This is a genomic window from Bacteroidota bacterium (assembly GCA_016194975.1).
GTDB lineage: Bacteria > Bacteroidota > Bacteroidia > Palsa-965 > Palsa-965.
In genome coordinates this window covers 115344-159998 of the sequence record JACQAM010000005.1, presented here as the reverse complement: position 1 = coordinate 159998, position 44655 = coordinate 115344, and the positions used below count along the sequence as shown (strand labels likewise).

Genomic DNA, 44655 nt, shown 5'->3' with positions numbered 1-44655 from the left:
TCGGTCAGGCGGGATTGGATAAAAAATACAACGACCTGATCGCCCAAGCCGACACAAAATTTAAAACGAGCGATTGGGCTGGGGCGAAAACAATTTACCAGCAGGCGAGTGCGGTGAAGGGTGATGTACAGTATCCGAAAGACCAGATTGCGATCTGCGATAATAATCTTGCGAAAGAAGGGGTCGATAAAAAATATGCTGACCTGATCAAACAAGCCGACGCGAAATTCGGAACAAGCGATTGGGCCGGAGCGAAAATAATTTACCAGCAGGCGCAAGCGGTGAAGGGAAGCGAAAAATATCCTGCCGACCAGATCGCAATTTGTGATAAGAATATTTCGCAACTTGGAGTGGATAAACAATATTCTGCTGCGATCGCTGCTGCTGATGTTTTATTCACAGCGAAAAACTGGAGCGGTGCAAAAGAGAAATACCAGGAAGCATCAGGAATAAAACCCGGAGAGCAATATCCGAAAGACCGGATGAAGGCATGTGATGATGAACTGGCGAAACTTTCTTCGCTCGATCAGCAATACACGGCTGCTGTTAAGCGCGGCGATTCTGCAATGGCGATCAACGATCTTGAAACTGCCCAGACCGCTTTCACAAATGCAAAAAATCTGAAGCCCGCAGAAAAATATCCTCCACAAAAACTCGCGGAGATCGCAGGGTTGCTCTCTGAGAATTCCAAAGACAAAGCGTACCGCGCGCTCATTGCGAAAGCCGATTCACTTCTGAAACTGGATTCGTTGATCGATGCGAAAAAAGTTTACCAGTCGGCGCTCGTGCAAAAACCAAGCGATGAGTATCCTAAGAAAAAGATCGCCGAGATCGATGCGCGATTGTCGGATATTAAATTCCAGCAGGCGAAAGATGCGAAGTACAATAAGCTGATCACGCAGGCGGACACTAAATTCAAATCGAAAGATTACAAGGGAGCGAAATCACTTTACCAGCAGGCGCTGCAGGAAAAACCGCTCGAGATCTATCCGAAAACACAGATCAACGCCTGCGATGATGCGCTCAATCCGAAAGTGGTCAAAGTTCCGGATTCCACAAAAGTTGTGATAGGCAGTGATGAATATGTGAGTGATCTTGTAAAAAATTATCCGCCGGGAGTAACCGAAACGCAAATGAAAGAAGAAGGCGCAGAGATAACCAAGCGTGTTGTTATTGTCGGAAACAAAGGATGGGTGTACACGAAAAAAGTTTATTCATGGGGAACATTTTATTTCAAAGATGAGCAGCAGATCACGCAGGCCGCGTATGATTATGATACCAATGCAACGTGGGTGAACAAACAGAACACCGATTACCAGAAAAATCATAAATAGTTTTTTCCTGACTAATCAATTAAAAAGGTCATTGGTTACTGGTTAATAGGAAATATTCAGACAAGCCCCTAATGACCAATGACCAATTACATTCAGGTGTATTGTGCTTTTTTCTTCTGCCAGAGTTTTATTTTTTTGCTTCCCTGTGCTTTTCCGTTCTTCTGTCCTTTCTTGAAATCCTTTTCAGCTTTCCTGCTTGCTTTCTTTTGTCCTTCCGCAATTTTTTCACTTGGATTTCTTTTGTCATTCAGGTAGCGGTGCGATCTTCCTTCGGAGTTACAAGCGTAAAGCCAGATGGAAAAAAAAAGCATGTAAAAAAATGCGCGCGTCTTCATGATCGTAATAACGTTCTGCGATGGAAATTATTTTTCGGGCTCGATCAATGGCTCCCGGATCCGCCCGCTTTCTTTTTGTCGTCTTCAATCCTGTGATCGAGAAATCCTTTAAGCGCTTCCACATCTATTCTTTTCGCCAGAATATTTTTCTTCTCATCGAGCAGGAGGATTGTCGGGGTGCTGAACACATCATAATAATATTTTGAAGTGGCCAGTTCCTGCGCATCTTTCCCGCATACATTGATCCATTTCAGTTTGTGTTCACGAATGTATTGCTTCCAGGTTTTGTAATCGAGTTCTGAATAAACAGCGTAAACTTCAATGGACACGCCTGCTTTTTTCAGTGAATCATAATAGGCCTGCAACAGCGGAACTTCTTTTTTGCAATGAGAGCAGGTAGGATCCCAGAATATCACCACGGTATATTTTGCTTCTACTGCCTGCAGCGGTTTCACCACGTTGTTCGAATCGTGCAACAGGAGATTGACAGCAGGTTTCCCGATAAGTGTATAGCCGAGTTGCGTAGAGCGGTTGAGAATTTTTTTCATCTGCTCATCGCTCACCCACCACACCTGGTTAGTGCGATAATATCTTTCCACGATGTGAACGAACACCGCATCGAAGCCCATACGTTTATCCGTTTCATAGGTGTACGTGGTGTAATAAACCGTGTACTTGAAAAGTTCTTTCGAAGGACGCGCTTTCTCAATGAGAAAATCGCATGCGGCTGCAATGGAATCAGGATGTTGCGGAATTATTTTATCGAGATAGAATTTAAGTTTGTTCGCGTACACGGGCGTACGTATGAGGCGATCGTCGTTGAAATTCATCCCATCCCAATAATGATTTCTGAAATTCCAATACACGTATGAGGAATCAATATCTCCATTTTCTTTTTTCGGACACTGTGAGTAAGGAAGCTGGTCAGGTTCATCCATCGCTCGCAAAACTTCTGCCATGAAAGTTTCCGGATGTTTGTGCATATAATAATCGCGCTTGTACCATTTCACGGTGCTGTCGATGGCCGACATTTTTTTCTGAAGCATGGCAATGGAATCTTTATTGTTGTGTTCTCTCGCACTCTTCATTTCATTCTGCAACGGTTCCATCTGCGACTGCAGCCCCGAGAGATAATTCAGGTACTCGTAGAAATACTGATTTTCTTTATTCCCCGTCACCTTCATGTTTTTTATCATGTCTGCGGTATCGGTTTCTACCATGAAATGTTGTTCATCAGCAAGGATCACTTCGAAATATTTTTTGTTCGGAAGCACCACGAGATAAATTCCACCTGGCTTCGCGATCGTGTCTTTGAATTCCACGAAACCATTTGCATCCACCTTCAGCGTATCGTCAATGAATTGTTTGTCGCCATAATGATTCGCCAGCATCACTTGGTCGCCGGGCTTCAATCCATTGATGCGGACTTTAAGATCGAATGGAGGCGGATTTTTAGAAGTTGTTTTATGTGAAGGATGAGCAGAGGTGATCATAGGTAAAGCTATGATTGCCAGAAAGGTATATAATACTTGTTTCATAAGTGTTTTTTTGCCTGATTCAAAAATACGAAATGATGTTTTGCCAATGGAAATTACCTCAAAAATCACGCCGATTATTTTGTTCTGAGTTCTTGGTGGGAGTTCTGAAATTTCCGTTTCATAATTTATTTTTTTGCCCACAACGAAGAACTATTTAGCGAGCCGTTTCAGTGCGCGGAAAACCGACCATGAATTTATTCCGATGAAAAGCAATGTAAAAAGTGAACCGTAAAGAATGATCTCCGGAGAAATTCCGCTGTCGATCACAAATCCCTGTTGCGCCATGTAGTGAACGAACCATCTTTTGGTGAACCAGATGAGCGCGATGGATAAAATGAAAACGGAAAGAAAAATTACATTGTAATAATTCACATATCGCATCGCCAGTTTTTTGTAGTCGTAACCAATGCGCGTTAGCGTTTCCAGTTCATAGGAGGATTTGCTCATCAGCAATTGTGAATAGAGAAAGAAAACGAGCAGCGAAAGAAGAAGAATGAGTGAACCGATCGCCACGAGGCAATTCATGAGAATGCGGAGGAACGAATGAAGTTTTCCGTTGCGCATACTGTCCTCGCTCGTTTCGAATCCGTGTTCGGAAAAATAAGTGGCGAGTTCATTGAGCGCTTGCCCTTCGCACTCGATGATCACGCGGCTTGGTACCTGGTCGCCGCGCATTACACCTGCGAATTTTTCATTGGCATAATCAATGAATTTCTGCGGAACAAGAATGGTGTTGATGCGTTCACTGAACCCCGCGAGTTTGCCGCGATATTGTGCAGAACCCAAAGAGCCATGTATGTTGACATCGAATTTTGCAAGGCCCACAACGCTTTCCGTGATCTGTGGTAATTTCTGCGAAGGTGCAAATCCGAAATTGTAAAGTTTTATATAATCGCGCGGGATGATGATCGGAACAGTGGAATCACCTTCCTTCCAGTCCCACTCCGTTGTATTCACATCGAGAAAATTATCCGGCACCGCTTCAAAAAAAAGTTCTGTGTACATGCCCGGCATTCCCTGTATGCCGTTCGTATTCAGGGACGCGCTCACTTTGAAATGACTCGCAGTAAGCGGTGCAACATCTTTCACACCTTTGATCTTTCTCAACGCATCCATTTCATCCTGCGAAAATCCTTTCTGCCCGCCGAAAAGCGTATTCAGGAGATTCACTTCTTTATTGATAACAAGGTATTGCGGTTTGTTCAGGTCGTTCCCGGTGAGCGCGCGGGTTGTGTCAAAATACAACTGCAAGGAAGTGAGCACGAGTATCATTCCCACGAGCGCGCCGAGCACTGCAACAAAAAGTTGCGTACGGCGCTGGTGTGTGAATAAAAGCCGGTTCAGCATTTCTATTTGGAATTTACAATTTACAATTTACAATTTGAGATGCGCACTGCCGGCAATCTGTTTTGCACGAAAGCCAACTCAGAAATTGTAAATCGCAAATTGTAAATCGTACATTCTTCATATGATAATCGTTCCGGTGTAATTGAAAAAATCATTCGGGCCCAGACTTGTCAATAAAAGCCCTGCTTTATTCTGGATGCATTTTTCCATAATGAGGCGTGCTGCTGTGCGTGCATTCGTTTCATCGAGATGGGAGAAGGGTTCATCGAGCAAAAGAAAATCGAAGGGTTGCGCGAGTGCGCGTATGATGGCCACGCGCTGTTGCTGACCGAGCGAAAGTTTTCCGCATACCTGGCCGAGGCGATGTTGCACACCGAGTATTGCGGCATAATGGATGATCTCTTCTTCTTTCAGCGTTGACTCAAGATCATTTTTGAGAATGATATTTTCTTTCGCCGTAAGTTGCGGGAACAAGCGAAGATCCTGGAAGACGATGGAAAATTTTTTCCTGCGCAATTGCGACCATTGGCGAAGCGGAAAATTCCTGATGTCTTCCCCGTCTAATTTTATTTTTCCATCGTAATCGTGCCGAATTCCATATAGCATGGAGACCAGCGTGGTTTTTCCGGTGCCGGAAGCGGCTTCTGCAAGAAGAATAGAATTGGTGTCAAATGAAAAATCTTTTTTCCAGCAGGAATCTTCCGACAAAGGAGTATCAGAAAGCGGAACAGGAAGTACGTGTTCGAAGTCGATCTTCATTTTGCCGCTGATAACCATTGGGTGAGAATCCTGTTCAGTCCTTTTCCATCACCGCCAGCAAGAGTGATGTTTACATGGGAACCGCTTCCGTTCGAAAAAATATGTGCAGAAGAAAATGGTTTGATCAGGTCGAGAAACATTTTTGTTTCATTCTCTCCGAAATACTGTTGTAGTGCAGTGATGAAAGGAGCGGGAAATTTTTCCTGCGCGAGTGAAGCATATCCGCAAAAAGAATTCGTGCTGCATTCTTTCACCACATCATCCGGCAATTTTCCACGGAGCATTCCGGTCTGTGAAAAAGTATCGGCAGCAAAGTAATCGTTCGTTACAATGAGATTTTTATTCTTCGCAACGGCATAGAGTACAAAATCTACTCCGGGAATCTCGTAGAAGTTTTTTTCCATTTTCATCCCGGAATATTCCAGGATGGAATTTACAATGGCGTCATTTGTTATGCCAATGCTTATGGTAGTAATGGGCTGCGCGAGTTCCCGTTCATCAATGACCGTAAAATCATCATTTCCATCAGCGATAATTTTCTTCAATCTCGGATCGTAATCGCTGATATTCTTAAAATCCGAAAATGCAATGGAAATATCACCGGTAAAAAGTTGTCCCAGTCCGACGTCAGAAATAATAAGAGCGGATTCCATCTGGCTCAGCACATCATCATAAGACGCATCTTTTTTCAATGAAGAGATCAATCCATCGGAATTTGCAGAAAGTTGCATGTAGAGAACCGGATCGGCGGGAGCAACAGAAAAGAAATGCGAAGAAGAAGCGCCGGAATTCCTGAGGACATTATTTGCAACGGACGAAGTAGAACTGTAATCTGCAGAAATATTCTCATCGTTGAAATTGATAAGCAATTGGCCGAATCCTTCATTGATCCCGAATGGAGAGATCATTCCGCTCATGCTTCCCATATCGGAGAGCGTTCGATTGTCGAGCAATAAACTGAGGTCTGCTTTTTTCGAATTGAAATTCTCAAACTCTTTATTCGAAAGAATACTATTTTCTTTTTTCTGTGCAAAATATTTTTTTGCAACATCTTCAGCATTTCCTCCTGAACAGGAAAGATACATTCCGCCGAAATTATTCCACGCAATGGTATGACGCTGATCGAAACTGCAGAACCAGGTCTCTTCCACCTGATAAGGTTTGTTCTTCACATTCGTCGAAGTAAGAAACGAAGAGAATTTTTCCGCGTCAGTCACCGCAAACACCAATGCGGAAACTGCATTCTTGTCCTCCTGCGCAAGAAAACCGTAAATATTTTCAGTGAGATCGAGTCCGCTTCCAAGCGGATCGCCGGCGAAAGATGAAATTTGGCCGTCAGAAATTTCTTTCAATACCGGATTACCGATCAATTTCGAAAGATCTGCTTTGGAAGCAAGTGAAGCCACATCGATCTTCATCACTGCAGCAGCTTTGGCGGGAATAAGAATAAGATGAGCATCTTTTTCGCGCGACTTTCTTCCGAAGATCAACCAGGCCCCTAAGGAAAGAATGATCAGCGCGATCAAACCGATGACGATCTTTTTTTTCATGGTTCAGCTGCGATGGCCTTTTCGCTGGTGATCTTTTTTTCTGAAATGGGGTTTGCCTTTTTTTCCGTGAAAATTATTTTTTCTTTTTCCTGAACTTTTAATATCGTAAGCAGGAACTTCACCCAACTCATCCGGAACTTTTCCTTTCTCCACTTCATAGCCGATCAGCCGCTCAATGGCCGCAAATTTTCTCATGTCATCGGGAGAAATAAAAGTAACTGCTTCCCCGGTCGATTCGGCGCGGGCAGTTCTTCCTACGCGATGCACGTAATCTTCTCCGTCGGCAGGAACATCATAATTCAGCACGAGAGAAATATTTTCAACATCAATGCCGCGCGAAAGAACATCTGTTGCAACGATGATGCGGATATTCCTGTGACGGAACCGGCGCATCACTTCTTCGCGTTCACTTTGTTCGAGATCGGAATGCACAGCTGCAACATCAAGTTTCAATCGTTTCATTTCCTTCTCCATGTTTTTCACATTCTGTTTGGTAGAAGAAAAAATAAGCACGCTCACGAGTTCTTTCGACTGCAACAAGTGAAGCAGCAATGGTAATTTCTGTGTGTCATAAACACAGTACGCGATCTGTTTTATTTTTTCTGCCGGTTTTGAAATTGCAATATTCACATGTTCCGGCTCATGCAGAATTTGTGCAGCGAGTTGCCGAATCCGCGAAGGCATGGTGGCGGAGAACATGAGCGTTTGCCTTTTTTTCGGAAGCATCCGCACAATGCGCATGATGTCTTCGTTGAATCCCATATCGAGCATGCGATCTGCCTCATCGAGAATGAGCGTTTGCAACTGATCGAGTTTTACATAGCCGAGATTGAGATGAGAAAGTAATCTTCCCGGAGTTGCGACAATAATATCTGTTCCTGTTGTTAAAGCTTTTTTCTCGCGGTCAAAACTTTCTCCTGTTCCTCCTCCGTAAACGGCAATACTGCTGATGCCGGAAAAATAGGCGAAACCGGTAAGCGCATTATCAATCTGCAAGGCAAGTTCGCGCGTTGGAGAAATAATCATGGTGTGAATACTCCCGCGATTTTCACTATGCAGAATGCGATGCATAGTGGGTAAAAGAAATGCTGCAGTTTTTCCTGTACCTGTTTGCGCACACGCAATGATGTCGCGCCCCTGCATGATAATGGGAATGGCAAGTTCCTGTATTGGTGTTGCAGAAGAATATCCCATTGCATCCACACCATCCATCACCGCATGATCCAGTCCGAAATCCTCAAAATTTGCCATAGGGTGTTAAAGGTAGATATTAGTTCTCAGTTGCCGGTTTTCAGTTTTCAATTGCAGAATTATTGCACAGTAATTATGTTCCGGAAAAATAAAAAAAACGGTATTCATTTCTGAAAACCGTTTTCAATTTTTTGTTTTAAAAAATTGTCAGATCAAGCGGAGCCGGGATCAGAACGCCGCGATCTTATCACTCTGGTATTGGCCCGAAGTCAATTTATCTTTGATCTTAGAAAACGCTTCGATCGTGAAATTCACATCTTCGATCGTGTGAACTGCAGTTGGAATAAGCCGAAGAATAATTTGTCCTTTCGGAATAACCGGATAAACCACCATCGAACAGAAAATATTATAATTTTCACGGAGGTCAAGAATCAGATTCGTCGCTTCGGGAATGGAGCCGTTGAGATAAACAGGAGTGACCGGTGAAGAAGTGGTGCCGATGTTGAATCCGGCTTTTCTCAATCCGCCCTGCAATGCATTGGTGATCTCCCATAATTTTTCGCGGAACTCTTTGTGTTTATTCATCAGTTCGAGCCGCTTCAATGCGCCGACAACTGCCGGAAGCGGAAGTGATTTTGCAAAGATCTGCGAACGCATATTGTAACGGAGATATTCCACCACGTCTTCCGTTGAAGAAATATATCCGCCGATGAGCGCAAATGATTTTGCAAATGTTCCGAAGTAAATATCAATGCCGTCCTGGCAACCCTGTTCTTCTCCTGTTCCTCCGCCGGTGGGTCCCATGGTTCCGCATCCGTGCGCATCATCAACAAATAAACGGAATTGGAATTTCTTTTTCAGTGCAACGATCTCTTTCAGTTTTCCCTGGTTGCCGCTCATTCCGAAAACTCCTTCTGTGAGAACGAGAATTGCGCCTCCGGTTTCACCGATCATTTTTGTTGCTCGTTCCAATTGTTTTTCGAGTGAAGCAATATCGTTATGCGGATAAACAAAACGTTTTCCCATGTGCAGGCGCACGCCATCGATGATGCACGCATGCGCTTCCGCGTCATACACGATCACATCATGACGATCAACGAGACAATCTATTGCCGAAACCATGGCCTGGTAACCATAATTGCAGAGAATGGTATCTTCTTTTTTTACAAGTTCGGTGAGTCCGGCTTCGAGTTGCTCATGATAATTTGAATTGCCCGACATCATACGCGCTCCCATGGGAGCAGCGAGGCCGAATTTCGCAGCGCCTTCTGCATCGGCTTTTCTCACTTCAGGATGATTGGCGAGACCGAGGTAATTATTCAGACTCCAGATGAGCCGTTCTTTTCCGCGAAAGATCATTTTATTTCCGATATCTCCTTCGAGTTTCGGAAAAGTAAAATAGCCGTGCGATTCTTTGGCGTGCTTGCCAAGCGGGCCGCGGTTCTCGCGGATCTTATCGAAAAGGTCTCTCATAATTCAAGATTGTTTGGTAAAAAGCAAAAATAGGATTTTAGAATACGCAAGTCCGGATTCCATTAAGGAAAAATATGAACAGAGATTCATCATTTATTTGACGATCACCGAGGTAAAAGAGGGCAAACTGCAGATTTCAATTTTTCACTTAAAAGAAACAGGAGAAGAAAAGATGACCGGCACTTGACCAACATCATTATTAAAACTGCTCCAGATCATAATTGATTAATGATGCGGATAATAAATTTGAAAATGATAAAACAACTATTATGAAAAGCAAAATTATCGCCATCGCCATTTTCATCTTCGTATTTTTGGTGCCTTTCCGTATTGCATTCCTGGGTCCCGAGATCGCTCATAGTGTGAAATTTATTTTCAGTTTTCTCGCCACGATCATCGGTTTCCTTATAGCGTTCGGGATTGGAACGAATAGGCCATTCGACAGGAAAAAAGAAACTGAACAAAACCAAAAAGAGGAAGAACAAGTCCGCAAAGCGGCATAAAAAAATCCCTGTCATTTACGACAGGGATTTTTTGTGATCAGCACCGGGATTTATTTACGCTGCTTTTTTCTCGGAGAGAAGCAACAGGTCCGTAACAACGATCTCTGTGGAATAGCGTTTCTTTCCTTCTTTGTCGGTCCACGTTTTATTATGGAGGCGTCCGTTGATCGCAACACGGGAACCTTTCTCCATGTATTTTTCGGCGATAGTTGCGAGTCCGTCCCATGCAGAAACATTGAACCAGTTGGTGTTTTCGATCTTGCGCCCTTCTGAATCATTATAGGAATCGTTGCAAGCGATCACGAAGTTGGCGACTTTTTTCCCGGTGTCGAAAGTTTTTACATCAGGGTTACGACCGAGGTTGCCTACGATCTGTACATTGTTTTTAATTGCGTTCATAGATAAATTGTTTTAAAAATTAATTAGAAATTATTTGAATTGATAATTGTGAATTGATTACCGGTGCTGACCAGTTTTTTTCACGCGGCGAGTTTTACAGCCGGAACTTTTCCTGTAGAGAGAAGAATGAGATCGGTGGCAAGAATTTCTTCGCGATGGCGCAGAATTCCTTTTTTATCGTACCATTCTTTCGAGATGTGATTACCGCAGACCATGACTCGTTTTCCTTTGGTAAGATATTTCTGCGCTACATCCGCAAGATTATTCCAGGCGATCACGCTGTACCATTTTACTTCATTCCTTTTTGTTTCAGGATCCGGTTCAACGGATGCGACCGAAAAGATGGCCATGCGCTTCCCGCTTTTGAAGTGACGCAAACCCGGGTTTGTTCCGAGATTGACCACCAGTTTTACATTGTTCTTTTTCATAGTTGCTTTCATATTGAAAAAAATAAAAATTGATTTACGTACTAATTGAATTATGCCTTAAATTTTTTCGCCGACACTTTTTGTTGATCGACGCTGCAAAGGTGTGGTGTGCCGCAAAAGTTATTCGGCTTTCAACTATTTATAGACGGATATAGTTGATTGCAAACGTTTGTACTTGGATAGTTAATTGATAATGAATCTAATAAAGGCAATAAATTCAACCGATAAGAAAAGTCAATTACCCGTTTTCAGTTTGATGAGCCGGATTCTCTGCAACAATTTTTCCAAGAGTAAAAGGAAGTTCTTGTGCATAAACTGCGAAACGGTTGCTCGCATCCTTACAATAAAGAACGGCAACTTCATCCCCGGATTTCAAATGTTCATTCCGGTTATGAAGATCGATCTCGCCTCTGAAATGAATTCCTTCATTTGTTGAGAAGATGATAAAAACCCGACAATCATGATGGCTGGTGCGTGGCATGAAAATTTGTTTAGCAATGGAAGCATCTTTTATAGCTGTAATTCTTCCAATGAAAAGATGGCCGTCGCGGTAATATTTTTTGAGTTGAATGGATCTTGAAGAAATATAGATCAGTAAAATAACGACTGTAATACCAATCAAAACCTCGGTGTCATTTTTTGTATATCTCTGCGCTGAGAATGAGGTTCTGAAAATTACGTAGAAAGTAAAAAATAGAATAACAATGATATAAGTGAATGCGGAAGGGAAATGGAATTTAGTGCCGGCCACATTAATATCACGCGGAGGATCCTTTAAAAGTTCAGGTGGAATTTCAACTTTTCTCATTCAACGAAAATAAATAATATTCATCCTGATTTTCCCTCCAAAAAAATCGCAATATTTTACTCGCCACCCCGCATGAAAAAATAAAGAATACCAATTTCATTCTTCCCGGAATCATAATTAAAAGATAAAGTTATTTTTTCTTCAGATGTCCATGTTCCGTTCACGTTTCTATCTTTACACTTTACACTTCCAAATAAAATAAAAATGGCCTACAACCTGCTCAAAGGAAAACGCGGAATCATCTCGGGTGCACTCGATTCGAATTCCATCGCGTGGAAAGTTGCGGAACGCGCACACGCGGAAGGCGCAACATTCACACTCACGAATGCGCCAATAGCCATGCGCATGGGCGAGATCAACAAACTTGCTGAACAATGCGGATCGAAAATAATTCCTGCCGATGCAACGAATATGGACGAGCTGAAAAATCTTTTTCAGCAATCAATGGAAACGCTCGGTGGCAAAATAGATTTTGTGCTGCATTCCATTGGCATGTCGCCAAACATCCGGAAAAATATTCCTTACGCCGGGCTGAATTATGATTTTTATATGAAGTCGATCGATGTGAGCGCCATGTCTTTTCACAAAATGATGAGCGCCGCTTACCAGCTCGATGCCATGAACGAGTGGGGAAGCTTTGTTGGGCTTTCTTACATAGCGGCTCAAAGAACATTTTCATTTTATTCCGATATGGCCGATGCAAAAGCAATGCTCGAATCCATCGGCAGAAGTTTTGGTTATCATTATGGCAAAAGCAAAAAGGTGCGTGTGAATACGGTTTCCCAGTCGCCTACAAAAACTACTGCCGGTGGAGGAATAAAAGGTTTCGAAGACTTTTTCGGTTATGCCGAAAAGCTTTCTCCATTGGGAAATGCGAGTGCAGAAGATTGCGCAAATTTCTGCGTGATGTTATTTTCTGATATGACTAAAATGGTAACCATGCAAAATCTCTACCACGATGGAGGATTTTCCATGACCGGAGTGAGTACAGAAGTGATGGAGATTGTAGCGGGGAACAGTAAGCAGTAGGCGGCAGCATTTAGCGGCAGCGGCAGTCATTTATTTTTAATAAAGAGCATCTCTAATAACTTCGAACTGCTGCGTTGGGCTACGTCCTCAAAATCCTCATTTACGAATAGTAAATTCCCGCCTTGCATTTCTGTGTTTTTAGAGATGCCCTAAATATTTTTTCCCCTGCAACAATAATATTTTTGTAAGATTTTTTTATCCATCGATAATTTTCTTATTGCCCCATTAGCATATTAGCACATTTCTCCATTAACACATTAGAATATTCCTTGACTTACTCAGTTTTTTTCCGCATTTTTAGTAGCGTCAAAAACGCCCCTTTCCGAAATTGAACCTAAAACGTTTTAAAATGAAAAAACTTTTACTCACCTCATTCGTATTTCTCCTCTCGATCGCTATTCAGGCTCAGAAAATTTATCCCGGTTACCAGGACGGAAAAATCTGGTTCCAGGTGAAGAGTACCGTTCGCCTGGTGAATAATATTCACGAAGATCCGCGTAATCTCCCAATGGGAACTCTTCCTTCTCTGAACGGTCTCAGCAAAAAATACAATTTCACTCATTTGTCGCGCCCGTTCGCAGCAGCAAAAAATTCCCCAGTGCTGCAGCGCACTTTTCTTCTCGAATTCAGTGATGTAAGTAATGTGATGAACATCATCGGTGATCTTGATAAAACAAATGATGTGGTCTATTCGGAACGCGTTCCGCTCGATGAAGAATGTCTTGTGCCGAATGATCCTTCGTATAGTTCCGAGTGGCATCTCGGCGTGATCAATGCAGCTACTGCATGGAATTCTTTTTCTTCCGGCTCAACTATAAAAATTGCGATCGTTGATAATGCGGTCGATCGCACACACGTAGATCTTTCTGCAAATATCTGGGTGAATCCCGGAGAAAATCCTACCAATGGAATTGATGATGACGGAAACGGATACATTGATGATGTGAACGGATTTGATGTAGCAGACAATGATAATAATCCGAATCCGCCGAATGCTACTTTCGATCACGGAACACATTGCGCGGGAATTGCGAGCGCGCGTACGAACAACAGTACAGGAATTGCATCTATCGGTTACAGTTGTAAAATTATTGCAGTGAAAGCAACGGCGAATTCTGCTTCTCCTTCTTCTGTTACGAATGGATACGATGGAGTGGTGTATGCCGTTGCTGCAGGTGCAGATGTGATCAGCATGTCGTGGGGATCGGCAAGCAGTTCTGCAACGGCGCAGAATATTATTACATGGGCAAGCAATCAGGGGTGCGTACTCGTTGCTGCTGCAGGAAATAATAATTCGAGTTCAATTTTTTATCCTGCCGGTTACACCGAGTGTATTGCAGTTGCTGCATCGAATAGCAATGATACCAAAGCAAGTTTTTCCAATTATGGAAACTGGGTCGACATCACTGCGCCCGGAAATAATATTTATTCTACACTTCCCGGAAATGCCTACGGAAATATGTCGGGAACTTCTATGGCGTGCCCGATGGTTGCCGGCCTTTGTGGATTGATGCTTTCATTGAATCCGGGATTGACGCCAACAGATATCCGCAATTGTCTCTCCTCATCTGCAACAAATATTGACGCGATGAATTCTTCTTACATCGGGCAACTTGGCGCGGGAAGAATTGATGCCGCTGCTGCTATGTCGTGCATTAGTGGAACGCTTAACTGGCCGCCGGTTGCTGCATTCACTGCGAATGTCACAACTGTTACTGCCGGCGGATCGGTGCAATTTACAGATCAGTCGGTTTATCTTCCTACTACATGGTCGTGGAGTTTCTCCGGCGGAACTCCTGCAACTTTCAATGGACAGAATCCTCCGCTCATTACTTACAACACACCCGGTGCTTACAATGTTTCATTGACAGTTACCAATTCGCATGGATCGAATACTTACACTGCGCCGAATTACATCACGGTGAATGTTGCGAATGGTTGTACAAAAATTAATTATCCTCCGCCGGGAACATGGAGTCCCGTAAATTATTACACAGGTGCAACAGTCGGACAAAATGGTTGGATCAATGGACTGGAATCGAATCTCGATAAAGAAAAAGCAATGTACTTCGATGCGTCATCAAGTCCATACACACAAATGGTCGATCTGTGGATCGCGTTCGGACTTGCTTATTCAAGTAATCCTGCGAAAATAGTTCCGGTGAAAGTTTACGATGGAACAAGCGGAAGTCCCGGCGCGCAGATCGGATCTACAATGAATCTTACCATGGGACAGATCATGGGCGATGTGAGCAATAATTATTACACCGATATTTCTTATGTGAATAATCCGATCACACTTCCTGCTTCGAAGAAATTTTTTGTGAGTGTAGATGTGACGAATTTAAATTGGCCCACAAATCACGATACACTTTCCATTGTGAGCAATACCACGGGACAGACAACTCCTTCTGCTGTTTGGGAAAAACAAAGTAACAACACGTGGCACCAGTACAATACGGCAGGATCATGGACGCTCGATATTTCTTTGTACATGCATCCGTCGCTCACTGGTGAAAATACTGTTTCCACTTTTACAGCGAGCCCGCTTACATTGTGCGCAGGCAACCAGGTGAGTTTTGATGCTACCGGTTCTACATTCGAAGACACACTGCTCTGGTATTTTCCGGGAACAACACCCATCACATCAAACAACATTATGCAATCGGTGTTGTACAACAGTGCAGGAAGTTACCAGGCAATATTGTATGTGATTGGCGGCGGATGTCATTTGTTCGATTCTTCATTTGTAAATATCACGGTGAATCCGAATCCTGTTTTAAATGTAACGCTCACTCCGAATCAAACTACATATTGCACCGGAACACCGATAGCGCTCGCAGCGTCGGGCGCGAGCTCGTACGTGTGGAGCCCTGGCACGTACCTGAGCGCAACTACGGGTGCGAATGTAACGAGTACGCCCACGCAGAGCATTTCGTACAACCTGCAGGGCACAGGTGCGAACGGATGCGTGAGCAACACAACCATCGATATCAATGTGGATGATCCGCCGGTGGCAATGGTCACTGCGAGCGACACTACAGTTTGCGAATACCAGACACTTGTATTCGACGGATCGGGTTCTTCAAGTTCCACTTCTTTCTCATGGACGTTCACCGGGGGAACACCGGCAACGAGTACCAACTCCACTGAAACGGTTTACTACATCAATCCCGGAAGTTACACGGCGCAGTTGACCGTAACGAATGCCTGCGGAACTAACACGACCACTTCACAGACCATAGTTGTGGGTTGTGCAGGAGTACAACCACTTTCCGCAACAGATCCTTCTGCGTTTTACAACAGCACGATGCAACAAATTGAAATAACACTTCCTGTCCCGAATGATGGTTACACCATTACGATATGGAATGCACTCGGGCAGAAAGTAAAAACGATGACTGCTTCCGATGCGAAAGTGAATATAGGAACTGCAGATCTTGCGGCCGGAGTTTATACGTTGCACATTTTAGATGGAAAAGTGATGCACACGATGAAGTTTGTGAAGGAGTAATTCATTGCCAATTTCAAGAAAGGCCTCCGTAGCGGGGCTTTTCTTTTTTATGGGCATCTCTAATAACTTCGAACTGCTGCGTTGGGCTACGTCCTCAAAATCCTCATTTACGAATAGTAAATTCCGGTTTTTCGGGCTTGCCCGCCTTGCATTTCTGTGTTTTTAGAGATGCCTTTTATTTTACTTTGTTGCCTGGTAAAAAATAAAATGAAAAAAATATTTCAAGGAAGTGCGAAAGGGGAGTTGGCGGTGATGAATATTTTTTTTCTTCCGGAAATTATTTCACCTCCAGCTCCAAACACTTCTCTTCCCCGATATACGCTTCCAGTTTATCGCCAATTTTCACCGGCCCCACGCCTTCGGGCGTTCCTGTAAAAACAAGATCGCCTTTCTTTAGCGTGAAAAATTTTGAAGAGTAGGAGAGTAGTTGGTCGAAGGAGAAGAGCATGTTTTTTGTATTTCCCTGCTGCACTGTTTTTCCATTCACATCAAGACGGAAATCAATATTTTTAAGATCGGGAAAAGAATGTACGGGAAGAAATTTTCCTACGGGAGCAGAACTGTCGAATGCTTTTGCTTTTTCCCAGGGCAATCCTTTCTCTTTCATTTTTATTTGCAGATCACGTGCAGTGAAATCAATTCCTATTCCTATTTCTTCGTAATAGCGGTTTGCGAATTGTTCGTCAATGTGTTTTCCCATTTTCGAAATGCGCAGCACCAATTCCACTTCATGATGAATTTCTTTCGAGAATTCCGGGTAGTAAAATTTTTCTCCTGCTTTCAGATAAGCCGTTTCCGGTTTCATGAACAGAACAGGTTCGGTGGGAACAGCGCTGTTCATCTCTTTAGCGTGTTCAGCGTAGTTGCGGCCGATGCAGATTATTTTCATGGAGTAAGAAAGACGAAATTCCGAATTAATTCGGGGAAAGTTACGAAATACTAAAGTTTACCAAAAGGTATTATACATAACCTATTTTTTCATGCTCAGCCTGATCTTCGTGATGACCTTCTTCGTGTACAAAGGAAAATCTCCGTTCATCATCCAGGTGTAGTACGACGGTTCTTTTTCAAAAACTTCTGTCACCGGTTTCTGGTTATGTTTTCCGAAATTGAAAACAGGAATGTGTTTGTTGTTGTAAACTATTCTTCCCATCATGTCCACATTATTCGTCTTCGAAGAAAATTCAGCAAGAAAATCCACATCACCTTTCAATTCTGAATAACGATCGAGTTGTGCTTCCAGAATTTCATACGTCGCAACAATATCGGCTTCGGCAGAATGCGCTTTCTCCAATGGTTTTCCGCAATAGAACTGGTATGCGGCGGCGAGTGTGCGCTGTTCGAGGCGATGAAAAATATTCTGCACGTCCACTAATTTTCTCGTGCTGATATCAAACTCCACATCGCAGCGCAGAAATTCTTCAGCAAGAAGCGGAACGTCGAATTTATTGGAATTGTATCCGCCGAGATCACATCCTTCGAGAAAATAAAAAATTTCTTTCGCCACATCTTTAAACGTCGGGGAATCTTTCACATCCTCATCTTTTATTCCGTGAATGACGGTCGTCTCGATGGGAATGGAAATGGTTGGATTGATGAGCATGGTTTTTGTTTCGCGGTTTCCATTGACAAGAATTTTAAGAATGGAAATTTCCACGATGCGATCCGATGCAACATTAATTCCTGTTGTTTCAAGATCGATAAAAGCAATGGGGCGGGTGAGAATTAATTTTGACATGGAATAAAGGTAATGCTAATTAACAGGAGATAAAGTTAACCGTTAAGTTGCGAAGAATTGAAAATGAGAATTCGAATATTCGTTCAATCCATAATCTTTCCCCTACTTGAAATGAATTTTTATTTTCTGAAGAAGTTCTTCAACGATTTTTTCATTGCCGCACACGAACCTTTCGCCAAAAATAAAATCATCGCCACCGGAAAAATCTTTTACCGTACCTCCTGCTTCCTGCACGAGCAACGCACCCGCAGCCACGTCCCACGCATGTATGCCATACTCGTAGTACGCATCGAAGCGCCCGCCCGCAACGTACGCGATGTCTGTTGCCGCTGATCCCGGCCGGCGAATTCCCAATGAAGAACGCTGCACATCGGAGAAAAGAGAAATGTATTTTTCGTGCCAGCCCTGTTCCTCATAGGGAAAACCGGTTGCGACCAGGGAATTTTGCAGTTCTGTTTTTTTTGAAATGCATATTTTTTCTCCGTTCATCCATGCACCACCATTCTTCCACGCATAAAAACATTCATCGAGATTGATCTCGTGCACGACTCCGGCAACGGGAATATTATTCTGTAACAATGCAACTGATGTTGCGAAGACGGGAACGCCGTGGAGATAATTCGTGGTTCCATCGAGCGGATCGATCACCCAATTGAGAATTTCGTTTTTTTTCAACGTATGATCTTCCTCCGCAATGAATCCTGCTGACGGAAGAATTTTTTTCAGTCCTTCAACGAATTTTTTCTCTGCTGTTTTGTCCACGTAAGAAACAAGGTCAGAAGATCCCTTGTGTTCGATGTCTAAACTTTTTATTTTTTTTCTTTCTTCACTGACGAATTTTCCAACTTGCAAACTCAGAATCTGCATTTCTTCACAGATGATGCTGAACTCTTTTCCTCCAATGGAATTTTCGAACAAACCGCTCATGTTGCCGGAAGAGGAGGGATGTTTTTATTTTTTTTCTTCGTCCAGTAAACACCATAACTACCCAACAGTATCAGAACGATCGCAATTAATTCTGCCTGCGTCATCCGGAAACTACCGATGTGAAATAAAGTTGTGTTTACGCGGATGAGCTCAATGAAAAATCGTTCCACTCCGTTTGCAATAAGATAAACACTGAAGAGTAAACCGGGTGAAGAGAATTTTTTCCGGAACATCCAGAATATTCCGAAAAGTAAAATGCAGATGAAAGCTTCGTAAAACGGAGTTGGAAAAACAGGATCCACCAACCGGACTTCATTTCCGGAAAGCATTCCCTGCACCTGCGCCATCATGTATTCTTTCGAATGTTCATCGGTGTAAGGATTGAAAACGCCATTTACATTATTCGGATAATCGTAAGCCCAGATCCACTTCGGAAGAAAATGCAACCACGACGGTTGCGGGGATTTATTCACGATTCCCCAATCGCCATCGCCGGAAACGTGGCAACCGAGACGGCCGACTCCGTACGCGAGCATGAGCCCCGGCGCGCATGCATCCATCACGTGAAAAATTCCGAAACCTTTTTTGTGCGCGTAAACAAGAACGGCTGCTCCGCCGAGAATGAGTCCGCCGTACATGGTGAGCCCGCTGAAAGAGAAAAACATTTTTGACGGATCGCTGAGAAATTCTTTGAAATTTTCGAGGATGTGGAAAATTTTTGCGCCAAGAAAACCGAATCCCGCAGCGAGCAAGGTCATATTTCCTACGTGATCGGCCGCGCTTACTTTTTCTTCCTGTTCGATGGGTTCAGCAAGTTTCTTCTTTTCGCTCATTTTCCATTTGAGAAATGCAAGTGCAGCGCCGCCGGCAAGCCCGATGAAAATATTTCCTTTCATGGAAAGCATAAAAGCGCGCGGATCGGCCGAAAAATCTTTTGTGAACGGAATGGAGATGAGTTTCCAGCCAATGAGAAATCCAAAAAAGAATTGCAGGGCAATTTCACCCTGTGTTGCTTTCACACCGATCATCACTTTGCGGAAAGTAGGTTGGAGTAAACCGAGGAGTTCTTTGCGGTGAAGTTCTTTTGCAAATACCCAGGCGCAGAGTAAAAATGCGATCGCTACAAAAAATCCGAAGCTCTGCAATAATTTCAGGAAAGGAATGCTGATGTGAAAGAGATCTTTTACTGCGTCGTAGATGGTTGGATACATATTTCAGTTGTCAGTTGTCAGTTGTCAGGCCTGTTTTGGTTTTCTGTTCAGTGCAGGCAGAAATTTTATTTTCAAAAAAATTATTTCAGTGTTGCTAATAACTCAGCGCCAACAATTCCGTCCGCAGCAATTCTGTGAAGCGGAATAGTAGTGATCCTGTTTATTAAAGACGAATCATGTTCTGCTTTTACGCGGATGTAATTATCGGTATAACCGTACATCATTCCATTCCTGTTTTCCTGTTCGAATAACACGGGCTTCAGCGTTCCTTCATGTTGCGAATAAAAATGCCGGAGTTTTTTTTCAGAAAGCATACGGAGTACTTTATTTCTTTTTCTTCTTTCTTCCACGGGAACAATTCCTTTTAAATTCACCGCATCAGTATTTTCACGTTCGGAATAAGTGAAAACATGGAGATAAGAAATGTCAAGCGCATTCAGGAAATTGTAGGTTTCAAGAAATTCAAATTCTGTTTCACCGGGAAATCCAACGATAACATCCGCGCCAATGCAGCAATGCGGCATAAGCGATTTTATTTTTTCCACTCTTTGCTGATAAACATTGCGCAGGTATCTTCTGCGCATCGATCTCAACATTGCATCCGACCCCGATTGAAGTGGAATATGAAAATGCGGAACGAATTTTTCTGATCGCGCAACGAATTCTATGATCTCATCTGTCAGTAAATTGGGTTCGATGCTTGAAATCCGGAATCGTTCAATTCCTTTTATTTTATCCAGTTCAGTGATGAGTTCAAGAAAATTCTCTTCCTTTTTTTTGTTGCCCGAAATTCCTTTTCCGAAGTCGCCGAGATTCACACCGGTAAGAACAATTTCTTTCACACCGTTTTCAGCAATTTTATTTGCACTCGCGATCACATTTTCAATATTATCGCTCCTGCTTTTTCCGCGCGCGAGCGGGATCGTGCAGAAGGCGCACGTGTAGTCGCACCCGTCCTGCACTTTCAGGAACGCGCGTGTGCGGTCGCCCGAACTCCATGCGCCCACGAATGTACCTGCATCCGCGATCTCGCAGGAGTGCACGGCGGCGAATTTCTTTTTTAAAGTCGATTCGAGAAATTGAGGAAGATTGAATTTTTCTGTTGCGCCGAGAATAAGATCCACGCCGGGAATAGCGGCGATCTCTTTTGGTTTTAATTGAGCATAACAACCGATGATGACAATGAAAGCTTCCGGTGAAACAGAAAGTGCATCGCGCACTATTTTCCTGCATTCCTTATCGGCATTTTCTGTTACCGAACAAGTATTGATCACAAAAACATCGGCCCCGTCGAAGAATTCTTTCTTCTGAAAACCGGCATCAGCAAGTTGCCTTCCAATAGCGGAAGTTTCTGAAAAATTCAGTTTGCATCCAAGTGTATGAAATGCAACAGAACGGGAGTTTTTCATTGGGCGATAAAGGTAATGGTTATTGAGGTATTAGGATAATAGGGAAAAAACCGGTAAAAATCATTGACCGGAAATTTGCCACATAATCGAAAAAGAATATTTCTAATTTTCTTAAAATCTCAAACCCTTATTGCCTCAATGCCCATTGCCGCAATGACTTTTTTGTTCATAACCCTGTTTATAATACACCCCGAGTAGTCCCTGATTCGCCTCCTGCATTTTGGCAAATTTGTTTGGACAAAAAATGGTATGAAAGTTTTCCGTTTTGCATTCTTATTTTCCTCTGCATTTTTCCTGGTTTCGCTTTTTTCAGATTGTGGCGGAGCAAAGGAAGAAAAAGATGATTCGAAGATTTTCCGTTTCAATGAACTCGGTGATGTACGCTCACTTGATCCCGCGCAGGCAGGTTCGTTCGAAAATAACTGGGCATTGAATCAATTGTACAATGGGTTGGTGGAAATGGATACTGACCTCGAAGTTCAGCCCTGTATTGCAAGATCGTGGAGCCAGAGTGACGATGGAACTGATTATACTTTTCGTTTGAGAACAGACGTTGTGTTCCAGGACAACCCTCAATTTCCGGGCGGAAAAGGAAGAAGAGTGGTTGCGTCCGATTTCCAATATAGTTTCGATCGCCTTTTTGATAAAAGAATTTCCAATGCATCGACGCTTGTAGATATTGTGGCGCTGGATGGAAATGGTCAGCCGGGAATTGAAAGTCCGGACGATTCCACACTTACCATTCATCTCCGTCATCCTTTCAAACCTTTTCTCGGTGTACTTACGATGAAATATTTTTCGGTTGTGCCCAAAGAGGTCGTTGCATTTTACGGTGATGATTTTTACCGGAATCCTGTGGGAACAGGCCCTTTCAAACTGAAATTCTGGAAAGACAATTCCAATCTTGTGTTTGAAAAAAATCCATTGTATTTCAAATTCGATGAAAAAGGAAACCGCCTGCCTTATCTTGATCTTGTTTCAGTGACTTTCATCAAAGATCCGGAATCTGCGTTCATGGAATTCACCAGCGGCGATATTGATATGATCACGGGTATTGACGCTATCAATAAAGAAAAAACGCTGGACAGAGAAGGACGATTGACAGGAGATCTTTCGAAAAAATTTGTTCTCCAGTCGGCTCCATTTCTCAAGACCGATTACTTCGGAATTCTCATTGATGAAAATCTTGATATCGTGAAGAACAGTCCGGTGCGGATAAAATATCTGCGGCAGGCCATCAACTATGCAATAGACCGGGAAAATATTGTGCGCTATCGTCGTTATAATCTTGGCACTCCTGCCAATGGGGGATTCATTCCGCCGGGCATGCACGCATACGATCCGGAATTGTTGCACGGATTTTCCTACAATCCTGTCAAAGCAAAACAATTGCTCGATCTCGCGGGATTTCCGAATGGAAAAGGATTGAAACCGATCACACTTTCCACTACCGGAACTTACCAGGACATTGCGGAAGATGTGGTTCACCAGTTGAACGAGATCGGTATTCCTGCGGTGATCGAAGTTTTACCTCCCGCAACTTTCCAGAGTGCGGTCGCGGAAAATAAATTGCTCTTCTTCCGGAAATCGTGGATCTGCGATTATCCCGACCCTGAAAATTTCATGAGTATTTTTTATAGTAAGAATTATTCTCCTGCGGGTGCAAACTACACGCATTTTCACAATACAGAATTCGATCGCCTCTATGAAAAATGCCTGACGGAACAGAACGACAGTATCCGCGCCGATCTTTTCTTTCACATGGACCAGATCATTGTTGACGAATCGCCGGTGATCCCTTTGTATTACGATCGTGTGGTTCGCTTGGTGCAGAAAAATATTTCAGGCCTGCAGGTTGATCCTACGAATTCATTGAATCTTGAAAGAGTGAAGAAGAATTAGATTTTGGAATTTGGATTTTAGATTTTGAATGTTGATTGAGATTCAAACCACAATTTCCTTATTTTTACAACACTCAAAAAGTATTTTGAGTTGATCAAAAATTAATAATCGAAAATCCAAAATTTAAATGGGCGTTCTCGTCGGAAAAAATTCAAAAGTCATTGTCCAGGGATTTACCGGGACAGAAGGAACTTTTCACGCAACACAAATGATCGAATTCGGAACCAACGTTGTCGGTGGAGTAACTCCCGGAAAAGGTGGTTCAGCGCATCTCGATCTCCCGGTTTTCAATACTGTTTCTGAAGCAGTGAAAGATACCGGCGCCGATGTCTCCATTATTTTTGTTCCGCCGCCTTTCGCTGCTGATGCAATCATGGAAGCTGCCGATGCAGGAATTAAAGTTATCGTGTGTATCACGGAAGGAATTCCTGTGAAAGACATGATTTCTGTAAAAGAATATTTACGAGGAAAAGATTGTCGTTTGATCGGGCCGAATTGTCCGGGAGTGATCACAGCAGGCGAAGCAAAAGTCGGGATCATGCCGGGATTTGTTTTCACCAAAGGAACGATTGGTATTGTTTCCAAATCAGGTACGCTCACTTACGAAGCAGCAGACCAGGTTGTGAAAGCAGGATTAGGAATTACAACGGCGATCGGAATAGGCGGAGATCCGATCATTGGAACAACAACAAAAGAAGCAGTGGAATTATTGATGAATGATCCTAAGACGGAAGGAATAGTGATGATCGGAGAGATCGGCGGCGGACTCGAAGCAGAAGCAGCGCGCTGGATAAAAGCGAATGGAAATAAAAAACCGGTAGTAGGATTCATTGCCGGAAAAACTGCACCGAGAGGAAGAACGATGGGCCACGCAGGCGCGATCGTGGGCGGAACAGAAGATACTGCCGAAGCAAAAATGGCCATTCTCCGCGAGTGCGGCGTGCATGTGGTCGATTCTCCAGCTACGATCGGGAAGAAAATGGCGGAAGTGCTGAAGAAAGTAACAGCATAAACTTTTGTCCTTACTTACGAACATAAGGGTCGGCCAATGGTCGACCCATTTAATTTTGCATTGACAAAATAATGCTCAAATCCTTATCCATAAAAAACTACGCCCTCATCGATGAGCTGGAGATCAGCATCGGGAAAGGATTTACGATCATTACCGGTGAGACCGGCGCGGGAAAATCCATTCTCCTTGGCGCACTTGGATTATTACTTGGCGATCGTGCCGATGCTGCTGCACTTGCGGATAAAACGAAGAAATGCATTGTAGAAGGAACTTTTGCTTTGAAAGAATATGAGTTGAAAGATTTTTTCAGTGCGAATGATATTGATTATGAAAATGATTCGGTGATACGAAGGGAAGTGAGTGTTGATGGAAAGTCGCGCGCTTTCATCAATGATACGCCGGTGAATATTTCTTTGCTGAAAGAGATCGGGAATAAATTAGTGGATGTGCATTCCCAGCACGAGACGTTGTTGCTGAATGAATCGAAATTCCAGTTGTCTGTTCTCGATGCTGTTGCTGCGAATGAAAAACTGCTTGGCGAATATTCAGAATGTTTTCGTTCATTCCGGAAAACAAGCGCGCGTCTGAATGAAATTTCTGAAGCAGAAGCAAAAGCAAAAAAAGATCTCGATTATTTTAATTTTCAGTTCAATGAACTTGCCGGATTGAAACTTCATCCCGGTGAACAGATGAAACTTGAAACAGAACTGGAAACGCTTGAAAATTCCGAGACAATAAAAACCGGCTTGCAATATTCTTTCCGCGTGCTCGATGGCGGAGAAGAGAACATGCTGGCCACGCTTTCGTCTGTGCGCAACATACTCGCGCAACTTTCGAAATTCAATCCGGAAATTCATAACCTTCACGAACGATTGAACAGCGCGCATATTGAACTGAAAGATATTTCTGCGGAGATAGCATCGCTCAACGACAGCATTGTTCATGATCCGAAAAGAATTACCATCCTGCAGGAACGTTTGGATAATATTTACCGGCTCCAGCAAAAACATGATGTGAAAACGATCTCAGATCTGCTCGCGGTTAAAGAAGAACTTGAAAAGAAAATTGAAACGGCCGGTTCACTCGAAGACCAGATTAAAGTTCTTTCGAAAGAGCTGTCAGCGATGCGCGAAAAACTTTCTGATCTTGCTGCAAAACTCTCTGAGAAAAGAAATGCTGCCTCAAGCACACTTATTTCTTCCGTAAAAAAAACGCTGAAAGGATTAGGAATGCCGAATGCCGAATTGAATGTGCAACTTGAAAAATTAAATGAGCCCGGCGAAAAAGGAACGGACCGTGTTATGTTTTTATTTTCTGCGAATAAAGGAAGCGCAGCTCAACCGCTGAATAAAGTTGCCTCCGGCGGAGAATTGTCGCGGCTGATGCTGAGTTTAAAATCTCTTCTCGCAGAACACACTGCTCTGCCTACCATTATTTTCGATGAGATCGATGCCGGAATTTCCGGCGACATTGCAGCGAAGACAGGAAGCATTCTTGATAAAATGTCGGCAGGCATGCAAGTGATCTCCATTACACATTTGCCCCAGGTTGCAAGCAAAGGAAAAAATCATTTGTTCGTTTACAAAGAAGAAAAAGGAAAGAAAACTTTTACGCGCATAAAAGAATTGACAAAGGAAGAACGCGTGCAGGAAATTGCAAAAATGCTGAGCGACGGAAAACCGGGAGAGGCCGCGGTGAAAAATGCGAAAGAGTTGCTGAGGCAGTAGTACGAAATACGAAATCCCGAATTAATTCGGGAAAAAGTTGCGAAATTGCCGGAAACGAGCACGGCAGCCGGCAATGATTTTTATTTTCCTGTTTTCAATTCTTCGATCATCGCTTTCGTGATATTCACCAGCTGAATATTTACCGAAGTAATCATCAGGCCTTCTTTATTATCGGTAACAGCGAGATAATTATTTTTTTTCCGGATGGTTTCTGCCGCGATCTTTATTCGTTCGTAAAGCGGGATGAGAAGTTTAATTCGCTGATCCCTCAATTCCTCTTCTACGGCAAACTGGTACTCCAACGTTCTTGATGCAATATCCCCGATCTCTTTCTTTCTTATTTGTTTTATTAAAGGTGACATTTTCGCGGAGTCGGTTGCGAGCTGCGAAACCTTGCGCCCGTATTCTTTTAAAATGAGATTGTAAATGCTGTCGTATCGCACTTTCAATTTTTCGAGAGAGTCCTGCACCTTTGCATATTCCGGCATTGTTTGCAGTACAGTATCGGAGTTGAAGGCAGCGATCGTTTGTTTTCCGGAAACAGAAAATAAAAATGCGAAAATGAAAAGGAGGAAGAAAAATATTTTTTTTGTCATTGTGGATAGGGTGAGGTGGTGTAAAAAAAGACGCAGTGATGGCAAATGGTTGCTTAGAGGCTGTTTAAATTTCATCCTTCTGTTTTGTTATGCGCCATTTTTGTCCATCCTTCCCTGCCCGCCCACGCACGACCCATTTTCCTTTAGCAGGCGGGGTTGCATTTCTTGGCCGTAGTCGCTCCACTATGGCCTGCAAAATGCGTCTCGGCTGAACAAAAATGGCATCATAACAATTCCAAAAAATGAATTTTAAACAGCCTCTTAGTAGAAGTGATGAAGGGAATTCTTAGCCCTGACATACGCGCCTGCTCCGTCAGCGCGTGTGGCAGGACAAGGGTTGCTTTATAGCACAACTGTTGCGCTCCAAAAAAAACCATCATTCAACTGCTTCCTTTATCTTCAATTCAAGATTTGTCCGTTCAGCAATTTTTTCCGCCAGCAGTTTTCCTTCGTTAGTGAAGGGCCACACGAATAGAAATTTTACAGGATGGTCTTTACGGATTTCATTTATCGCACGCAGTGTGTGCATGAGCGCGAGCCCTTTTTTCCTGTGCTCCGGCAACACGGTGGCAGAACAGAGATAGATCGCTTCATATTTTTCACCGGGAAATGTTTTGTCGAATAATTCCTGCTCTGAAATTTTTCCATTGAGAAATTCGTTCATGATTTTTTCTGTTGTCGGGATAATGAGGATCCAGGCAACGGGCCCGTTATTATTTTCTTCGGATAAAGTTGCGGGATGAATTTTCTGCAAGCGATGGAGCACATCTTCGTTCACCTGCAATTGAGAAGGATCGTGGCGCGTGGAAAAAACTTCATCCACGAGTTCAAGCATGCGATCGAAATTGGAAGGAGTCATAAAAAAACGGCCCCGTTTTGCGGAGCCGTTCGGTTTTAAAATTAATGATAGCGTTCTTTCTTGTAAGCGTCATTGAAAGCACCGTAAAGTGTGTTGATGCAATTTGTTGTTTTGTCTTTGAAATAGATATTCAGGTTAGATGTTTTTCCGTCGCCGGTCAACGACGCATGATCATAGATCTTCAATGCTTCGCTGGCCGTCGTGTATTCGCGGTCGCCCATCTGATCCTGCAGTGATTTTTTCAGGATGAGCGGATAAGAACTGTAATCAAGATTCATGTAAGCCGCAAACGGATTTTTTGAAAGCAGGTCATCATTCGGCCCCGAAACAGATTTTCCGGTGGTGCCATTGGAAGAAAGATCACTGGCTGTCTGATAATCGTTGGTGATGAAATAATTTTTTCCATGATGGCCCATGAAATAATAAACCTTGGAATAATAACCGGTGCTCCACATTTTTACTCCGTTCCCGGTATCTACCGGCTCAGATTTTTCCATCATCTTGCTCCACAGATCAGGATTGTTCACCGTAATGCCGACAATGTAACGTGAATCAAGAACGGTGTCGATTTCCGTTTTGTAAGAGAAGCCATAATAATTGTAGATGTCGTAGTTCTCATAGTCAGGAACCTGCGTGGAAACAATTTTCTCTTTGAAATCAGAAAGTGCGAAATAAGCATCGCCGCTGAAAATATCAGCAAGATCTTTTCGCTTCATATCCATTTTCTCTGCGATCTCATCGAGGTACATCGACATTTTATCATCCTTGTCCATGTAATCATAAAGGCCTTTCATGTTCACAGAGACTGCAGCGAAACCGAAAGATCCGCCGGGAATAGATTTTTTCAGATCAGCATTGATGCCCGACTTTCCGATCACATCAGGAAGAGCATTGGCATTATCTTTCGAAGGAACATATTCTGCTGAATAATCGAGTTCACCATTATTGAAATTCAGTTTCATGATGATCGCAGTTCCTTTCATGTAATCAGGAATATCGATGAATGGAATTTTCCGGAGCCCGTCATAATTGAGGAACGCGCCGATATCGTAATCAGCACTGCGGAAACTTCCGAACGCATCATTCGAAAGAATACTTTCTTTTTCCGGCTGCTCAATGAGTGAACGCGCATAATCTTTCATGTCGTCGGAATGTTTGTCGGTGCCGATGAAAATTCCGCCGTCCTTGCTCCATGCTACGCAGGAATGCCCGTCTATTTTCACATAATGAAAATCGCCGGTACCTTCCACGGAGTGGTCAGTTGTTTTCTGGATGAAGGAATAAAAATCGTCAGCGTTCTTAATAGCGAATGCAATTCCGCCCGTGTAAAGATTTTCATAATCGTCGTGATCGACGGTCATGAAAAAATAAGGTTTCGAAAAAATATCAATGCCGGAAGACATCGGATCATTCATGGCTTGCGACACTGCATCATTACCATGGTCCATATTTTTTTTCATGTCTTCGAATAAGACAGAATTCTTGATCTTATCGAGATCTATTTTCGAAGCAATTCCTTTCATATTGATGGAAGCCACAAAAACTGCATTTCTCGGAATGAATTTAAGATGTGCATCACTTCCGCGCGTCCACCACCAGATGAGAAGAAAACCGATAAGCAACACGCCGAGAATTCCTCCGCCGAGAATGAAGAAAAGTTTTTTCTTCGAAGATCTTTGCGGCATCATCGGCTGCATGGGATTTCCCTGCATGCCGGGATTCATTTGCGGATTCATACCGGGATTCATTCCCGGATTCATTTGTGGAGGAGGAGCAGTCTGTTGAAAAGCTCCGGCGGGTGCAAAATAAGTTTGCCATGGAATAGTGATATCGCCGGCTTTCACCATATCACGAAGTTGCAGTTGAACGGAACCCTGCACACGGAATCCATTCACAAATGTTCCGTAATGCGTATTGAGATCCGTTAGATAATAATTTCCACTGTCATCGAGAAGAATTTCGAGGTGATTCGGGGAGACACTTGGATGCGCGAGTACAACATTGTTGTTTTCTCCGCTGCCGATCTTGATTTGTTTCATAGGACAGTTTTCGGTTTTTTTTTTAGTATAGAGGATTGATTGGTTTTACAAAAAAATTATTTTGTCACAACGAATTTCCTGGTCACGACGGAAGTTCCTGCTGTGAGACGTGCAAAATATATTCCGGCAGGAAAATCATTCACACTGATCTCTTCAGAATATTTTCCGGAAGTTTTTTCTTCGGGCTGAACGCTTTTTAATATTTTTCCATCCACATCAAAAATGTCAATGGAAACTTTTTCATTTTCTTTCAACTGGTAATCGATCGTGATCTTATCACTCGCAGCCTGCCCGCCGGTCAGGCAGGGATTCGGATAAAGTGCGGCAGAAATAAATGCCGACAACGGGTCATTCACAGCGGCCGGTCCATTGATGTAAATATCATCGAGGTAAAGATTATTTTCAAAATCAGTGGTGTTCACGAATTTAATGTACGCTTTCGAAGAAGTCTGATAAGGCAATAACGAAACTGTTTCCAATCGCCATTGCGCAGCAGTAGGAGTGAAAGCCGCTGTGCTGTAAGCGGGCGTGATTGTAGTAAGCGGCACACCGTATTTTTTATAAATCTGTATCCACGTCTGCTGGCAGTCGGTGGAAATGTAAACGGTGAGCGTATCGGATTGTGGACTGGCAGAAGCAGGATTGGTGTACAAACGATAAGCAACTTCCCAACTCAGCGATGGATTAGCATCAGTAGTGAGATCGATCGCCGGTGTAACGAGTTCGTCTCTCGCCCCAATGGAACTGTAATTATAATTATCCAGTTTCGCACTCGCTACCCCGCTCGAATGCGCAGTCGTTACGCGCGCCCACGAGGTAAGTCCGTCAGGATTATTCCGTACCCATCCCACAGGTGGGAATGTGGTTGATTCAAATCCTTCGGAAAAAGGAAGAGCGCTTCCAGCAAATACAAGATTGAAACTTGAAACACGCGTGTCATTCGAAGTTACAATATCACTTCCTCCATTCGGGGAAGAAGTGGTGGCGGTGAATGTGTGCGATCCGGCAGCAGAAGCAATGACCGGTGGAAGTGTAACATTTGTAAATGAAGAAGTGGCAAGACTTCCAATCCATGTGAAAGTGGAAGGCGTATTTGCGTCAATGAAATAATTGATATTAACGCTGTCGAGTGTTGTTGTTCCGTAATTGCCGAGTTTAACCACTGGAGTAATTATAGAATCGCATGCAGCAGCAACCGGAGTTACAATGGAAAATATTCCGCAATCAACTCCTGCAGGAGCAAGTTCGGTTACTGAAAGCGTAGAAAGTTTAATGATGTCTCCACTTGACATGTTGTTGTTGTTCGAACAATTGAATGCTCCGTAAAAAGTAACAGGCCCGCTTCCGGATGGTGGAGCAATCCAATTGAATGTCCATGTTTTTGAATTGGTGCCGGCTGTTCCTGCCGTTTTGTGCGTAATGTATTTTGCACCGGTGATCTGCGTTTCGTTTGAGTTGGTTACCACGATCGTTCCCATATAATTTCCACTAATATTCTGCGGCGAAATTTCAAAACCGAATTCATTGATACCGTTCAACGTTGCAGTAGCCGTGATCGTGTAAGTCGTTCCAGGCGTGTATCCGCTTCCCGGAATATTGGAAGTGATCCAACCGGCAACCGTTGTGGCAGTTCCGGTATGGCAATGCGTGCAATTCTGTCCATCGGCAGGAGAACCCGTATATCCCGGGCCGGAACCTGCGTTGTTGGCAAATGCTTCGTTTGTCCCATTCACAATAATGAAAACAGAAATCACTAAAGAGAAAAAGAGTACGATCCTTAGTTTCATTTTTTTAATATTGATGGTTATGAGGCAGATTTTTCGGGCGAACTAAATTACAAATATTATCCTCCCCACCGAATGCAGAAATGGTATAACTTTAATAAAGATTTTCATCCGGAAAGCAATTAATCACCAATGAACCGCTTCTTTTTTTACTTATTCTTTTTTTCATCGCTCTCTTCTTCCGCCATAAATGAATGGAAAAGAAAACCTGCGTTCGAAGAGCGGTGTTTTCAGAAAGAAATGATCAGTGGCGGAACGCATCTTATCGTGAATGTAAAATTCATCCTGAGAACAGGTGCAATGGAATATTTTTTTACCGATCGCGGATATTTTGTCGTACAGCATTCCGATAGTTTGCATGAGAACACAACCTGGTTCCTTTTCCCCGATAGTAACGATCCCGAAGATTTCGCAGGATACATTCCGGAAGGAATTAATATTATTCCGACGCGGACGAATTATTACAATGGAAATTCGTTTGCCAATATTCGTTCGTTTGAAAAAATAGTTTACCGGAATATCTGGGACGGATGTACTCTTGAATTTTCTGTGAACGGAAATTTTCTCGAACGGAAACTTACGGTTCGCCCCGGCGCTTATGATCATAACACGGAATTTGAAATTGCCGGTTCAAATGTTGCTCCTCTTGTTTCTGAAACAGAAGCAGGATATTTATTTTTTAATGACGCCGGTTCATTTTCCGAATTTCTTGTCAATAATAATTCCCGGTTGCAGGTAATTGAAGCCAATGAATTTTCGGAATGGACGCCCGGTGTTATCAAACCCCGCTATCATATTTCAGAACGCAATGGAGATCCCGGAACGCAGTCGGCAACTTTAACATGGCTCACTTATCTCGGTGGAAATTCTGCTGATGAATTATTCGGTGCTTGCGTTACTCCCGACAGTGGCGCAGTGGTAACAGGAAGAACCGGCAGCGCTGATTTTCCTTCTTCTCCCGGTTCATTCCAGGATACACTTCATGCGAGTTACGATGCAGTTGTTTGTCGTTTTGCTTCCAATGGAAATTGTCTCTGGTCCACTTACTACGGCGGAAATAATTTCGACGGAGCTTATGCTGTTGCAAAGTTCGATTCACTTTATGCAATTTGCGGAATGAGCAGCAGCACCGATCTTCCCATGATGAATGCGCCGCAGAATACAAACGGCGGAAGTTACGATGCATTCATTGTCATGCTCAATGATTCCGGGCAATTGGTGCGCTCCACTTATTTCGGCGGCACCGGTTCCGACCAGGCCTTCTCCATTGCGCGCGACACATCAGGAAGAATTGTCATTGCGGGTTCCAGCACTTCTACAGATCTTCCATTTGCATTTACCGGTTACCAGCAAACATTGAGCGGAGCGGTGGACGCATTCATTGGTGTTTTTTCTGCTTCGCTGAACCCGGTATGGATCTCCTATTATGGAGGAACGAATACAGAAGATATTCATTCGGTAACAGTGACTCCGCAGGGAGAAATTGTTTTTGTGGGCGGAACATACAGCATTAATTTTCCGGTAACACTTGATGCTTTTCAAAATGGCATGATCACGCAGCCGGATGTTTATCTCGTGAAATTCTCGATGAGCGGAACACGTTTGTATTCTACTTTTTTCGGCGGATCGAATACAGAAGATTGCAATGCGGTAGTTTCCGATAGTTCTGGTGCACTTTACATTTCCGGATTCACTTACAGCATTGATTTTCCCATACAGGGAAATTCTTTTCAATCGATCAAGTCGGCGCAGAGCGATGTGTTCGTTTCGAAATTCGATCCTTCAGGACAATTGATCTGGTCCACTTTCATTGGAGGAAATGATGTGGATAACGGATTTGCAATGGATCGTCTCGGAAAATATATTTTTATTTGCGGCAATACGCAGAGCAGTAATTTCCCGGTGAGCGCAAATGCGATTCAGAATATTTACGGCGGAATTTCCGATGGATTTGTGATCAAGATGGATACCAGCGGAAATATGATCTCAGGAACTTTCATGGGTGGCAATGGAACGGACGCGTTATACGGCGAATGTGTAACGCGCGATACGAGCGTGATCGCGTGCGGCGATACGTACAGTACAAATCTTGCAGTGACTCCCGGCGCTTATCAAATGACCAATCATTCCAATGGAGATGGCTATGTGGTGAAATTCCCGATGCGGGAACAACTCATCAATATGACGACGAACGATGGTGGCGCGTCTTTGAATACCCTTGTTATTTTTCCTGTTCCCGCTCATGATGTTCTGAATTTCATTTACAATGAAACTGATCAGGTTCGAACGTACAGGATTATTGATGAGAATGGGAGAATAGTTGGAGAAGTTACTTCAGGAAAAAATCTGCAGCAGTTGGAGGTGAGCAACTATGCAAACGGTTATTACGAACTTGCTTTGTATAATGAAAATGGCGCACTGCTGAAAACAATTCCCTTCATCAAAAAATAAATTCATGCCCAGCTTCGATATTGTTTCAAAGATTGACGTGCAGACGCTCGACAATGCGATCAATTCTGCGCGCAAAGAAATTTTCGGACGCTTTGATTTCAAAGGAACACAAACGACGATTGATCTCGATAAGAAAAATCTTACGTTGCAAATTGTTACTGAAGACGAGATGCGTTTGAATTCCATCATAGACATTATGCGCAACAGGATGGTGAAGCAGCAGATCGATCCGCGCTGCATTGATGAAGGAAAGGAACATTACGCCAGCGGAAACATGATCAGGAAGGATCTGAAAATAAAACAGGGAATTGATAAAGACACGGCAAGAAAAATTCAGAAAGACATCAAAGACACCAAACTGAAAGTTCAGCCACAGCAAATGGACGACATGATACGGGTGAGTGGAAAAAAGATAGATGATCTGCAGGCCGTGATCTCGTTATGCCGGAAAGGAAATTATGAATTGCCGCTGCAGTTTGTGAATATGAAATAAGATTTTTTTATTTTTCATTTTAGAATGAAAAATATATTTTGGGACGAACTCCAAAAGAATTTCGAATCTCAAATTTTCAATCCATTTCATCCAGTTTCAGCACATGCCCGAGTTTGTCTCTTTTTGTTTCGAGATAAAGGCGATTGTATTTATTCGATCGGATCTCCAGCGGAATATTTTCTACGATCTCCAATCCGTAACCGAGAAGCCCAACACGTTTCGTCGGATTATTCGTCATTAATTTTAATTTGGTAATGCCGAGATCGCGGATAATCTGTGCGCCCACGCCATAATCTCTTTCATCGGCGCGGAAACCAAGATCAGTATTTGCTTCCACAGTGTCTCTTCCTTCTTCCTGCAATTTGTAAGCTTTCAATTTATTCAGCAGCCCGATACCTCTTCCTTCCTGGTTCATGTAAACGATGAGGCCTTTTCCTTCTTTCTGAATTAAGTCCATCGCCTTGTGCAACTGCGGGCCGCAATCACACCGGCACGATCCGAAAATATCTCCCGTCATGCAGGAACTGTGCACGCGCACGAGGACCGGTTCATTTTTTTTCCATTCTCCTTTGTAGATCGCGAGATGCGGTTGCCCGGTTGGAAGATGAGTGTAAGCAACCATTTTAAAATCACCGAACTCAGTTGGCAATTCTATTTCCACTTCTTTACTGATGTTGCTTTCTGTGCGGAGGCGGTATTCGATAAGATCTTTAATGGAAATAATTTTCAGCTGAAATTTTTTAGCGATCTCCAGCAACTCGGGTAAACGTGCCATGCTTCCGTCTTCATTCATGATCTCCACGAGCGCTCCTGCAGGTTCGAACCCGGCCATGCGCGCGAGATCAATCGTCGCTTCAGTATGTCCTGCCCGGCGAAGCACTCCTTCTTTTTTCGCACGCAATGGAAAAATGTGTCCGGGCTTTCCGAATTCTTCCGGTTTGATGGAAGGATCGATGAGCGCTTTAATTGTTTTAGAACGATCGTGAGCAGAAATTCCTGTGGTGCATCCATGACCTTTCAGATCGATGGAAACGGTGAATGAAGTTTCATAAGCAGAAGAATTTTCACTCACCATTAATTCAAGTCCGAGTTCATCTGCGCGCTCGTCGGTGATGGATGCGCAGATGAGCCCGCGCCCGTGCGTAGCAAAAAAATTGATCACTTCGGGAGTAACATGTTGTGCAGCTGCAATAAAATCGCCTTCGTTCTCACGATCCTCATCGTCAACAACGATCACCACTTTCCCGGCTTTGATCTCCGCAATGGCTTCTTCAATGGAATTCAGCACAGTTTTCATTGGTAAAATTTTAGAATATAAAGGTAAGGATTAGAAGGCAGTTTTCAGCGGCAGATGCAGTAGGGGCACAGTATGCAGAAAGCATAGGCAGTTTAATCTGTGAACAGCCGATGCGAATCCCCGCCTGCCGAAGCGAAAGCCAATGCGCAGGCGGGTGTCCTGAAATGAATTTCAGCAAATGGTTTTTGCGAAACGGCATTCACTGTGAGCGGAATGAAAGATGATTCTTCTTTCTTGTTTTTTTTCGGACTCGTCCACCCGATAAATGTCTGGTAATTTATTTTCTGCTCTTGCGCGAATTGCTTCTTGCTTTTTCCGCTCTGCTGCTACTGCCCAACGAGTGAAAGAATTTCTTCTTTGCTGCGCGTGATTTTTTTTTCTGAATTCATTTGCTTGCTTTTTAGAACTCGCAAGCGTAAATTGCAGAAATGATTCAAACAAGACGTGGTTCACTGGGGGGATACCTTATGACAAGAAAATATTTATTTCATACTTTTCTTCCTGACATTTCAGTGATGTTTATTCCACTTTTTTAGCTCCTGAGAAATCTGAATACATAGTCATGATTATTTCCCCCTGTCTGTCAAGTTCCCCAACGTTATACCAGTATGGAGTATTGTTGCCAAAAATTCCTACACGTAATATTGTAATGTCATTTCCAGACTTAGGTTCGATTATATAAACGCGATCTAAAACAAGTTTTTTTTCCGCGAAAACACGTGGCGAAAACGCAAAATTAATTCCCGACAGATCAATTACACTTGGATAGCTTAACACATCTATTTGTCCATTGTATATTAATTGATGAGCAAAACTTGCTGACACAGAATAGTCATTTTCAGAAAGAAATTCGTCCCCGAGAAAAAGCAAAAATTCAAGCATATTATCACGATCATCCTGCTTTCCAGACACGTTTTTATTCACTATACTAACAGCGTGTTGCCTGAATTCTGGACGACTACTAAAAGTTGGCATATGCTTAAACGTTGTAAATTTTGCTCTCTTCGTCCATTTGGCTAAAGCATATTTTTTTCCCAATCCGTTCCATTTTTTCATTTCTTCAACGGCGATCTTAGGGAAATGCGAACAGTAGAATACTGGATTAAAAGGCAAATTTGCTCTGCCAATCCTTTTGCAATCTGCAACTGACGGATGTCCATATTCACTAATTGCATTTAGATTTTTAATTTCATCCAGTCTTCGTAGTCTGAAATATGAATCGAAAAGCTTTTGTTCAGTAAACATGAAGGGCAACACATTATGTCCAAATGCGTGCATGTATTGCTCAAGAAAGTATTGTTGAAAAACCTTTACATCTTGCCCGTCCACGTAAGGTTTAATGTTCAAAGATTTGAATTTAGTAATTGAGTCTTTAATAGAAATCATCGTTTAAATCTTATTTCTTTCTTCTCTTACATGATCTTGAATAACGGTTAATATTTCATTCATCTCTGGCACGTCTTTCCCGAATACGTTATTTATGAAGTGACAACAATAAGGGCAATCAATACTTACGCCGTGAACAATTGAGCGCATTGGAGTATAGTATCCCCCCGGTGAACCACGTCTTTGTTGCATAGAATAAATTTACTTCTTTTGCGCAGACTGCCAATGATTCGGCAGCAGCGTGTAGAGTTGCGATGATTTTGTTTCCGGTAATTTTTCCAGCACATCGGCCAGTCATTCTTCGGGATTGATGTTGTTCATTTTGCACGAACCGGGGAAGGAATAAAAAAATAGCGGAGTTGCGCGCGCCATCGTGCGAGCCCGCGAAGAGATAATTTTTTCTTCCGATCACGCATCATCTTTCACGTTGAGCGCCACAAAATTCCCGGACGAAGTTTTTTTCTCCCGCGAAAACCACCCGATAAACGTTTGGTAATTTATTTTCTGCTCCGCGCAGAACTGCTTTGTTTGAATTATGCCTTCGGAACGCATAATTATGCCCTCGCCACGCATCGCGAGGGCTTCGGAAGGCATAATTATGGCCTCGCCACGCATCGCGAGGGCTTCGGAAGGCATAATTATGGCCTCGCCACGCATCACGATGCCTTCGGAACGCATAATTATGGCCTCGCCACGCATAACGAGGGCTTCGGAACGCATAATTATGTACTCGCCACGCATACAAGATCAAAGCCCACCAATTAATCGGTGGGCTTTGAAATTTATGTGATCCTGAAATTTATTTCTAATGACTAACCGACAGCTTTTGTGTGGTAGATCCATTGGAAGTGACGATGGAGATGAAATAAATTCCATCGTTTAAAGAAGAGGTGTTCAGTTCATGATAATGATCGCCGGAAGAAATAGTTCCGAGATCTTCGGAGGAGATCACTTGTCCGAGTTCATTTGTAATCTCGATTTTTACATTACCGGATTCTTTCATTCCGAAATTGATTGTAGAATTATCGTTAGCCGGATTCGGGAAAATATTCATCGAGGTAACAAGATGATTCTCGTCAATTGCAGATGGAGCGATATTAATATTGTCGAGGTAAAGATTATTGCCCGCATCTGAAGTTCCTTTGAAACGGATCCACACATTCGACATTCCTCCAAGTGTATTGAGGTTGATGGTTTCCATTCTCCATTCTGCTGTGGTGGTAGGTGTCCACGATGCAGAATGAGCGGTGGTGGTTGATAGTGTAGCTCCTGTGCGGATATATTTTGGCGACCACGATGTTCCGCAATTGAGAGAAACTTCAACTGATAATTTATCATTGTTACCTGAAATCTGGCAATACGCAACTTCAAATGTGAGAACAGGTGAAGCTGTGCTCGAGAAATCCTGCGGATCCATATACAAATAATCATTATCCCCCGAAGCGGAACCGAACCAGGTAAGTTTTGCACTCTTGGTAGAACTGTAACCTACATTCGAATTTCCCCACGTATTCATCGTGCCCTGATTGACGATTCCCCAAGTGGATGGAATTCCTGACGTTTCAAAATCTTCTGTGATCGGACTTACTGCAGGAGAAGGGTAGAGCGCGCATCCAACACTCGCCGTATTATTCGAAGAAGTAGGATCTAAATTTCCATTCGGATTTGAAGTAACCAAAGTGATCACGTGACTTCCGGGAGAAGATGCACCAACATTAATATTTGAAAGTGTCACATAATGATAAGTAGGCAAACTACCGGTCCAGTTCACGACACGCTGCGTAACGCCATCCATTTTGTAAGTCAACGTGAGCGATGTAAGTGTGTCTGTTCCTATGTTGGTGAGACGGAAAGTAGGTTTAACACTGTCGCACATTGCAAGCGGCGTTGTGTAAACGAGAGGTGTTACCACTTCTACATCGGATGTTGTAGTAGCGATGGAACAATTTCCGTGTGCTGCATATAATCCTGTTGCATTCTGTTGTCCTACTTCGGTGAGAACACGATCGGGACAGATCATGTAGATCGTAGGAAAGTATGCGATGGAATAATTAGTGTTGAATCCGGAAATGATCGCAGCAGGAGGATCGATGATAGGAAAATAAACTCCGGCTACCCAGTTGCCTTGTGTATTGGTTCCTGTTCCGTTAAGATCTGCGCTGTTGGTTGTTCCATCTCCTTCTATGAAATAAACTTTCACATCGCCGGTAGTTGCTGCGCTCACTCCCGGGCCATTCACAGGTCCGTGCGCTGCCCACAACTGATCGAGCGCTCCTGAATTATGATAATTCCAGCAAGGCCCGCACCAGGTAGCGGAAACATCAATGTAAACGGTGTAGCCGGAATCGAGATCAGAATAAAGATGATGAGAAATGCCATTGATATCGGTCAGCGTCCAATCGGGTGCGACCGAGCCGTTTTGTAGTTGCGCATGAACTGCATTGAATGAGCATACAGCGAACGATGCGGCCAGGAAAGTAAAAAGTTTTTTCATCGGAGTTTGTTTTAGGATCGTATATACAAGTATAGGAAATACAAGCGAGAAAGACGTTATTCGTGAGGGTTAAATTACAGCCCGCCATCATAGATTAATCGGTGCGCTCTAATGGGAATAATGAAAATCAAAATCATTCTACAGGGCATCTCTAAAAACACAGAAATGCAAGGCGGGCAAGAAAGGGGATTTTCGATGGTGCGCTCAATATGCAAGTCAACAAATCTTCGGCACAGCTAATTTCAATGTCGAGAATACATACGTCGCCATATCTAAAAACGACAACCAGAATCAGTCAATTCATGTCATTGTCAAATATCCGAACAGGGAGGAACCCTGACAACTAAATTTTACCCGCGTAAACTGAAATAATTGCAGCAGGAAATATTTAATAATCCATAAAAAACGACTTGACAAAGGTCTTCGAAATGAATATCTTTCACTTCCTAAATTAACTACAGATTCAGAAAAAAATAAATCATAGGGTCCGATAGGATATGTTGTTTCAGTTCTCCCGAAGAACAATCCGCATTGCCAAGAGCGACGATGACACACCGTCGCTCTTGCTGTCTTTTTTAAAATGATACTTTGTAAAAAACTTGTAGCTGTAACTCAAAACGAAATCAATGGATAAGTCACCTATCTCCGGCAATCCGGTCAACTTCCAATGCATCAACGGTGAATTGAATTGGCTTTTACGTTGCATTCAGAATATGATGCAACCTTCAGCACCAGCATTTCTTCCTCTACCTCCTCTTGATCCAAATTCTTCTTACGGAAAACTGATAGCTGAGCATGCGCTTACTGATACTGACCGGGTGCTGTTCAATCTTGCCTTTGCCGCAAATTTCGCTCCCGAAATAATTGATCCGCTCGCGCAGGCGGCAAATGACCCACAGTGGAAAAATTATACAGGCGGATTTTTCAAAGAGGGTTCGGCAATTTTTCATCCAACGGTTCGCACCGCACTTTTTCTGCTTGCCGGAAAAGATCAGGAATCGAGATCGTATTACGCAAGTTATTTTCATAACAAACAACGCATTTTTACAAGCAGTTTTATCTCGCCGACACCACAACATCCGAATTCAGTATTTCTTGATAATGAAATTATTTTCAATGACCAGTTTCTCGCAACACTTCTTCACGGCGAGTCACCGCGATTGGATGGAGAGCAAGGTTTTCCGGCACGCAGAAGCATAGCAACACATACTATGGCAGATGTAATGCTCGGAGAAAAAACACGTTGGGAAATTGCAAAGCTTGGCAATTTCACCAAGCACATGAAAAAACTGTGGGAGATAAACAAGAACAGGAAAGTGCGTAACAATTTCATCAGCATTTTCAGCGGGGATCCGGGAACGGGAAAAAGTCATACGGCGGAAGCGGTCGGAAATGAATTTGGTTTACCGGTGTACAAAATAAATTTTGCACAGATGGTAAGCAAGTATATTGGTGAAACGGAAAAAAATCTTGAAAAAGTTTTTGACCGTTTTGATAAACAACCCTGCATTTTATTCTTTGACGAAGCGGAAGCAATTTTCAGCAAACGAACGGAAGTAAGCGATTCGCACGATCAGCATGCGAATAATCTTCAATCGTTTTTACTGCAAAAAGTTGAAGAATTCACCGGAATAATTGTTCTTGCTACGAACGTTCAGAATCTCACGCAATATTTTGACAAGGGATTTCAACGCAGAATACGGCTGATTGTCACTTTCACATTCCCGGATTATCCTGAACGTTTGAGAATCTGGAATAACGCTCTTTTTGAACCGTATGTTTTTGAAAATGGTCTGACAGAAAAACTCGCAAAGAACTATCAACTTACGGGCGGAAGTATTTACAATGTCGTTTCAGATGGTGTGATTGAAGCGATGGAAAAAGAAACTGAAACAATCACTTTTGAATTACTCGAAGAAGCAATGAAAGATGAATTCAAAAAGACAAGTCGCAAATATGACATCTGTACCGACGAAATGGTTCCGCAGGATGCGGCAAGACGTTTCGGTGTAGGATACGAACAACGCAAAAATTTCTAATAAGAAAAATCCCTGCATCATGAAAGGCGGAAAACGGATACGCAAATACGAGGACGAACAAAAGAAAAAACTTTCCCGAAAGGGAAACGGGGTTGACAACACTTTTGCGAAAAAGGTTTATGGAAAATTCGATTACGATAAAGTGATGCGGCAATTGGATGATATGATCTCGCAGACCTCAAACTTCCGCGCGAATCCGAATTTTCAGCATGGCTATTCTATCCATGCGAAACTGGAAATTTCCCATCCGGGAGATGAATCGGAAATGCAGGCGGACGAAATGGCGGATTCATTTATGCACGGTAACGCGAAGCACACTCAGCATATTCTTTCACATCACATCCCTGAAGTTTCAAGAAAAGGGGAAGGCGGTGGAATGGAAACCTCGAACGAATTCGACCAGCAGTTGCAGGGAACAAAAGGGCAGGGACAGAAACTTGATGAATCAACGAAGGGAGAGTTGGAAGAACACATGGGAGCAGATTTGTCAGATGTACGAATACATGATAATGCACAGTCGAAGGAAATGTCGGAAGAAATAAATGCCAAGGCTTTCACTCATGGTCAGGACATTTATTTCGGTGATGGGAAATTTGATACTGAATCTGAAGCAGGAAAGAAATTGTTGGCTCATGAGCTAACGCACACATTACAGCATAAAGGAAATGTGAAGAGAAAGATTCAGCGCTCGATGAAATTTGAGTTTCAGACCGAGAATAAAATCTATGCAATTAATAATACTGGTGCTCCTGATCAAAAATTACTCCCGCGTAAGTTTGGCGAAACCAGTACAACTTTCGATGAAGACCCTCACAATGAGGCGGGGGGAGACCAACCATCTTATCTTGCGGTAGGGACTCATGGAGGACCAGCTAGAAGTGCAGGAAATGTCTTTGTTGAAGCTGATGCCCCATTATATATGAAGGAAGACACAGGTGCTGATATTAGCAAAAAACCTCAATTCCTAAAAGTTTACAGAGTTCTAAAACCAATAATTAAAGGTAAACCAGTACAAAAAGGACAATTGAAACTTATTGCGGAGATGAACAATGGTTCTGATCCTGATATGAAGGGTAAGTTTAATCCGAATACTTTTGAGTTTGGATATTATGATACAAATAACAAGCAAGTGAACGTGCATCTTGATGAAGATGGCAATTTTCAAGATGGCATTGTCAAATTTATGAAGGTTGCAAAAAAGGAAAAATGGAAAGAAACAACTGTTGGAAAAGGTGGAAAAACTACTGTTACAATTATTGATACGACAAAACCATCTGAATTTACCCAAGAGCGACAGTTCAAAGCTCAGGTAGATAAAAAGACAATCATTGGTACACCTTTTGTTGCCGGACAATTGATTTTTAAACCAATAAAAAATAATGCTAAAGACCTTAAACTAAAATCAGGCGAGTACAATCCAGAGATGTATGAGTTTACATATTTAAATAAGGATGGTACTCCGTTGAAGATACATCTGGATAAAGATGCCACCTTTCAAAATGGACACGTCAAATTAATGAGGCAACAATATCTACCGGAATCAGAACAGACAGCAATTGAGTTGCAAGCAGAACACGGAGGCTTTGTGGAATTTGAAACGCCCAAATGGTTTCGGGATTGGGATGAATTGAAAATGCGAATAGATGATGCTGTCAAAATGACCCAGACAATAAGTAACTCTACGGAGATTACTGATCCAATTATTATAAAAGCTTTGGGAGGTGTTGACAAAGCAAAAGGGCAATCAATCCGTAAATGGCCATTTGACACCAAGAATCTTAAGTATCTTACTTCTACTAACCGGAGCCTCGTAGTTAAAATTGTAGATCCTCTCTGGTATGCAAAAATTCAGGCTTCAGAATCAATTCCACTTTCACAATATAGTGACGTATTGACAAAACATTATGGGGCAGCATATGCTAAAAAATTCAGTGACCCAGCATACAAAATTTTTAATGCTGCTTATGACGGCTCAGCTCTAAAGAATAAACCCAAAACAGTATTTGAAAATTTATTAAACAAAAGCCTTTTTCAAAATCTGATAGGTTTTTTAGAAGTGATATTGAATTATATTTATGAAGGCCAGACAGAGGAAATGTATTCTAGAAATTCGGACAAAGCAGTTTATTCTAAAGCTGCTTTTCACCTGATGGCGAGAACCAATTTCGCCTCCATGTATAAAGACTTGCTAAGTGCTGATGAAAAGACTTTATTCAACGCCATTGTGAATGATAAAAACAATCCAATAATGAAGGAAATTGAGGGGCCAATTAATATTAGGCGTCTAGAAATATTAAATCAGAAAAAAGCAGAAAAAACCAATCCAAGTACAAAACCAAGTGCTAGCGAATTGAAAGACTATCCTATTTATTGGGATTATGACCGATGGAAGCCAATTAAGCTTACAAGAGAAAGTACTTTGTTTTTTAATAAGGTTGGAACAAAGCCAAAGATTGCCACTTTTGGTCCAAAGATTTACGATTGGCTTGTAAGTATTATAGGGGGAACAGATAAATTAACACCATCACATGATGCTAGTATTAGCGCTTCTCAGGGTGTCAGAAACGTGCAAAATAAACCAGGTGACAAGGACTACAAACTTGCTCAGTTTGAAGTTCGGGGAGGACCTAGTCTACCAGCTTCTGGATGGGTTAATTATGTGAAAAATGTATTTGATGCGGCAAAAGAAAGAGGAGGTGATACTCCTGATGATCCGTCAACCGCTGGTAAAAATGAAGCTTCGAAAACTGGTTTGAAAAAATAGCTTTCTAAATAATAGAGAGATAAATTTCATTAGAAAAAGACAGCACAAATTCTATAGCAAATGAATAGTTCACTTAAACTATTATTACCTTTTCTTCTCTTTGCATCGATTTTTTCGTGTGTGCAATCAGCCAAGAAAAATCATGTGGAAAAACAAATGAATGATAGTATTCAGACCGGTATTACTATAAATAATCTTCAAGGATATTGGACATGTAATGAAGTTGTAATAGACCATAGCAATGAAAGCAACAATCTTGACGCAAATGAACAAACAGTACTAGGAACAGAAAACTGGCTCATAAAAGGCGATACCATTT

At 42.7% G+C, this 44655-nt stretch carries 36 protein-coding genes (1 of these 36 cut by a window edge); 12 read left to right on the top strand and 24 right to left on the bottom strand.

The window, feature by feature from the left end; translation table 11 throughout:
* A partial coding sequence (locus tag HY064_03680; GenBank protein MBI3509740.1) for a hypothetical protein occupies positions 1-1334 on the top strand: 1334 nt, incomplete at its 5' end.
* 92 nt (positions 1335-1426) lie between these two features.
* On the opposite strand, the gene HY064_03675 is transcribed toward HY064_03680, so the two are convergent.
* The 11 genes from HY064_03675 to HY064_03625 form a co-directional block, all read right to left on the bottom strand.
* Complete coding sequence (locus tag HY064_03675; protein MBI3509739.1) at positions 1427-1669, bottom strand: hypothetical protein; 243 nt, start codon at positions 1667-1669, stop codon at positions 1427-1429.
* A 44-nt stretch (positions 1670-1713) separates the two neighbouring features.
* Positions 1714-3207 (bottom strand): DUF5106 domain-containing protein, encoded by a 1494-nt coding sequence (locus tag HY064_03670; protein ID MBI3509738.1) that lies wholly within the window; start codon positions 3205-3207, stop codon positions 1714-1716.
* A gap of 150 nt (positions 3208-3357) precedes the next feature.
* Complete coding sequence (locus HY064_03665) at positions 3358-4554, bottom strand: hypothetical protein (protein ID MBI3509737.1); 1197 nt, start codon at positions 4552-4554, stop codon at positions 3358-3360.
* A 117-nt stretch (positions 4555-4671) separates the two neighbouring features.
* Positions 4672-5331 carry an ATP-binding cassette domain-containing protein gene (locus HY064_03660; GenBank protein MBI3509736.1) on the bottom strand — a complete coding sequence of 220 codons (660 nt, stop codon included), beginning with the start codon at positions 5329-5331 and terminating at the stop codon, positions 4672-4674.
* Complete coding sequence (locus HY064_03655; protein MBI3509735.1) at positions 5310-6863, bottom strand: DUF4836 family protein; 1554 nt, start codon at positions 6861-6863, stop codon at positions 5310-5312. Before HY064_03655 ends, HY064_03660 begins: the two co-directional genes overlap by 22 nt.
* 3 nt (positions 6864-6866) lie before the next feature.
* A complete protein-coding gene (locus tag HY064_03650) occupies positions 6867-8114 on the bottom strand; it encodes a DEAD/DEAH box helicase (GenBank protein MBI3509734.1) in 1248 nt (415 codons plus the stop codon).
* A 168-nt stretch (positions 8115-8282) separates the two neighbouring features.
* Positions 8283-9527 (bottom strand): aminotransferase class I/II-fold pyridoxal phosphate-dependent enzyme, encoded by a 1245-nt coding sequence (locus tag HY064_03645; GenBank protein MBI3509733.1) that lies wholly within the window; start codon positions 9525-9527, stop codon positions 8283-8285.
* 215 nt (positions 9528-9742) lie between these two features.
* Positions 9743-10045: a hypothetical protein gene (locus HY064_03640; protein MBI3509732.1), complete on the bottom strand. Its 303-nt coding sequence runs from the start codon at positions 10043-10045 to the stop codon at positions 9743-9745.
* Positions 10046-10084: 39 nt separating this feature from the next.
* On the bottom strand, positions 10085-10429 hold the full coding sequence (locus HY064_03635) for a single-stranded DNA-binding protein (GenBank protein ID MBI3509731.1): 345 nt from the start codon (positions 10427-10429) through the stop codon (positions 10085-10087).
* An 80-nt stretch (positions 10430-10509) separates the two neighbouring features.
* On the bottom strand, positions 10510-10857 hold the full coding sequence (locus HY064_03630; GenBank protein MBI3509730.1) for a single-stranded DNA-binding protein: 348 nt from the start codon (positions 10855-10857) through the stop codon (positions 10510-10512).
* Positions 10858-11095: 238 nt separating this feature from the next.
* Positions 11096-11665: a hypothetical protein gene (locus tag HY064_03625; GenBank protein ID MBI3509729.1), complete on the bottom strand. Its 570-nt coding sequence runs from the start codon at positions 11663-11665 to the stop codon at positions 11096-11098.
* 204 nt (positions 11666-11869) lie between these two features.
* Here HY064_03625 and HY064_03620 point away from each other — a divergent pair, with 204 nt between their 5' ends.
* On the top strand, positions 11870-12694 hold the full coding sequence (locus tag HY064_03620; protein ID MBI3509728.1) for an SDR family oxidoreductase: 825 nt from the start codon (positions 11870-11872) through the stop codon (positions 12692-12694).
* Between the two features lie 349 nt (positions 12695-13043).
* Entirely contained in the window at positions 13044-16208 is a 3165-nt protein-coding gene (locus HY064_03615; GenBank protein MBI3509727.1) for a S8 family serine peptidase, read from the top strand.
* Positions 16209-16485: 277 nt separating this feature from the next.
* Here HY064_03615 and HY064_03610 read toward each other — a convergent pair whose 3' ends face one another.
* The 5 genes from HY064_03610 to mtaB form a co-directional block, all read right to left on the bottom strand.
* Positions 16486-17097: a fumarylacetoacetate hydrolase family protein gene (locus HY064_03610; protein MBI3509726.1), complete on the bottom strand. Its 612-nt coding sequence runs from the start codon at positions 17095-17097 to the stop codon at positions 16486-16488.
* Positions 17098-17178: 81 nt separating this feature from the next.
* Entirely contained in the window at positions 17179-17946 is a 768-nt protein-coding gene (locus HY064_03605) for a 3'-5' exonuclease (protein MBI3509725.1), read from the bottom strand.
* A 102-nt stretch (positions 17947-18048) separates the two neighbouring features.
* Positions 18049-18873, bottom strand: coding sequence for an inositol monophosphatase (locus tag HY064_03600; GenBank protein ID MBI3509724.1), 825 nt, complete (start codon positions 18871-18873; stop codon positions 18049-18051).
* A complete protein-coding gene (locus tag HY064_03595; protein ID MBI3509723.1) occupies positions 18870-20084 on the bottom strand; it encodes a prolipoprotein diacylglyceryl transferase in 1215 nt (404 codons plus the stop codon). The genes HY064_03600 and HY064_03595 overlap by 4 nt, the downstream gene beginning before the upstream one ends.
* An 80-nt stretch (positions 20085-20164) precedes the next feature.
* A complete protein-coding gene (gene mtaB, locus HY064_03590) occupies positions 20165-21493 on the bottom strand; it encodes a tRNA (N(6)-L-threonylcarbamoyladenosine(37)-C(2))-methylthiotransferase MtaB (protein ID MBI3509722.1) in 1329 nt (442 codons plus the stop codon).
* A 249-nt stretch (positions 21494-21742) separates the two neighbouring features.
* Here mtaB and HY064_03585 point away from each other — a divergent pair, with 249 nt between their 5' ends.
* From HY064_03585 to recN, 3 genes are all read left to right on the top strand, one after another.
* Positions 21743-23395, top strand: a complete 1653-nt coding sequence (locus tag HY064_03585) for an ABC transporter substrate-binding protein (GenBank protein MBI3509721.1) — start codon at positions 21743-21745, stop codon at positions 23393-23395.
* 127 nt (positions 23396-23522) lie between these two features.
* The gene (gene sucD / locus HY064_03580) at positions 23523-24407 is read left to right on the top strand and encodes a succinate--CoA ligase subunit alpha (GenBank protein MBI3509720.1); all 885 of its coding nucleotides are present in this window, start codon (positions 23523-23525) and stop codon (positions 24405-24407) included.
* Between the two features lie 71 nt (positions 24408-24478).
* A complete protein-coding gene (gene recN / locus HY064_03575) occupies positions 24479-26134 on the top strand; it encodes a DNA repair protein RecN (protein MBI3509719.1) in 1656 nt (551 codons plus the stop codon).
* 80 nt (positions 26135-26214) lie between these two features.
* Here recN and HY064_03570 read toward each other — a convergent pair whose 3' ends face one another.
* The 4 genes from HY064_03570 to HY064_03555 form a co-directional block, all read right to left on the bottom strand.
* Positions 26215-26730, bottom strand: a complete 516-nt coding sequence (locus HY064_03570; GenBank protein MBI3509718.1) for an OmpH family outer membrane protein — start codon at positions 26728-26730, stop codon at positions 26215-26217.
* A 376-nt stretch (positions 26731-27106) separates the two neighbouring features.
* A complete protein-coding gene (locus tag HY064_03565; GenBank protein ID MBI3509717.1) occupies positions 27107-27589 on the bottom strand; it encodes a hypothetical protein in 483 nt (160 codons plus the stop codon).
* 41 nt (positions 27590-27630) lie between these two features.
* Positions 27631-29628 (bottom strand): DUF4836 family protein, encoded by a 1998-nt coding sequence (locus HY064_03560; GenBank protein MBI3509716.1) that lies wholly within the window; start codon positions 29626-29628, stop codon positions 27631-27633.
* 56 nt (positions 29629-29684) lie between these two features.
* Positions 29685-31415 carry a T9SS type A sorting domain-containing protein gene (locus HY064_03555; GenBank protein ID MBI3509715.1) on the bottom strand — a complete coding sequence of 577 codons (1731 nt, stop codon included), beginning with the start codon at positions 31413-31415 and terminating at the stop codon, positions 29685-29687.
* Between the two features lie 129 nt (positions 31416-31544).
* On the opposite strand from HY064_03555, the gene HY064_03550 reads away from it, so the two are divergent.
* The gene (locus tag HY064_03550) at positions 31545-33863 is read left to right on the top strand and encodes an SBBP repeat-containing protein (GenBank protein MBI3509714.1); all 2319 of its coding nucleotides are present in this window, start codon (positions 31545-31547) and stop codon (positions 33861-33863) included.
* Between the two features lie 4 nt (positions 33864-33867).
* Positions 33868-34356: a YajQ family cyclic di-GMP-binding protein gene (locus HY064_03545; protein MBI3509713.1), complete on the top strand. Its 489-nt coding sequence runs from the start codon at positions 33868-33870 to the stop codon at positions 34354-34356.
* A gap of 76 nt (positions 34357-34432) precedes the next feature.
* Here the strand turns inward: HY064_03545 and HY064_03540 are convergent, their stop codons facing one another.
* From HY064_03540 to HY064_03530, 3 genes are all read right to left on the bottom strand, one after another.
* A complete protein-coding gene (locus HY064_03540) occupies positions 34433-35644 on the bottom strand; it encodes a bifunctional 3,4-dihydroxy-2-butanone-4-phosphate synthase/GTP cyclohydrolase II (protein MBI3509712.1) in 1212 nt (403 codons plus the stop codon).
* 180 nt (positions 35645-35824) lie between these two features.
* Complete coding sequence (locus tag HY064_03535; protein ID MBI3509711.1) at positions 35825-36106, bottom strand: hypothetical protein; 282 nt, start codon at positions 36104-36106, stop codon at positions 35825-35827.
* A gap of 66 nt (positions 36107-36172) precedes the next feature.
* Positions 36173-37000 carry an RES domain-containing protein gene (locus tag HY064_03530; protein ID MBI3509710.1) on the bottom strand — a complete coding sequence of 276 codons (828 nt, stop codon included), beginning with the start codon at positions 36998-37000 and terminating at the stop codon, positions 36173-36175.
* Between the two features lie 528 nt (positions 37001-37528).
* Between HY064_03530 and HY064_03525 the strand changes: the two genes are divergently transcribed.
* Entirely contained in the window at positions 37529-37804 is a 276-nt protein-coding gene (locus tag HY064_03525; protein ID MBI3509709.1) for a hypothetical protein, read from the top strand.
* Positions 37805-37844: 40 nt separating this feature from the next.
* Here HY064_03525 and HY064_03520 read toward each other — a convergent pair whose 3' ends face one another.
* Positions 37845-39533 (bottom strand): T9SS type A sorting domain-containing protein, encoded by a 1689-nt coding sequence (locus HY064_03520; protein ID MBI3509708.1) that lies wholly within the window; start codon positions 39531-39533, stop codon positions 37845-37847.
* Between the two features lie 626 nt (positions 39534-40159).
* On the opposite strand from HY064_03520, the gene HY064_03515 reads away from it, so the two are divergent.
* The 3 genes in view from HY064_03515 to HY064_03505 are tightly spaced (at most 60 nt apart) and all read left to right on the top strand, a layout consistent with a single transcriptional unit that may run on beyond the window.
* On the top strand, positions 40160-41572 hold the full coding sequence (locus HY064_03515; protein ID MBI3509707.1) for an ATP-binding protein: 1413 nt from the start codon (positions 40160-40162) through the stop codon (positions 41570-41572).
* 19 nt (positions 41573-41591) lie between these two features.
* On the top strand, positions 41592-44336 hold the full coding sequence (locus HY064_03510; protein ID MBI3509706.1) for a DUF4157 domain-containing protein: 2745 nt from the start codon (positions 41592-41594) through the stop codon (positions 44334-44336).
* Positions 44337-44396: 60 nt separating this feature from the next.
* Positions 44397-44655, top strand: the beginning of a protein-coding gene (locus HY064_03505; GenBank protein ID MBI3509705.1) for a hypothetical protein. The gene runs 551 nt beyond the window's last position; only the first 259 of its 810 coding nucleotides appear in the window; its start codon is at positions 44397-44399; its stop codon lies beyond the right edge, outside the window.

Coding starts and splice junctions, on each gene's coding strand:
- HY064_03675 (MBI3509739.1), bottom strand. CDS start 1,669: ATGAAGACGCGCGCATTTTTTTACATGCTTTTTTTTTCCATCTGGCTT.
- HY064_03670 (MBI3509738.1), bottom strand. CDS start 3,207: ATGAAACAAGTATTATATACCTTTCTGGCAATCATAGCTTTACCTATG.
- HY064_03665 (MBI3509737.1), bottom strand. CDS start 4,554: ATGCTGAACCGGCTTTTATTCACACACCAGCGCCGTACGCAACTTTTT.
- HY064_03660 (MBI3509736.1), bottom strand. CDS start 5,331: ATGGTTATCAGCGGCAAAATGAAGATCGACTTCGAACACGTACTTCCT.
- HY064_03655 (MBI3509735.1), bottom strand. CDS start 6,863: ATGAAAAAAAAGATCGTCATCGGTTTGATCGCGCTGATCATTCTTTCC.
- HY064_03650 (MBI3509734.1), bottom strand. CDS start 8,114: ATGGCAAATTTTGAGGATTTCGGACTGGATCATGCGGTGATGGATGGT.
- HY064_03645 (MBI3509733.1), bottom strand. CDS start 9,527: ATGAGAGACCTTTTCGATAAGATCCGCGAGAACCGCGGCCCGCTTGGC.
- HY064_03640 (MBI3509732.1), bottom strand. CDS start 10,045: ATGACAGGGATTTTTTTATGCCGCTTTGCGGACTTGTTCTTCCTCTTT.
- HY064_03635 (MBI3509731.1), bottom strand. CDS start 10,429: ATGAACGCAATTAAAAACAATGTACAGATCGTAGGCAACCTCGGTCGT.
- HY064_03630 (MBI3509730.1), bottom strand. CDS start 10,857: ATGAAAAAGAACAATGTAAAACTGGTGGTCAATCTCGGAACAAACCCG.
- HY064_03625 (MBI3509729.1), bottom strand. CDS start 11,665: ATGAGAAAAGTTGAAATTCCACCTGAACTTTTAAAGGATCCTCCGCGT.
- HY064_03620 (MBI3509728.1), top strand. CDS start 11,870: ATGGCCTACAACCTGCTCAAAGGAAAACGCGGAATCATCTCGGGTGCA.
- HY064_03615 (MBI3509727.1), top strand. CDS start 13,044: ATGAAAAAACTTTTACTCACCTCATTCGTATTTCTCCTCTCGATCGCT.
- HY064_03610 (MBI3509726.1), bottom strand. CDS start 17,097: ATGAAAATAATCTGCATCGGCCGCAACTACGCTGAACACGCTAAAGAG.
- HY064_03605 (MBI3509725.1), bottom strand. CDS start 17,946: ATGTCAAAATTAATTCTCACCCGCCCCATTGCTTTTATCGATCTTGAA.
- HY064_03600 (MBI3509724.1), bottom strand. CDS start 18,873: ATGAGCGGTTTGTTCGAAAATTCCATTGGAGGAAAAGAGTTCAGCATC.
- HY064_03595 (MBI3509723.1), bottom strand. CDS start 20,084: ATGTATCCAACCATCTACGACGCAGTAAAAGATCTCTTTCACATCAGC.
- mtaB (MBI3509722.1), bottom strand. CDS start 21,493: ATGAAAAACTCCCGTTCTGTTGCATTTCATACACTTGGATGCAAACTG.
- HY064_03585 (MBI3509721.1), top strand. CDS start 21,743: ATGAAAGTTTTCCGTTTTGCATTCTTATTTTCCTCTGCATTTTTCCTG.
- sucD (MBI3509720.1), top strand. CDS start 23,523: ATGGGCGTTCTCGTCGGAAAAAATTCAAAAGTCATTGTCCAGGGATTT.
- recN (MBI3509719.1), top strand. CDS start 24,479: ATGCTCAAATCCTTATCCATAAAAAACTACGCCCTCATCGATGAGCTG.
- HY064_03570 (MBI3509718.1), bottom strand. CDS start 26,730: ATGACAAAAAAAATATTTTTCTTCCTCCTTTTCATTTTCGCATTTTTA.
- HY064_03565 (MBI3509717.1), bottom strand. CDS start 27,589: ATGACTCCTTCCAATTTCGATCGCATGCTTGAACTCGTGGATGAAGTT.
- HY064_03560 (MBI3509716.1), bottom strand. CDS start 29,628: ATGAAACAAATCAAGATCGGCAGCGGAGAAAACAACAATGTTGTACTC.
- HY064_03555 (MBI3509715.1), bottom strand. CDS start 31,415: ATGAAACTAAGGATCGTACTCTTTTTCTCTTTAGTGATTTCTGTTTTC.
- HY064_03550 (MBI3509714.1), top strand. CDS start 31,545: ATGAACCGCTTCTTTTTTTACTTATTCTTTTTTTCATCGCTCTCTTCT.
- HY064_03545 (MBI3509713.1), top strand. CDS start 33,868: ATGCCCAGCTTCGATATTGTTTCAAAGATTGACGTGCAGACGCTCGAC.
- HY064_03520 (MBI3509708.1), bottom strand. CDS start 39,533: ATGAAAAAACTTTTTACTTTCCTGGCCGCATCGTTCGCTGTATGCTCA.
- HY064_03515 (MBI3509707.1), top strand. CDS start 40,160: ATGGATAAGTCACCTATCTCCGGCAATCCGGTCAACTTCCAATGCATC.
- HY064_03510 (MBI3509706.1), top strand. CDS start 41,592: ATGAAAGGCGGAAAACGGATACGCAAATACGAGGACGAACAAAAGAAA.